The sequence below is a fragment of the Bradyrhizobium sp. SZCCHNS3052 genome, assembly GCF_032484495.1.
GTDB lineage: Bacteria > Pseudomonadota > Alphaproteobacteria > Rhizobiales > Xanthobacteraceae > Bradyrhizobium.
In genome coordinates this window covers 171,383-228,064 of record NZ_JAUETB010000006.1, presented here as the reverse complement: position 1 = coordinate 228,064, position 56,682 = coordinate 171,383, and the positions used below count along the sequence as shown (strand labels likewise).

General features: G+C 65.6%; 54 protein-coding genes (2 of these 54 only partly in view). 38 read left to right on the top strand and 16 right to left on the bottom strand.

The genetic code is table 11. From position 1 onward, the window contains the following. Positions 1-810 carry the 3' portion of a hypothetical protein gene (locus tag QX073_RS20750; RefSeq protein WP_315752950.1) on the top strand. It extends 285 nt beyond the left edge of the window, so only the last 810 of its 1,095 coding nucleotides appear in the window; the start codon falls outside the window, past its left edge; it ends in the stop codon at positions 808-810. Between the two features lie 66 nt (positions 811-876). Here the strand turns inward: QX073_RS20750 and QX073_RS20745 are convergent, their stop codons facing one another. Continuing rightward, positions 877-1,398 (bottom strand): MarR family winged helix-turn-helix transcriptional regulator, encoded by a 522-nt coding sequence (locus QX073_RS20745; protein WP_316165147.1) that lies wholly within the window; start codon positions 1,396-1,398, stop codon positions 877-879. 400 nt (positions 1,399-1,798) lie between these two features. Between QX073_RS20745 and QX073_RS20740 the strand changes: the two genes are divergently transcribed. Further along, complete coding sequence (locus QX073_RS20740; protein ID WP_315752949.1) at positions 1,799-3,328, top strand: porin; 1,530 nt, start codon at positions 1,799-1,801, stop codon at positions 3,326-3,328. 674 nt (positions 3,329-4,002) lie between these two features. Beyond that, positions 4,003-5,532 carry a porin gene (locus QX073_RS20735; RefSeq protein ID WP_315827232.1) on the top strand — a complete coding sequence of 510 codons (1,530 nt, stop codon included), beginning with the start codon at positions 4,003-4,005 and terminating at the stop codon, positions 5,530-5,532. A gap of 101 nt (positions 5,533-5,633) precedes the next feature. On the opposite strand, the gene QX073_RS20730 is transcribed toward QX073_RS20735, so the two are convergent. Beyond that, positions 5,634-8,000, bottom strand: a complete 2,367-nt coding sequence (locus QX073_RS20730) for a lytic transglycosylase domain-containing protein (protein WP_316226280.1) — start codon at positions 7,998-8,000, stop codon at positions 5,634-5,636. 310 nt (positions 8,001-8,310) lie between these two features. On the opposite strand from QX073_RS20730, the gene dapA reads away from it, so the two are divergent. The 4 genes from dapA to QX073_RS20710 are packed head-to-tail and all read left to right on the top strand — an operon-like array spanning position 8,311 to position 10,759. Beyond that, positions 8,311-9,201 carry a 4-hydroxy-tetrahydrodipicolinate synthase gene (gene dapA / locus QX073_RS20725; protein WP_315752947.1) on the top strand — a complete coding sequence of 297 codons (891 nt, stop codon included), beginning with the start codon at positions 8,311-8,313 and terminating at the stop codon, positions 9,199-9,201. Between the two features lie 27 nt (positions 9,202-9,228). After that, on the top strand, positions 9,229-9,645 hold the full coding sequence (gene mscL, locus QX073_RS20720; protein ID WP_315711385.1) for a large conductance mechanosensitive channel protein MscL: 417 nt from the start codon (positions 9,229-9,231) through the stop codon (positions 9,643-9,645). Next, positions 9,645-10,118 (top strand): SsrA-binding protein SmpB, encoded by a 474-nt coding sequence (smpB, locus tag QX073_RS20715; RefSeq protein ID WP_315711387.1) that lies wholly within the window; start codon positions 9,645-9,647, stop codon positions 10,116-10,118. The genes mscL and smpB overlap by 1 nt, the downstream gene beginning before the upstream one ends. Positions 10,119-10,174: 56 nt before the next feature. Further along, a complete protein-coding gene (locus QX073_RS20710) occupies positions 10,175-10,759 on the top strand; it encodes a peroxiredoxin (RefSeq protein WP_316226279.1) in 585 nt (194 codons plus the stop codon). Positions 10,760-10,775: 16 nt separating this feature from the next. On the opposite strand, the gene QX073_RS20705 is transcribed toward QX073_RS20710, so the two are convergent. Both QX073_RS20705 and QX073_RS20700 read right to left on the bottom strand, forming a co-directional pair. Further along, the gene (locus QX073_RS20705; protein WP_315711389.1) at positions 10,776-11,459 is read right to left on the bottom strand and encodes a uracil-DNA glycosylase; all 684 of its coding nucleotides are present in this window, start codon (positions 11,457-11,459) and stop codon (positions 10,776-10,778) included. Next, positions 11,440-12,090: an NYN domain-containing protein gene (locus QX073_RS20700; protein ID WP_316226278.1), complete on the bottom strand. Its 651-nt coding sequence runs from the start codon at positions 12,088-12,090 to the stop codon at positions 11,440-11,442. Before QX073_RS20700 ends, QX073_RS20705 begins: the two co-directional genes overlap by 20 nt. A gap of 347 nt (positions 12,091-12,437) precedes the next feature. Here QX073_RS20700 and rpoZ point away from each other — a divergent pair, with 347 nt between their 5' ends. The 13 genes from rpoZ (at position 12,438) to QX073_RS20635 (ending at position 25,656) form a co-directional block, all read left to right on the top strand. Then, positions 12,438-12,830, top strand: a complete 393-nt coding sequence (gene rpoZ / locus QX073_RS20695) for a DNA-directed RNA polymerase subunit omega (RefSeq protein WP_006612728.1) — start codon at positions 12,438-12,440, stop codon at positions 12,828-12,830. A 169-nt stretch (positions 12,831-12,999) separates the two neighbouring features. Continuing rightward, positions 13,000-15,300 (top strand): bifunctional (p)ppGpp synthetase/guanosine-3',5'-bis(diphosphate) 3'-pyrophosphohydrolase, encoded by a 2,301-nt coding sequence (locus QX073_RS20690; RefSeq protein WP_315711393.1) that lies wholly within the window; start codon positions 13,000-13,002, stop codon positions 15,298-15,300. A gap of 81 nt (positions 15,301-15,381) precedes the next feature. Next, positions 15,382-16,164 carry a pyridoxine 5'-phosphate synthase gene (locus tag QX073_RS20685; RefSeq protein ID WP_315752944.1) on the top strand — a complete coding sequence of 261 codons (783 nt, stop codon included), beginning with the start codon at positions 15,382-15,384 and terminating at the stop codon, positions 16,162-16,164. Then, positions 16,161-16,580 (top strand): holo-ACP synthase, encoded by a 420-nt coding sequence (gene acpS, locus QX073_RS20680; RefSeq protein WP_315711397.1) that lies wholly within the window; start codon positions 16,161-16,163, stop codon positions 16,578-16,580. The genes QX073_RS20685 and acpS overlap by 4 nt, the downstream gene beginning before the upstream one ends. A gap of 287 nt (positions 16,581-16,867) precedes the next feature. Then, on the top strand, positions 16,868-17,629 hold the full coding sequence (lepB, locus tag QX073_RS20675) for a signal peptidase I (protein ID WP_315711399.1): 762 nt from the start codon (positions 16,868-16,870) through the stop codon (positions 17,627-17,629). Next, positions 17,626-18,699, top strand: a complete 1,074-nt coding sequence (rnc, locus tag QX073_RS20670) for a ribonuclease III (RefSeq protein ID WP_316226277.1) — start codon at positions 17,626-17,628, stop codon at positions 18,697-18,699. The genes lepB and rnc overlap by 4 nt, the downstream gene beginning before the upstream one ends. Beyond that, positions 18,689-19,615 carry a GTPase Era gene (era, locus tag QX073_RS20665; RefSeq protein ID WP_315711401.1) on the top strand — a complete coding sequence of 309 codons (927 nt, stop codon included), beginning with the start codon at positions 18,689-18,691 and terminating at the stop codon, positions 19,613-19,615. Before rnc ends, era begins: the two co-directional genes overlap by 11 nt. A 2-nt stretch (positions 19,616-19,617) precedes the next feature. Next, positions 19,618-19,998, top strand: a complete 381-nt coding sequence (locus QX073_RS20660; RefSeq protein WP_315752942.1) for a hypothetical protein — start codon at positions 19,618-19,620, stop codon at positions 19,996-19,998. 243 nt (positions 19,999-20,241) lie between these two features. Further along, positions 20,242-20,982 (top strand): DNA repair protein RecO, encoded by a 741-nt coding sequence (recO, locus tag QX073_RS20655; protein ID WP_315827223.1) that lies wholly within the window; start codon positions 20,242-20,244, stop codon positions 20,980-20,982. A 293-nt stretch (positions 20,983-21,275) separates the two neighbouring features. After that, entirely contained in the window at positions 21,276-23,024 is a 1,749-nt protein-coding gene (locus QX073_RS20650; protein WP_316165154.1) for a phospholipase D-like domain-containing protein, read from the top strand. Between the two features lie 30 nt (positions 23,025-23,054). Further along, positions 23,055-24,101, top strand: a complete 1,047-nt coding sequence (locus QX073_RS20645; RefSeq protein ID WP_316226276.1) for a DUF2278 family protein — start codon at positions 23,055-23,057, stop codon at positions 24,099-24,101. A gap of 148 nt (positions 24,102-24,249) precedes the next feature. After that, positions 24,250-25,236 (top strand): glutathione S-transferase family protein, encoded by a 987-nt coding sequence (locus QX073_RS20640; RefSeq protein WP_316226275.1) that lies wholly within the window; start codon positions 24,250-24,252, stop codon positions 25,234-25,236. A gap of 9 nt (positions 25,237-25,245) precedes the next feature. After that, a complete protein-coding gene (locus QX073_RS20635) occupies positions 25,246-25,656 on the top strand; it encodes an ACT domain-containing protein (RefSeq protein WP_316188495.1) in 411 nt (136 codons plus the stop codon). 21 nt (positions 25,657-25,677) lie between these two features. Here the strand turns inward: QX073_RS20635 and QX073_RS20630 are convergent, their stop codons facing one another. Then, positions 25,678-26,736 carry a LysR family transcriptional regulator gene (locus QX073_RS20630; RefSeq protein ID WP_315711411.1) on the bottom strand — a complete coding sequence of 353 codons (1,059 nt, stop codon included), beginning with the start codon at positions 26,734-26,736 and terminating at the stop codon, positions 25,678-25,680. Between the two features lie 155 nt (positions 26,737-26,891). On the opposite strand from QX073_RS20630, the gene QX073_RS20625 reads away from it, so the two are divergent. From QX073_RS20625 to QX073_RS20615, 3 genes are all read left to right on the top strand, one after another. Continuing rightward, positions 26,892-28,553, top strand: coding sequence for an acetolactate synthase large subunit (locus QX073_RS20625; protein ID WP_315711412.1), 1,662 nt, complete (start codon positions 26,892-26,894; stop codon positions 28,551-28,553). A 1-nt stretch (position 28,554) separates the two neighbouring features. Continuing rightward, positions 28,555-30,156, top strand: a complete 1,602-nt coding sequence (locus QX073_RS20620; RefSeq protein ID WP_316226274.1) for an FAD-binding protein — start codon at positions 28,555-28,557, stop codon at positions 30,154-30,156. 111 nt (positions 30,157-30,267) lie between these two features. After that, positions 30,268-30,891 carry a glutathione S-transferase family protein gene (locus QX073_RS20615; RefSeq protein ID WP_316187304.1) on the top strand — a complete coding sequence of 208 codons (624 nt, stop codon included), beginning with the start codon at positions 30,268-30,270 and terminating at the stop codon, positions 30,889-30,891. A gap of 3 nt (positions 30,892-30,894) precedes the next feature. Here QX073_RS20615 and QX073_RS20610 read toward each other — a convergent pair whose 3' ends face one another. From QX073_RS20610 to QX073_RS20585, 6 genes are all read right to left on the bottom strand, one after another. Beyond that, positions 30,895-31,683: an IclR family transcriptional regulator gene (locus QX073_RS20610; protein WP_316165159.1), complete on the bottom strand. Its 789-nt coding sequence runs from the start codon at positions 31,681-31,683 to the stop codon at positions 30,895-30,897. Between the two features lie 31 nt (positions 31,684-31,714). Continuing rightward, positions 31,715-32,476 carry a glucose 1-dehydrogenase gene (locus QX073_RS20605; RefSeq protein ID WP_316175187.1) on the bottom strand — a complete coding sequence of 254 codons (762 nt, stop codon included), beginning with the start codon at positions 32,474-32,476 and terminating at the stop codon, positions 31,715-31,717. Continuing rightward, a complete protein-coding gene (locus QX073_RS20600; protein ID WP_316187303.1) occupies positions 32,473-34,206 on the bottom strand; it encodes an FAD-dependent oxidoreductase in 1,734 nt (577 codons plus the stop codon). Before QX073_RS20600 ends, QX073_RS20605 begins: the two co-directional genes overlap by 4 nt. Before the next feature lie 10 nt (positions 34,207-34,216). Beyond that, entirely contained in the window at positions 34,217-35,428 is a 1,212-nt protein-coding gene (locus QX073_RS20595) for an ABC transporter substrate-binding protein (protein WP_316187302.1), read from the bottom strand. A 255-nt stretch (positions 35,429-35,683) separates the two neighbouring features. After that, the gene (locus tag QX073_RS34430) at positions 35,684-36,139 is read right to left on the bottom strand and encodes a hypothetical protein (protein WP_410051258.1); all 456 of its coding nucleotides are present in this window, start codon (positions 36,137-36,139) and stop codon (positions 35,684-35,686) included. Positions 36,140-36,751: 612 nt separating this feature from the next. After that, the gene (locus QX073_RS20585) at positions 36,752-37,582 is read right to left on the bottom strand and encodes an alpha/beta hydrolase (RefSeq protein WP_316194877.1); all 831 of its coding nucleotides are present in this window, start codon (positions 37,580-37,582) and stop codon (positions 36,752-36,754) included. Between the two features lie 393 nt (positions 37,583-37,975). Between QX073_RS20585 and parC the strand changes: the two genes are divergently transcribed. The 5 genes from parC (at position 37,976) to QX073_RS20560 (ending at position 43,876) form a co-directional block, all read left to right on the top strand. Next, a complete protein-coding gene (gene parC / locus QX073_RS20580) occupies positions 37,976-40,228 on the top strand; it encodes a DNA topoisomerase IV subunit A (RefSeq protein ID WP_315711422.1) in 2,253 nt (750 codons plus the stop codon). 261 nt (positions 40,229-40,489) lie between these two features. After that, a complete protein-coding gene (locus tag QX073_RS20575; protein WP_316226273.1) occupies positions 40,490-41,455 on the top strand; it encodes a cation diffusion facilitator family transporter in 966 nt (321 codons plus the stop codon). 206 nt (positions 41,456-41,661) lie between these two features. After that, the gene (arsC, locus tag QX073_RS20570) at positions 41,662-42,066 is read left to right on the top strand and encodes an arsenate reductase (glutaredoxin) (protein ID WP_315752927.1); all 405 of its coding nucleotides are present in this window, start codon (positions 41,662-41,664) and stop codon (positions 42,064-42,066) included. A 37-nt stretch (positions 42,067-42,103) separates the two neighbouring features. After that, positions 42,104-43,378, top strand: coding sequence for an adenylate/guanylate cyclase domain-containing protein (locus tag QX073_RS20565; protein WP_316226272.1), 1,275 nt, complete (start codon positions 42,104-42,106; stop codon positions 43,376-43,378). Between the two features lie 63 nt (positions 43,379-43,441). Then, positions 43,442-43,876, top strand: a complete 435-nt coding sequence (locus tag QX073_RS20560; RefSeq protein ID WP_315805837.1) for a universal stress protein — start codon at positions 43,442-43,444, stop codon at positions 43,874-43,876. On the opposite strand, the gene QX073_RS20555 is transcribed toward QX073_RS20560, so the two are convergent. Both QX073_RS20555 and QX073_RS20550 read right to left on the bottom strand, forming a co-directional pair. Beyond that, a complete protein-coding gene (locus QX073_RS20555) occupies positions 43,873-45,099 on the bottom strand; it encodes an MFS transporter (protein WP_315711428.1) in 1,227 nt (408 codons plus the stop codon). The genes QX073_RS20560 and QX073_RS20555 overlap by 4 nt on opposite strands. 102 nt (positions 45,100-45,201) lie before the next feature. Next, the gene (locus QX073_RS20550) at positions 45,202-45,993 is read right to left on the bottom strand and encodes a class I SAM-dependent methyltransferase (RefSeq protein ID WP_316226271.1); all 792 of its coding nucleotides are present in this window, start codon (positions 45,991-45,993) and stop codon (positions 45,202-45,204) included. Positions 45,994-46,195: 202 nt separating this feature from the next. On the opposite strand from QX073_RS20550, the gene QX073_RS20545 reads away from it, so the two are divergent. Beyond that, the gene (locus tag QX073_RS20545; RefSeq protein WP_315827210.1) at positions 46,196-47,575 is read left to right on the top strand and encodes an Nramp family divalent metal transporter; all 1,380 of its coding nucleotides are present in this window, start codon (positions 46,196-46,198) and stop codon (positions 47,573-47,575) included. 89 nt (positions 47,576-47,664) lie between these two features. On the opposite strand, the gene QX073_RS20540 is transcribed toward QX073_RS20545, so the two are convergent. The 3 genes from QX073_RS20540 to hemB form a co-directional block, all read right to left on the bottom strand. Continuing rightward, positions 47,665-48,441: an arginyltransferase gene (locus tag QX073_RS20540; RefSeq protein ID WP_315827209.1), complete on the bottom strand. Its 777-nt coding sequence runs from the start codon at positions 48,439-48,441 to the stop codon at positions 47,665-47,667. A 91-nt stretch (positions 48,442-48,532) separates the two neighbouring features. Beyond that, positions 48,533-49,066 carry an RDD family protein gene (locus QX073_RS20535; protein WP_315827208.1) on the bottom strand — a complete coding sequence of 178 codons (534 nt, stop codon included), beginning with the start codon at positions 49,064-49,066 and terminating at the stop codon, positions 48,533-48,535. A 194-nt stretch (positions 49,067-49,260) separates the two neighbouring features. Further along, the gene (hemB, locus tag QX073_RS20530; RefSeq protein ID WP_315752921.1) at positions 49,261-50,322 is read right to left on the bottom strand and encodes a porphobilinogen synthase; all 1,062 of its coding nucleotides are present in this window, start codon (positions 50,320-50,322) and stop codon (positions 49,261-49,263) included. A gap of 218 nt (positions 50,323-50,540) precedes the next feature. Between hemB and QX073_RS20525 the strand changes: the two genes are divergently transcribed. The 9 genes from QX073_RS20525 to QX073_RS20485 all read left to right on the top strand — a co-directional run. Next, complete coding sequence (locus QX073_RS20525) at positions 50,541-51,008, top strand: DUF6163 family protein (protein ID WP_315711435.1); 468 nt, start codon at positions 50,541-50,543, stop codon at positions 51,006-51,008. Between the two features lie 360 nt (positions 51,009-51,368). Next, positions 51,369-51,881 (top strand): transcriptional regulator LdtR, encoded by a 513-nt coding sequence (gene ldtR / locus QX073_RS20520; protein WP_008962376.1) that lies wholly within the window; start codon positions 51,369-51,371, stop codon positions 51,879-51,881. Positions 51,882-52,075: 194 nt separating this feature from the next. Continuing rightward, positions 52,076-52,291 carry a hypothetical protein gene (locus QX073_RS20515; protein WP_315711436.1) on the top strand — a complete coding sequence of 72 codons (216 nt, stop codon included), beginning with the start codon at positions 52,076-52,078 and terminating at the stop codon, positions 52,289-52,291. A 25-nt stretch (positions 52,292-52,316) separates the two neighbouring features. Further along, positions 52,317-52,538, top strand: coding sequence for a hypothetical protein (locus QX073_RS20510; protein WP_315711437.1), 222 nt, complete (start codon positions 52,317-52,319; stop codon positions 52,536-52,538). A 184-nt stretch (positions 52,539-52,722) separates the two neighbouring features. Beyond that, a complete protein-coding gene (locus QX073_RS20505; protein WP_316226270.1) occupies positions 52,723-53,127 on the top strand; it encodes a hypothetical protein in 405 nt (134 codons plus the stop codon). 186 nt (positions 53,128-53,313) lie between these two features. Continuing rightward, positions 53,314-54,618, top strand: a complete 1,305-nt coding sequence (glyA, locus tag QX073_RS20500) for a serine hydroxymethyltransferase (RefSeq protein WP_316226269.1) — start codon at positions 53,314-53,316, stop codon at positions 54,616-54,618. A gap of 14 nt (positions 54,619-54,632) precedes the next feature. Continuing rightward, entirely contained in the window at positions 54,633-55,118 is a 486-nt protein-coding gene (nrdR, locus tag QX073_RS20495) for a transcriptional regulator NrdR (protein ID WP_006612773.1), read from the top strand. Continuing rightward, entirely contained in the window at positions 55,115-56,266 is a 1,152-nt protein-coding gene (ribD, locus tag QX073_RS20490; RefSeq protein WP_316165171.1) for a bifunctional diaminohydroxyphosphoribosylaminopyrimidine deaminase/5-amino-6-(5-phosphoribosylamino)uracil reductase RibD, read from the top strand. The genes nrdR and ribD overlap by 4 nt, the downstream gene beginning before the upstream one ends. Then, positions 56,266-56,682, top strand: the 5' portion of a protein-coding gene (locus tag QX073_RS20485) for a riboflavin synthase (protein ID WP_316226268.1). Its footprint extends 192 nt past the window's final position; only the first 417 of its 609 coding nucleotides appear in the window; it begins with the start codon at positions 56,266-56,268; its stop codon lies beyond the right edge, outside the window. The genes ribD and QX073_RS20485 overlap by 1 nt, the downstream gene beginning before the upstream one ends.

Genomic DNA, 56,682 nt, shown 5'->3' with positions numbered 1-56,682 from the left:
GCGGCCTGTCCGTTCAGCAGCTCACGCTCCCGCCAGGCCGTCGTGCTGTCCCGCATGCGCGAATGTGCGCGCGAATTCCTGCGCGGTGCCGATCCGCAAGGAGAGGTCGTCACAATTCACTGGCGCGCCGACTACCCGCTCGAAGCCTATTTCCTGCCGGCGCGTTGCGAGGCAGGCAGGGCGCCCACCGTCATCTGCATCGGTGAGCCCGGCCGTCGCAAGGAAACCTCCCTGTTCAAGCTTGCAGGCCATGCGGAGCAGCGCGGCCTGGCGCTGCTGGTGGTCGATCTGCTGGGCAGCGGACCGGACTGCCGCTTCGAGGAGATCGTCGGCCGTCGCGATCTCGAATCAGCCATCGCAAGCGTGATGGACTACGCGACGTCCCGTGACGACGTGGACGAAGGCCGGATCGCGATCCTGGCGGATGACTGGAGCTCGTCCTTCGTCGCGCGCGGCATCGCACTCGATCCGCGCTATGCTGCAGCGGTCTGCGACGCCGGCTTGTGGGATATTCACGAGCGCGTCTTCCTGTCGCGCCGACCCGGTGCGGGCGAGCGGGGCAGGCTGTCGATCGCCAGCGATGGGCTGGCGGCCCGGCAGATCATGTGTCCGCTGCTGGTGACGGTGCCGGAGCGTGGCTGGCTGCGGGCCGACATCGCAACCCGGCTGATCGCGCAGATCAAGCGCGAGCACCCGGACATCACTCTGAAGATCGTCTCCAGCGCGGGCGCCGATTGGCTCGAGGCCGATGCCTTCGTCTTCGACTGGATCGCCAAGCGTCTGGCGGGGTCTCAGCGGCCTCCAGGCTGACGCGACCGCATGTCTGTTCCAGCTCCCCCGTAAGAGGCGGTCGGGCCGTGACCGCCTCGGGGGGGCTCAGAGTCCCATCGTGAGTCGCGCGCTGGCCTTCTCGAAACGGTCCTTGAGGCCAGCCAGCTTGTCCGTGAAGGTCGCCAGCTCGCGAGCGTCGAATTCCTCGAAGATGAAGCTGAAGATCTGCGCCTGCTGAGCTTCCAGCTCGGCGAACTGCTCCGATGTCTTGGTGGTGAGCGACATCCGGACCACGCGCGCATCGTTGGGGGCGGGCTTGCGTTCCATGAAGCCCTTCTTCTCGAGCAGCTTCGACTGCGTCGTGACGAACGAAGGGTCGACGTGCAGCCGCTTGGCCGCCGCATTCACGGCGACTCCCTCGCCTTGATCCAGCTCGGAGATCGCCATCAGGATCATCCATTGCGGGCCACTGATGCCGATTCTCTTGGCCCAGAAGTACCTCAGCTCCTCCAGATGGACGTTGATCGTGGAGATCTCCCGGGCGAAGCGAAGAATGGCGTCGCGATTCTTCGGCAGATGTTCGACAGTCTTCGGTTGCGCGTCCGCTTCCACAGGTGCGGCAGACATGTTCTTCAAGGGCGCCATTGCTCAGGAGTTCCAGTACGAAGCTCGACCCTAAAGAAAAAAAATCCGCAACAAAATCACTTATCTAGGAGGACATCGGCCGTCCCCCGTGCGCTGCACAACAAGCTGCCATTGTGTTGCCCCCAAGACACATTTCGGCTTCATTCAATTACCTGACTGCATAAACTATTTTGCTTACTGAATGAGCGAAGGCATAGTTCCTGATGACGGTGGGGGGTTACTCGATCGTCCCGTGACAGGTGGTTCGCTTAAGTCCCTCGCGTGATGCGGGTGTGTCCGATGGCGCGAAGCGGCTGAAGCGGTTTTTCGGGAGCAGAGGAAGCGGATCGTCCTGGGGGATCTTGGTCCGGTTCTTTCTCAAAAGAGCAACTTGGAGGTTTAAATGAAGACGGTTAAGAGCCTTGTCCTCGGCTCGGCGGCAGTTCTGCTCGCCATGTCCGCGGCTCAGGCGGCCGACCTTCCGATCAAGGCCAAAGCGGTCGAGTATGTGAAGGTTTGCTCCCTGTATGGTGCGGGCTTCTACTACATCCCCGGCACCGACACCTGCATCAAGCTGGGCGGCTATCTCCGCGCTGAAACGGCGATCGCCACGAACAGCGACTTCAACGGCACGTTCAGCGGCCAGGGTGGTGCGCATAACCGCCTGAGCAACTACTACACGGCCCGCGCTCGTCAGGACATCAACATCGACACGCGCACGGCGACCGAGTACGGCGTGGTCCGTACCTTCGCTGACCTGACCTTCAGCTGGACCTCCGGCGGCTATGCCGGCACGGGTTCGGCCACCGGTGCGACCGCTTACTCGACGGCTGGTGCGCCGGGCGCACAGGCTGACGGCAATATCGCGCAGGGTTCGGTCGGCGTGTACTATGCCTTCATCCAGTTCGCCGGCTTCACCATGGGTAAGGCCGTGTCGCAGTTCGACACGCCCTGGGTGAACTATCCGGGCAACAACTTCGACGGTCTCGCCGGCGGCGGCGGCACGGTCACTGGCGTCAATCAGTTCAGCTACACCGCTGACTTCGGCTCCGGCATCACGGCCACCGTTTCGGCTCAGGATGCGACCGCCTACTACCAGAACAACCTCTGGAACGTGGCGGGTTCGACGGCGGCTGGCGTGATCGGTGGTGCTTACGGCACCAGCAACTACGGCGGCAACGTCTCTCCGGACTTCGTCGGTATGGTCCGTGTCGACCAGGCCTGGGGTCTGTTCCAGGCGTCGTTCGCGGCGCATGACAACCATGTCGCTTACTACGGCGCGTCCGAGACCTCCGGCCACCCGGCCGACAAGTGGGGCTGGGCGGCTCAGCTGGCCCTGTCGATCAAGAACATCCCGACCGGACCTGGCGACACGATCAACGTGCAGGGCGTCTACACCAACGGTGCGAGCCGCTACAACATCCAGAGCCTGATGCCGAACAGCTACGCGATGTACGGCAGCACGGGTCTGGCTGGTGCCTACCAGAGCCTCGGCATTGCCGGCGTGGGCGACTCGGTGTTCACCACGGGTGGCGAGCAGCAGCTGACCACGACCTACGGTGTGCGCGGTGCGTACACCCACAACTGGAACCCGGCCTGGAACACTGCGATCTACGGGTCTTGGGCTGCCGTCCGCTACAACGGCACGGCCAAGGGCCTGATCTGCACCAGCCCCGGCGTGGTTGCGACCTTCAACGCGGGTTCGACCTGTAATCCGGACTTCGATCTGGCCACCATCGGCCTGATCACGCGCTGGACCCCGGTCAAGAACCTGACCTTCTCGGCCGACTTCGCCTACTCGTGGCTCGACCAGAAGCACTCGGGTTCGGTCACGGCCCCGGCTGCCGCCGCTGTCGCCAAGCCGGCTGCGGTGTATGAGCTGAAGGATCAGCAGTCGGCTGTCCTGCTGCTCCGCGCTCAGCGCAACTTCTGATCCAGACCGTCTCACGACGGTTTGACCAACCCCCGGCAGGCAACTGCCGGGGGTTTTTCTTTGCCTCGCCAGCGCGTGCTCCAGCACCGAGACCCGCATTCCTCACCGTGCCGCTTTGTCGCTGACAAACATGCTGCCGACCCGCCCGAGAACCACACCGCGCGGCCACGCGACGCAATACGATCTGGATGGAATTTCGCGACCGCCTCGTGGCCATGCGGCTCAAACATCCGTGAGAGGCGGTCAGCGGGTTCGCTCGGTTCGACCGCGCGTTTGAGCCAAGCTTGGCCTGCGTGATCTCGGGCGGGCGAGGGCCCGTGCCACGATCGCCGGGATGACGGGGCCAGAGAGTTTGAGCCTCGCGCTCGCCGCGGTTCTCGACGTCCGTCCTGCTGCATTCCCGCCACGACCGCGACACGCATTCGGCGGCGAAAGTCTTCCCCGACACATTACTCTTGGAGATCCGGCGACCGCGCGCCGTGCCGCGGCCGTGCCACATGCGTGATCCGGCCGGTCACGAGAATGGTCCGATAAAGCACCAACTCTGCCTCGCGATCGTTCCCACTGCAACGCTATGCGCGGGCACTGTGGTGCAGCTGGAGACGGGCTGACCGTTGGGGCGGTCGTTCGATGTCGAGCCGGGCCGGTCTGAACTGAGCAATTTGGAGGTTAGTATGAAGACTGTGAGGAGCCTTGTTTTGGGCTCAGGGGCGGCGTTGCTCGCCATGGGTGGGGCTCAGGCCGCCGACCTTCCGATCAAGGCCAAAGCGGTCGAGTATGTCAGGGTCTGCTCGATGTACGGCGCCGGATTTTTCTACATTCCGGGCACCGACACCTGCATCAAGCTCGGCGGCTATCTGCGGGTCGAGGCCGGCTTCGGCACGAATACGATCTTCCAGAATGCCGTGAACGGCGTCGCCGGCGGGCGAAATCGTCTCAGCAACTACTACACGACGCGTTCGCGCGCCGACCTCAACATCGACACCCGCACCGCGACCGAATATGGCGTCGTGCGCACCTTCTTCGACGGTGTCTTCCAGTGGACCGGGGGCAGCTATGCCGGGACCGGCTCCGCCACGGGCGCAACTGCCTATTCGACGGCGGGCGCGCCTGGAGCGCAGGCTGACGGCAACATCGCACAAGGCGGGATCGGCGTCTTCTATGCCTTCATCCAGTTCGCCGGCTTCACCATGGGTAAGGCCGTGTCGCAGTTCGACGCGCCCTGGGCCAACTACCCCGGCAACAATTTCGACGGTCTGACCGGAGGCGGCGGCACCATCACCGGCGTCAACCAGTTCACCTACACCGCGGACTTCGGTTCGGGCATCACGGCCGCGATCTCGGCCCAGGATGCGACGCAGTATTCGCAGTCGCAGATCTGGAATACGGCGGGACAGACGGCCGCCGGCGTGCTCACCGGCAGCTATGGCACGTCGAATTTCGGCGGCAACGTCGCGCCCGACATCGTCGGCATGGTGCGCGTCGATCAGGCCTGGGGCCTGTTCCAGGCGTCCTTCGCGGCACACGACAATCACGCCGCCTTCTTCGGTGCCAGCGAGACGACCGGGCATCCCGCCGACAAATGGGGCTATGCCGGTCAGCTCGCCCTGTCGATCAAGAACATCCCGACCGGCGCCGGCGACACCATCAATCTGCAGGGCGTCTACACCAACGGTGCCAGCCGCTACAACTTCCAGAGCCTCGCGCCGATCAACTATGCGATGTACGGCGGCAGCAACATGGCCGGCGCTTTCCAGAGCCTGGGCTTCGCCGGCGTGTCGGATTCGGTGTTTGGGGCGAATACCCAGCAGCAGCTGACCACCACCTACGGCTTCCGGGGTGCCTTTACCCACAACTGGGATCCGTTCTGGAACACGGCGGTCTACGGCTCCTGGAGCGGCGTCAGATACAACAACACCGCGAAGGGACTGATCTGCAACGGTGCGGGCATGGTCGCTCTCGGAATCACGCCTGCGAATTGCAACCCCGACTTCAACATCTCGACGGTGGGTGTGATCACGCGCTGGACGCCGGTCAAGAATCTGACCTTCTCTGCGGACGTCGCTTGGACCCGGCTGGACCAGAAGTTCACCGGCGTGGCGAACGCACCGGCGGTCGCGGCGGTCGCCAAGCCGGCCACGACCTACCAGTTGAAGGACCAGGACTCGGTCTCGCTGCTGGTGCGTGCCCAGCGCAACTGGTAAGTGCGGGCGAATGGCGAATAGGGAGTAACGAACAGCAGTTGACGACGGAGCGGAGCCCAGGCTTCGCTACTCGCTACTCGCTACTCGCTACTCGCTACTCGCTACTCCACCACAGCGCCGCGGCGCAGATCGGCCTCGATCTGCAGCCGCGAGCCGCCGCCGAAGCGGGCGCGATAGACCTGCAGGTTCTCCATCACCCGCTGCACGTAGTTGCGGGTCTCCGCGAACGGAATCAGCTCGACCCAATCCACCGCGTCCACCTTCGGATCGCGTGGGTCGCCATACCGCTCGACCCATTTCCGTACGCTGCCGCGGCCGGCATTGTAGGCCGCGAACGTCATGATGTAGGAGCCGCGATAGTCCTCGAGCAGGCCGCCAAGCTCGGCCGCGCCGAGCTGCGCGTTGTAGACCGGGTCGGTCTTCATCCGGTTCAGATCGAAGCTGACGCCGGCGCGCTTGCAGACGTAGCGACCCGCATCCGGCGTGACCTGCATGAGCCCGTAGGCCTGAGCCGGCGAGACCACGGCCTGGTTGAAGGCGCTCTCCTGGCGCGCGATCGAGAAGATCACGCTCTGTTCGACCTCCGGCCCGAGCGCCCGGAACGCGGGGATGCCCGTGACCGGATAGGCGTAATGATCGAACGGCAGTCCGCGATTGAGCGCGGCCTTGCCGACCAGCAGCATCGCTCGCGCATCGCTGTTTCGCGCGGCGATTTCCGCGATTCCGACCAGCACGTCGGGGTCGCCGTTGTCGCCCATGTCGGCGAAGATCGGGATCGCGACCTCGCCCTCGTCGAGCTCGTAGAGCAGTTGCACCGCGCGCACCACCTCGAGCCGTTCGACGCCGCGTCCGCGGCCGCTCGGCGCGGCATTGAGGCCGAGCTGCGGCAGGCCGAGCTTCGCGCGCGCCAACTGTCCGTAGTAGCTCGTGGACTGCTCGGCGGCCGACGTATAGGCCGCGCGCGCCTCCTGCATGCGCCCCATCGCTTCTGCCGCGCGGCCCTGCCAATATCCGGCCCGCGCCAGGGTGGTCGGATTGACGCTGCCGACGCCGATCCGTGCAAAGTGCTGGGCCGCGGTGGCCGGATCGTTGAGGAAACGCAGCGCGATCCAGCCCGCGGTGAATTCCTGCTCGGTCTTGTAGATGTCGCGGTTCGGCAGCGCCGCGTCGCGCGCGATCAGGTAGGCGCTGCGATATTCGCCGGTGTCGATCATCTTGCGCGCCAGCAGTCGGCGCTCGATCCACCATTCGTCCAGATTGTGCAGGCGGCCGGGATCCTTGGGCGCGTTCAGCATCAGCTGCGCCGCCTCGGCGAATTTTTCATCGCGCCGCAGCAGTTGGATGCGGCTGAAGATGTAGCCTGCATCGCCGTGGAGTTCGCGCGGCACGGCATCGAGCAGGCTCTGGCTGTTGGAGGCTTTGCGGTAGGCCGCGATTCGCGCTTTTGCCAGCGCCACGTGGCCCGAGCCAAGCCGCCGGGCAGCGCGCATGGCGGCCTCGTGCTCGCTGCCATACAGCAGCGTGTCCATCCGCGCCTTGTGATCGCCGCCGGACAGCAGGGCACCGTACTGGTCCAGGATGTTGTTCTCGGTCTCCTCGGACATCGCGTCGTTGCGCCAGGCATCGCGCACCAGGCGCTCGGCATTGGCGCGGTCGCCGCGATTGAGCATCACCCGGGCCAGCGCGAACTTGCCCTTGGCCGACAGCGGCGATTCGTTCTCGAACCACGACCACACCACGGCATCGTCGCGCTTGTCGTCCCACAAGGCGGCCTCGAGCCGGCGCCGCAGGAAACTCTGTGACGGCCAGGACGGGTTGGCGGCGATGAACGCGCGGTAGCGCTCCACGCTGGCATTGTTGTTGTCGCTGCGCAGGATCACCCACTCCGCGAGCTTGCGCGCCACGGGATCCGAGATCGCCTGCACGACCTCGGTGGCATCGCTGGGCTTGCGCTTGCGGACGAGCTCGATCACGTTTTCGAGCGCGTCCTTGTCGGACTGCGAGGTCGAGGACGTCACGGCGATCGCAGCCGGCACCACGAGCTTGCGGGAGGCGGGCAGGGCGGCATGCTGGCGGGCCGGCAGGCTTGCAGCCGCCGCGCTGGGGGTGATGTCCCTCGGGGCCGCGCGCGGCGTCTCGCCGGCGCCTTTGGGGCTGCTCTTGACCTCGGCCTTCGCCTCGGCCCGCGCGTCGACCTCGCTCTTGGTCCCGGCGGCCTCGTGGGTGTTCGTCTTCGGAACCGCGCTGCGCGCGATCGGACGCGCCTTCGGCACCGGAACCTTGGTCGCGGGAGCCTTGGCTCCTGTAACCTTGGATCCCGAAACCTTGGACCCAGCGGCCTGGTCCTTGGCGAGAGCGCTATGTCCGGCGAGAGCCCATCCGAGTGTCAGGCCGGCGGCCAAGGACACCGAGAGTGACACCGACAGGGCGGTCGATCGCAATGCAGTGGCGCGGGCAGAAAAGGGCACGGCGTTCCTTTTGCGGCGGATGACTTCGATCCCCTGACCAACATGGGTCTATCGAAAAGGTGAACAAATCCTAAATATACCGGGAAGGACTGCAACCTGCGCCAACACCGCGGCGAAATCACGACCGAAGGGCGGCGTGCGGGCCGTGGGGCTTCAGCGAAGGGTGATCGCGGGCCTCGGCAAAGCGATTCGCGCGATTCGTGTGCCTGTTGAGAAGGCAGCCCAGCCGCGGGCGGGCCTTCCGCCCCGTCGGTAGACCCGGTATGAAGTGGCTCGCACAGGGGCCAAACGGCGTTTGGGAGGGAGTTTCATGGCAGCCAAGACGAATTTCCGGGGTTCTTTCACCGCCTTGGTCACTCCTTTCAAGAACGGGTCCGTGGACGAGGCCGCTTTTCGCAGCCTTGTGAACTGGCAGATCGACGAGGGCACCAACGGCCTCGTGCCGGTCGGCACGACGGGCGAGAGCCCGACGCTCAGTCATGACGAGCACAAGCGGGTGGTCGAGTGGTGCATCGCCGAGGCCCGGGGACGCGTGCCCGTCGTCGCCGGCGCCGGCTCCAATTCGACCAAGGAGGCGGTCGAGCTCGCCCAGCACGCCGAGAAGGCGGGGGCGGACGCAGTGCTGGTGGTGACGCCCTATTACAACAAGCCGACGCAGGAAGGCCTGTATCAGCACTTCAAGGCGATCAACGACGCGATCGGCATTCCGATCATCATCTACAATATTCCGCCGCGCTCGGTGATCGACATGTCCGTCGACACCATGAAGCGCCTGTTCGAGCTGAAGAACATCGCCGGCGTGAAGGATGCCACCGCGAGCATGGTGCGGGTGTCGCAGCAGCGCGCCGCGATGGGCGAGGAGTTCAACCAGCTCTCGGGCGAGGATGCGACGATCATCGGCTACATGGCGCATGGCGGCCATGGCTGCATCTCGGTGACGTCGAACGTCGCGCCGCGGCTGTGCTCGGAATTCCACCAGGCCTGGCAGAAGGGCGATGTCGCGACGGCGCTGAAGATCCACGACAAGCTGATGCCGCTGCACACCAATCTGTTCATCGAGTCCAACCCGGCCCCGGTGAAATACGCGCTGTCGCTGCTCGGCAAGATCGAGGAGAAGCTGCGGCTGCCGATGGTGCCGGTGTCGGAGCCGACCCGGGTCGCGGTGCGCGAGGCGATGGTTCATGCCGGACTGATCAACTGAGCCGACGTATCTGAGGGGGACGCGAGCATGTTGAAGGAATTCCGTGAATTCGCGATGAAGGGCAACGTCGTCGACCTCGCCGTCGGCGTCATCATCGGCGCGGCCTTCGGCGCCATCGTCACCTCGCTCGTCGCCGATGTCATCATGCCGATCATCGGCGCCATCACCGGCGGCCTCGATTTCTCGAACTACTTCATCCCGCTGTCCAAGACGGTCAATGCGAGCAACCTTGCGGACGCGAAGAAGCAGGGTGCCGTGCTGGCCTATGGACAGTTCCTGACCTTGACCCTGAACTTCTTCATCATCGCTTTCGTGCTGTTCATGATCATCCGTGTGATAAACAGGTTGAAGCGGAACGAAGCGGCAGCCCCCGCGGCGCCGGCGAAGCCCTCGGCCGAGGTCGAGCTGTTGACCGAGATCCGTGATCTCCTGAAAAAGTCCTGATGGCTGAAAAGAACGAACCCAAGATCACGGTCGCCGCCGAGAATCGCAAGGCGCGGTTCAACTACGCGATCGAGGACACCATCGAGGCCGGCATCGCGCTGACCGGCACCGAGGTGAAGTCGGTCCGCGGCGGCAAGTCGACGATCGCGGAATCCTATGCGGATTCGCGCAACGGCGAGATCTGGCTGATCAACGCCAACATTCCGGAATATCTGCAGGCCAATCGCTTCAATCACGAGCCGAAGCGGCCGCGCAAGCTGCTGCTGCATCGCAAGCAGATCAACAAGCTGATGGGCGCGGTCGAGCGCGAAGGCATGACGCTGATCCCGCTGAAGCTCTATTTCAACGAGCGGGGCCGCGCCAAGCTGCTGCTCGCCGTCGCCAAGGGCAAGAAGCTGCACGACAAGCGCGAGAGCGAGAAGAAGCGCGATTGGGGCCGCGAGAAGGGCCGGCTGCTGCGGGCGCGCGGCTAACGAGACCTTTGCCGCGCGCTCCTCGGCGGCACGCCTGAGCCTTGGGAAAGCATCCGATGAATCAGAAGAACCTCTTGGACGTCGACTGGAGCCGGATTCCGGCTCCGACCGACGACGGCGCAGCCGATCATCTGGTCGGGACGATCATTCCCGCGATCGGACTGCGTGCGACCGACGACACGCTGGTCACGTTGTCCGATCTGCCAGGACGGACCGTCGTGTTCGCCTATCCGCGGACCGGCGAACCCGGCAAGGTGTCGCTCGTCGATGACTGGGACATGATCCCGGGTGCGCGCGGCTGCACGCCGCAGACCTGCAGCTTCCGCGACCTGTTCGGCGAGTTGAAATCGGCCGGCGCCGCGCATGTGTTCGGCCTGTCGACGCAGAGCAATGCCTATCAGACCGAGATGGCCTCACGCCTGCACCTGCCGTTTCCGGTGCTGTCGGACGAAAAGCTCGAGCTGACCAATGCCCTGCGGTTGCCGACGATGGAGATCGCCGGGCTGACCATGATCAAGCGGCTTGCCATGATCGTGGACGACGCCCGCATCACCCACGTGTTCTATCCGGTGTTTCCACCGGACAGGAACGCGGGCGACGTGCTGGCGTGGCTGAAGGACAACCGCGCATCTGCCGCGTGAGGGTGGGGCGGCCGAACTAATCCAGATCCGCCTTCACGCGCGCGAACACGGCGTGGAACATCTCGGTCGTGAGCACGCCGGTGTTCGTATTGTAGCGTGAGCAGTGATAGCTGTCGTACAGCCGGATCCCGCCGGCCTGGTGCACGGCGCCATGGGCGAACGGCGCCGCGACCGCGCGCAAGCCCAGCAGCTTCAGCAGCGTGTCGTGGGAGATGCGGCCGAGCGCGACGATGCTGCGCAGCCGAGGCATCGCGGCGATGGTGGCGCCGAGGAAGCTCCGGCATTGGTTGATCTCGGCCGGCAGCGGCTTGTTCTGCGGCGGCACGCAGCGCACCGCGTTGCTGATTCGGCAGTCCACCAGCGTCAGCCCGTCGTCGGGGCGGGCTTCGAAGCGGCCTTTTGCAAATCCGTAGTGCAGCAGCGTCCCGTAGAGCAGCTCCCCGGCATAGTCGCCGGTGAACGGGCGCCCGGTGCGATTCGCACCCTGCAGCCCTGGCGCGAGGCCGACGATCAGGAGGCGCGCGTCGGGATCGCCGAACGACGGCACCGGGGCGTTGAACCATGACGGCTCACGCGCGCGCTGCGCCTCGCGGAACTCAACGAGGCGAGGGCACAGCGGACAGTCTCGATCGGGATTGGTCGAAGACGGGGCAGGCGGCGCAGGCTGAGTGCCCGTCCGCCTAGTCCTCGAAATCGTCATCGTTGGGCGTGGTGGTGGTGGTCGTGGCACGGGCGGGCGCCGTGGTCGAGCGCTGCAGGAATTGCGGAGAATGGTGGCGCGGCTCGCGCGGGGCGGGGCGCTCCGATGGGTCGCGGCCGAGCTTGGACTGCAACTCCATGAGGTCGGTGAAGACGTCGGCCTGGCGGCGCAACTCGTCGGCGATCATCGGCGGCTGGCTGGAGATGGTCGAGATCACGGTGACGCGAACGCCGCGGCGCTGCATCGCTTCGACCAGCGAACGGAAGTCGCCGTCGCCCGAGAACAGCACCATCTGGTCGATATGCTCGGCGAGTTCCATGGCATCGACGGCGAGCTCGATGTCCATGTTGCCCTTGACCTTGCGCCGGCCGCTGGCGTCGATGAATTCCTTCGTCGCCTTGGTGACGACCGTATAGCCGTTGTAGTCGAGCCAGTCGATCAAGGGCCGAATCGACGAGTACTCCTGATCCTCGATGATCGCGGTGTAATAGAACGCGCGGAGCAGCGTGCCGCGGCTCTGAAATTCCTTGAGCAGGCGCTTGTAGTCAATGTCGAAGCCGAGCGTCTTGGCCGTGGCGTATAGGTTGGCGCCGTCAATGAAGAGCGCAATCTTGTTGGTCGAAGATGACATTCAGTGTCTCGCGTTCAGTTAGATTCTATTTTTGGCGCGACTCCAGTCGGTCGCGCATTCCATTTCAAGATACTGCCAAGGCGTCGGCGGTCCATCTGGTGTGAGGTTACCGCAAACAGGAGTGGTCGGGGCAACAAAGGCGCACTTGTGACGACGTAATGAAGCGTTTTCTTGTCCAAGGCCCGAATTCCACGGGTCTGGACGGAGCGCCAGTCAAGGTTGCCGAATTCGGTACTCCTTGCCCCTTACCGAACCCTGACGCCAGTTTTGCCTTGCGAAAGCCGGCCAGCCTCTATAACTAGCCCAGCATAATCAGCATATTAAGCACACAAAGGACCGGAGCGACAATGGCGCGCGTCACTGTGGAAGATTGTATCGATAAAGTCGACAACCGGTTCGACCTGGTTCTCCTGGCCGCGCATCGCGCGCGCATGATCTCATCAGGATCGCAACTTACAATTGATAGAGATAATGACAAGAATCCCGTCGTCGCACTCCGGGAAATTGCGGATTCGACCATTTCTCCCGAGGATCTGAAGGAAGAGCTGGTGCATTCGCTGCAGAAGTTCGTCGAGGTCGACGAGCCGGAGCCGGACACGGTGCCGCTGATCGGCTCGGCCGGTGCCAGCGTCGATGCCGACGACACCGAGGTCGCCGTCGAGCGCATGACCGAGGAAGAGCTGCTGAAGGGCCTCGAGGGCCTCGCTCCGCCGGAAGAGCAGCCGGAAGAGGACGAGTGACGGTCTCGTCACCGTCAGCGCGAGCTCCAGCTAACTTGTGAGAATGTGAAGGCCCGGACCACGTCCGGGCCTTTGCATTTGAACGTGATTCCGTGATTACCATAGGGCTGCGCCGAGCGCCTGCCATCCGGCAGATTTGGTCACGAAGATAAAGGTTTAGTCATTTTCCATGGTGGTTTCGGGCCACACTCCTCAGCAGATGCAGGCGGCGGCCGAATCGGCCGCGTTGGCGCCTCCGCCGCCGGCTGAGCGGCCGCGGCCGCCGAAGCCGCGCTCCCGCATGATGCGGCAGTACGATCTCGTGGAACGGGTCCGCTCCTACAATCCGGATACGAACGAGGACCTGCTCAACCGCGCCTACGTGTACGCCATGAAGGCGCATGGGTCGCAGACCCGCGCGTCGGGCGACCCGTATTTTACGCATCCGCTCGAGGTCGCGGCCATTTTGACCGACCTGAAGCTGGACGACGCCACCATCGTCGCGGCGCTGCTGCACGACACGATCGAGGACACCGAGGCGACCCGTGCCGAGATCGACCGCTTCTTCGGCCCCGAGATCGGTGCGCTCGTCGAAGGCTTGACCAAGCTGAAGCGGCTCGAGCTGGTCTCGCGCGAGGCCAAGCAGGCCGAGAATCTGCGCAAGCTCCTGCTGGCGATCGCCGACGACGTGCGTGTGCTGCTGGTCAAGCTCGCGGATCGCTTGCATAACATGCGCACGCTGGAGTTCGTGCCGGAGGCATCGCGGCGGCGGATTGCCGAGGAGACGCTCGACATCTACGCGCCGCTGGCGGGCCGGATGGGCATGCAGGAGATGCGCGAGGAACTCGAGGATCTCTCGTTCCGGACGCTCGACCCGCAGGCCTACAGCGTGGTGATGCAGCGGCTCGATGCGCTGGCGGAGCGCAACCGCAACCTGATCGGCGAAATCGAGAGCCAGCTGGCCCGCAAGTTTCGCGAGCACGGCCTCACCGCGCGGGTGTTCGGCCGCCGCAAGCGGCCATTCTCGATCTGGACCAAGATGGAACGCAAATCCATCGGCTTCGAGCAGCTGTCCGACATCTTCGGCTTTCGCGTCATCATGCCGGATCTGGAATCCTGCTATCGTGCGCTCGGTATCGTGCATACGACCTGGCCTGTCGTGCCCGGCCGCTTCAAGGACTACATCTCGACGCCGAAGCAGAACGACTATCGCTCGATCCACACGACCGTGATCGGCCCGGGCAAGCAGCGCGTCGAGCTGCAGATCCGCACCGAGGAGATGGATCAGATCGCCGAACTCGGCATCGCCGCCCACGCCTTCTACAAGGACGACCTCGCCTCGCCGACGGAACGGCTGAAGCGCGAATCGAACGCCTTCGCCTGGCTCCGCCACACCATCGGCATCCTTTCGGAGAGCGCCAACCCCGAAGAGTTCCTCGAGCACACCAAGCTCGAGCTGTTTCACGATCAGGTGTTCTGCTTCACGCCGAAGGGCAAGCTGATCGCGCTGCCACGCCACGCAAACGTGATCGACTTCGCCTATGCGGTGCATACCGACGTCGGCAACAGCGCCGTCGGCTGCAAGATCAACGGCAAGTTCGCAGCGCTGTCGTCGGAGCTGCAGAACGGCGACGAGGTCGAAGTGCTGACCTCGGATGCGCAGTCGGCGCCGCCCTCGGCCTGGGAAACGCTCGCCATCACCGGCAAGGCACGCGCCGCCATCCGGCGCGCCACCCGAACCGCCGTGCGCGATCAATATGCCGGGCTGGGCCGGCGCATCGTCGAACGTCTGTTCGAACGGACCAAGCTCGAATATGCCGACGACAAGCTCAAGGGCGCGCTGCCGCGTCTGGCGCGCGCCTCGATCGAGGACGTGATGGCGGCGGTCGGCCGCGGCGAGATCAAGGCCTCCGACGTCGCGCGCGCGATGTATCCGGACTACAAGGAAGAGCGCGTCGTGCGCTATGGCGCCAAGAAGACGGCCGCCGCGCCGGCGGCCAAGGCTGCCGCGCCCGCGGCCGAGCCCCACCGCGGCCCGTTCGCCATCCCGATCAGCGGGCTCAATTCCGGCCTGCCGGTGAAGTTCGCGCCGAACGGTGGCGCCGTGCCGGGCGACCGCATCGTCGGCATCGTGACGCCGGGCGAGGGGATCACGATCTATCCGATCCAGTCGCCGGCGCTGAAGGATTTCGAGGAGGAGCCGGAGCGCTGGCTCGACGTGCGCTGGGATGTCGACGAGACCTCGCCGCAGCGCTTTCCGGCGCGCATTCGCGTCGAGAACGTCAACGAGCCCGGCAGCCTCGCCCAGGTCGCCACCGTGATCGCCGAGCATGACGGCAACATCGACAACATCAGCATGAGCCGCCGCTCGCCTGATTTCACCGAGCTCACGATCGATCTCGAGGTCTACGACCTCAAGCATCTCTCGGCGATCATCAACCAGTTGCGCGCCAAGACCATCGTGGCGCGGGTCGACCGGGTGAATGGCTAATCTGCGGGGATGGCTGCGGCGTTCTGCTTCGGGATGCGCTAAACAAGCCGTAGTCTATTCGAAAGTCCTGCGAGCCGGCCCATGTCCGATCCGTCAAAGTCACATCCTCCGAAGCTGCGCCTCGGCGTCAACGTCGACCACATCGCCACCTTGCGAAATGCCCGCGGCGGCCGCAGCCCCGATCCGGTGCGCGCCGCGCTGCTCGCGATCGAGGCCGGGGCCGACGGCATCACGGCGCATCTGCGCGAGGACCGCCGGCACATCCGCGACGACGACATGGCGCGGCTGAAGGCCGAGATCTCCAAGCCGCTGAACTTCGAGATGGCGGCCACCGAGGAGATGGTGCGGATCGCACTCGCGACGCGCCCGCATGCCTGCTGCTTGGTGCCGGAGCGGCGCGAGGAGCTGACCACCGAGGGCGGCCTCGACGTGGTCGGCCAGCACAAGGCGCTGGCGCCGGCGATCGCCCGGCTGAGCGACGCCGGCATCCGGGTGTCGCTGTTCATCGCCGCCGACCCGGCGCAGATCGAGATGGCGGCGCGGCTGCGCGCGCCCGTGATCGAGATCCACACCGGCGGCTGGTGCGATGCCATCACCGACGGCCACCACGACAAGGCGGAGGTGGAGTGGGAGCGGATCGTGACCGGCGCCCGGCAGGCCTATGCGGCCGGGCTCGAGGTCCATGCCGGCCACGGGCTCGACTATGCCACCGCCGAGCGGATCGCGGCGCTGCCGGAGATCGTCGAGCTCAACATCGGCTACTTCATGATGGGGGAGGCGCTGTTCGTGGGCCTCGCCGAGACCGTCCGGACCATGCGCGCGGCCATGGATCGCGGCCGGGCGCGGCTGGGGACATCGGCATGATCATCGGCATCGGCTCCGACCTGATCGACATCCGTCGCGTGGCCGAGGTGATGGACCGGCACGGCGAGCGCTTCCTGAACCGGATCTTCACCGCGGCCGAGCGCGCCAAGGCCGAGCGGCGGGCCAAGAACGAGAAGATGGTGGTCGCCACCTACGCCAAGCGGTTCGCCGCCAAGGAGGCCTGCGCCAAGGCGCTCGGCACCGGCATCCGTCACGGGGTGTGGTGGCGCGACATGGGCGTCGTCAATCTGCCCGGCGGCAGGCCGACCATGCAGCTCACGGGTGGCGCGGCCGAACGGCTGAAGGCGCTGACCCCCGAGGGCCACGAGCCGCGCATCGACCTGTCGATCACCGACGACTGGCCGCTGGCGCAAGCCTTCGTCATAATTTCGGCGGTGCGCCGCGAGACATCCTGAAGGGCGGCCGCCCCCGCAGGAAAAACAAAAATGCGATCGATTCCAGCGAGTTATGTAGTTTTGATACGGCGATTGATTGCGCGGCCCCGCGCAGTCGTCTAAAACCCGCCGGGATCGAACCGGCTACATCACGGGCGGATTCTGGGTCAAACCGGAGTTGGCCTTAACCACCAGAATCAGGACAGACTCCCTTAAGCCGCGGAACGGTATGGTGTTCGCGGACGGAGGGGTGTTCGGCAACGGCTGGCGAATCGTCGGACCATTCGCCAAGGGACATTGAAAGAGCGATGAGCGTGACCTCCGGAACCAAGACTGAGAGCGGCCTCGGTGAAACCGTTCGTGTCGTCGTTCATGCGCTGCTGATCGCGCTGGTGATCCGCACCTTCCTGTTCCAGCCGTTCAACATCCCCTCGGGATCGATGAAGGCGACCCTGCTGGTCGGCGACTATCTGTTCGTATCGAAATATTCGTACGGCTATAGCCACTACTCGATTCCGCTGTCACCCCCGATTTTCTCGGGCCGCATCTTCGGCTCGGAGCCGAACCGCGGCGACATCGTCGTGTTTCGTCTGCCCAAGGACGACACCACCGACTACATCAAGCGGGTGATCGGCCTGCCTGGCGACCGCATCCAGGTGCGCGAAGGGCTGCTCTACATCAACGACAAGCCGGTGCAGCGCGAGCGGCTCTCCGATTTCATCGGCGAGGATCCCTGCGGGCAGCCGGACTCGACCGCGCGCGTCAAGCGCTGGAAGGAGACCCTGCCGAACGGCGTCAGCTATGAGACGCTGGACTGCGTCGACAATGGCTATGTCGACAACACCGCGGTGTATACCGTGCCGGCCGGCAACTTCTTCATGATGGGCGACAACCGCGACAACTCGACCGACAGCCGCTTCCTCAGCCAGGTCGGCTACGTGCCGTTCGAGAACATCGTCGGCCGTGCGCAGCTGATCTTCTTTTCCATTGCCGAAGGCGAGCATGCCTGGGCGTTCTGGCGCTGGCCGGTATCGGTGCGCTGGAATCGAATCTTCAAATTCGTGCGATGATCGACGACTCACCCGAAATCCAGACCACGCAGGCTGCCGCATCGAGCCCGCAACCCGGCACGGGTGCGCTGGAGGCAACGCCCAAGGCCGCGTCGCGGCCGAAGTCTGAGATCAAGCCTGAGCAGAAGAGCGAGCCCAAGACCGAGCCGAAGGCCGATTCCAAGACCGACGCGAAGCCGGTCTCCAAGCCAGACATGAAGACCGTCGAGTCCGAATCGGTGCCCGCTCGCCCGACCGAGGATGGGGCGGACCCGACCGCGCTCGTTGCCGAGGCCGATTCCGACGGCAAGCCGCGCAGCAAGGCGAAGGGCGGTCGCCGTACCAAGAGCGCGGGGACCAGCGCCGCCAAGGGCGCCAAGGCCGCGGACAAGGCCGCCAATGCCGCGATCGAGGCGCGCATCGGCCATCACTTTGCCGATCCGTCGCTGCTCAGCACCGCTTTTACCCACGTCTCGGCGCTGAAATCGTCCAAGAAGCGCGGCGACAGCTATCAGCGGCTCGAATTCCTCGGCGATCACGTGCTCGGCCTGATTGTGTCCGACATGCTGTACCGCTCGTTTCCGAGCGCGGACGAGGGCGAGCTGTCGAAGCGGCTCGCCGATCTCGTGCGCAAGGAGAGCTGTGCCGACGTCGCCAAGTCGCTCGGCCTGCTCGACGACATCAAGCTCGGCGCGGTCGGCGCCGGCGCCGGGGCGCGGTTGCGCAAGTCGGTGCTGGGCGACGTCTGCGAGGCGGTGATCGGCGCGATCTTCCTCGACGGCGGCTACACGGCCGCCGCTGGATTCGTCGAGCGCAACTGGACCGAGCGCATGCACAAGCCGCGGCGCCCGCTCCGCGATCCGAAAACGGTGCTGCAGGAATGGGCGCAGGGCAAGGGCCTGCCCACCCCGGTGTACCGGGAGGTGGAGCGCACCGGCCCGCATCACGATCCGCAGTTCCGTGTCGCCGTCGACCTGCCGGGGCTGGAGCCGGCCGAAGGCGTCGGCGGCTCGAAGCGGGCGGCAGAAAAGGTGGCGGCATCGGTCATGATCGAGCGCGAAGGCGTCAGCGGCGGCAGCAATGACGGCTGAACAACAATCGGTGCCGGCTGCCGGGACCCGCTGCGGTTTCGTCGCGCTGATCGGCGCGCCCAATGTCGGCAAATCGACGCTCGTCAACGCGCTGGTCGGCTCCAAGGTCACGATCGTCTCGCGCAAGGTACAGACGACGCGGGCACTGATCCGCGGCATCGTCATCGAAGGCGCGTCTCAGATCATCCTGGTCGACACCCCCGGCATTTTCGCGCCGAAGCGCAGGCTGGACCGCGCCATGGTCACGACGGCCTGGAGCGGGGCGCATGATGCCGATCTCGTCTGCGTGCTGCTCGATGCCAAGAAGGGCATCGACGATGAGGCGCAGGCCATCATCGACAAGGCGGCTGCGGTCGCGCACGAGAAGATCCTGGTGGTCAACAAGGTCGACCTGGTGCCGCGCGAGAAGCTGCTGGCGCTGGTCGCGGCTGCCAACGAGAAGCTGTCGTTCGCGCGCACCTTCATGATCTCGGCGATCTCCGGCGACGGGGTCGACGATCTCAGGCGGGCCTTGGCGGAGATGGTGCCGCCCGGTCCGTTCCACTATCCCGAGGACCAGATGTCGGACGCGCCGATGCGGCACCTCGCGGCCGAGATCACCCGTGAGAAGATCTATTCGCATCTGCATCAGGAGCTGCCCTACCAGTCCACGGTCGAGACCGACAGCTGGACCGAGCGCAAGGACGGCTCGATCCGCATCGAGCAGACGATCTTCGTGGAGCGGGACAGCCAGCGCAAGATCGTGCTCGGCAAGGGCGGTGCGACGATCAAGTCGATCGGCGCGCAGGCGCGCAAGGAAATCGCAGAGATCACCGGCGTGCCGGTGCACCTGTTCCTGTTCGTGAAGGTGCGTGAGAACTGGGGCGATGATCCCGACCGCTACCGGGAGATGGGGCTCGAGTTCCCCAGGGAATGACAATGAGCGTGCCGCGCAACGTGTTGTGGTTCGAAGTGCTGCTCTACATCTCGCTGATGCTGGACGCGCTGTCGGTTGCGGTCTCCGACCGGACGCCGACCTTCGACGTAACCGAGGACATGATCACCGCGCAGACCGTGCTCAACGGGGTGGTCATCCTGCTGCTGTTCTATTTCGTCTATCTGGCGGCGCAGCGCCGCAGGAACTGGCCGCGCTGGGTGCTGCTGGGGGCGCTGGTGCTGTCCGACATCTCCCTGGTGCAGGTGATCGGGCAGAAGGGCATGACGCTCGATGCCGGCATCGAGGTCATTTCCTGCGCGCTGACGACGATGGGCTTGTACTATTCGTTCACGGGCGATGCGCGCGGCTGGTTCAACGCGTGATGGATGGAATGCAGATTGCGGGGTGGGCAAGCGCAGCGCGCCCCCCTGCGTTTGGCGCTTAACGATCATTCCGTCATTGCGAGCGCAGCGAAGCAATCCAGGGCTGCGCGTGAAACTCTGGATTGCTTCGCTGCGCTCGCAACGACGGTGTTTGTGGCGGCAGCACGCGCGAGCAACGTTGGAGCTTGATCGTCGACTGGCGCTCACGGCTTGGCGTCTGCGAGTGGTGGAGATCCCACACCGATGGAATGGACCGATGACGGCATCGTGCTGGGCGTGCGGCGGCACGGCGAATCCTCGGCGGTCGTCGAGCTGCTGACCCGCGAGCATGGCCGGCATCTCGGTCTCGTGCGCGGGGCGAGCGGCAAGCGCATGCGGCCGGTGCTGCAGCCGGGCAACACGGTGCGCGCGATCTGGCGCGCGCGGCTCGACGAGCATCTCGGCATGTACGCCATCGACGCGCTGACCTTGCGGGCGGCGGGGCTGATCTCCGCGCAACACGGCGCCTACGGCGTGACGCATCTTGCCTCGCTGGCCCGGCTGTTGCCGGAGCGCGATCCGCACGAAGACATGTACCTGCGGCTCGAACATGCGCTCGATGATTTCGAGGATGCGGGCGGCGCCGCCGCCCACATCGTGCGCTTCGAACTGGCGATCCTCGCCGAACTCGGCTTCGGGCTCGATCTCGACTCTTGCGCTGCGACCGGCGAGACCTCGGACCTGATCTACGTATCGCCGAAGTCGGGCGGCGCGGTGTCGCGCACGGCCGGGGCGCCATGGGCCGACCGGCTGCTGCCGCTGCCGCCCTTCCTGCGCGAGAGCGAGCAGGGCCATGGCTGGTCGCAGCAGGATCTGCTCGACGGTTTCCGGCTGACCGGCATGTTCCTTCTCCGTCACGTGTTGGAGCCGCGCGGGCAGGGCCATTCCGACGCCCGCGAGGGCTTCATCAACGCCGTGACGCGGGCAAGGCCCGCCTCGCGATAGGGCTCGTTTTCGACGTTCGTCGTCATGCGCCCGCGCGCTCGTTCGCCAACGTCGAGACTGACGACACACGCGCCGGCATCACGGCAAAGCTGATCCGGATACCGTCTCCGACTGTGACGTCATTCACATCCGCCTTCACATGACCGACGTAGGATCATGCAACAATCCTGGTTGATGAACATTTTCACATCATTTTGAAGTTGCGTCGTCCGCGGCTCATGGCGAAGATTGCAGCCCTTCGGCGAGATGCGTTTCGTGCGCGCCTTTTTTCATCACCGTGGGGCATTTCGATCATGAGCGATTTCGAGAACAGCAAATCCAGCAACGGGTTCACGTCCAAGCTGTGGCGTGGAGAGCGCATGACGATGATCGGCTTCGACGTCGCCGAGCCCGAACCCGATCTTGTCGGATTCTCGATCGAGGTGAAGTCGCCGGGCGCGCGGGATTTTTCCCAGTTGCGCAACAGGATCGCGTTTTCCTATCCGGCCGGGGCCGGCGCGGAGGTCGACGGCAACCGGAATTTCCCGTCGACCGAGGCACCGTTCCAGAAATTCCGCTGGATCCACTTTCCCTACCGGCCCAAGGATGGCGTCTATACGTATCGCGTCGCCAAGCAGCACATGCGCAACGACGGCACGCTCGTGGCAGGGACCAGCCTCACGCTCGACATTGCGCAGAGCGCGGTCACCTATGATGGCCTCATCGACATCGGCTTCACCCGCAACTTCGCCTCGTCTCAGGCCTATCGCGATCAGTTCGGCAACAATGCCGAGATCATCCCCGTCGAGAGCCGCGACGGGCCGAGCTTCGAAAAGCTCGACCTCGCCAACGAGGCCGGCGACAGCGTCTATGAGTGGCTGGGGTTCGAGGCCTACGACCTCCTGTTCGGCTTTTTGAAAGACGCCCTGGCGGATCCCGGGCTCACGCTCGACGTGATGGCCTATGACCTCAATGAGCCCGACGTGATCGGCCTGCTGGAGCAGTTCGGCCCGCGGCTGCGCGCGATCATCGACGACTCCAACGCCAAGGATAACAGCCACAAGCTGCCCGGCAGCGCGGAATCGCGCAGCGCCAAGCGCTTCAAGCAGGCGGGTGCTGCCGTGCTGCGCACGCATTTCAGCAATCTCCAGCACAACAAGGTCCTGATCACGCGCCGCAACGGCAAGCCCGAGAAGGTGCTGTGCGGCTCGACCAATTTCACGTTCCGCGGCCTCTATATTCAGGCCAACAACATGCTGGTCTTTCATTCGCCTGATGTCGCCGGGCTGTTCGGCGAGATGTTCGACATCGCCTTCGAGGACCCCTCGCTCTTCCGGAAGAATGATTTCTCCAAGAAATGGCACGCCGTCCATTCCGAGGGAAAGCCGACCGTGCAGCTCTGCTTCTCGCCGCACCAGGCCACCGATCTCTCGCTCAATCCGATCCGGGCCGCGATCGATCAGGCCTCCTCGTCGGTGTTCTACTCGGTCGCGTTTCTGAGCCAGCTCGGCGACGGTCCGACCAAGGAGGCGTTCGACCGCGTGATGGAGCGGCCGATCTTCAGCTACGGCACGGTCGACAAGCGCGGCGCCCTGGAGCTGCGCAAGCCCGACGGCTCGATCGGTCTCGTCGATTTCGCCTATCTCGCGAGCAAGGCGCCGGAGCCGTTCCGCAGCGAATGGTCCGGCGGCAAGGGCCGCAACATCCATCACAAATTCCTGGTGACCGATTTCAGCCTGCCGACAGCGAAAGTGTTCACCGGATCGAGCAACTTCTCGCCGAGCGGCGAGAAGGGCAACGGCGACCATCTCATCATGATCGAGGACCGAAAGATCGCGACCTCCTATGCGATCGAAGCCACCCGCGTGTTCGATCACCTGCAGTTTCGCAATCGGATGCGCGACGCGTTCCACGGCAAGTCCGAGCGGCAGCGCGCTGCATCCGCGCCTGCCGCGATCACGCTGCGCAAGCCGACCGCATTGTCCGGCAAGCCGGCCTGGTTCGAGCGCTTCTATGTCGAGGGGTCGCAGGCTGAACGCGATCGATTGCTGTTCTCGTCCTAGATATCGCTACGGACAGAGTTGGAGACGACCATGCCATTGAATGACTATTCGCTTCTCAAGGGGCGGCCCATCCACAATCGTCTGGCGACGGGAAGCAGTCCGCACTATCAGGTGCAGGTCTCGGCCGGCGGTGAGCTCTATCGTATCGCCATCAATGTCCGCTCCCAGGATGGCAGCGAGGTCGAATTCCTGGTTCGCTCGCGCTTCGAACATCCAATCGTCGACGACCTGAAGGCGTTTTCGGAAGGGCTGCATCCGTTGGAGAGCAAGCCCGGCGGCGTGGCGCTCGATTTCATCCGGGGCAATCTGATGCAGCCATGGGAGCTGAAGCCGCTGCCGCTGTCGGCCGCGGGCCCCGACAACGATCTCAACGAGAAGATCGACGCCTACGTTCAGCGCGCCATGTCCGACGAGACGGCTCTCATCTATGCCTTCGGCGTCGCATGGGGACCGGAGGAGAAGGCGGACCGCTATTTCGGCTTCAAGCCCGGCCGCGGTATCCACGACATCCATTTCAACCAGGGCAATCCGCCCGGCCAATATGCCAAGGACAACGGTCCCTGGCAGGATGGCGGACTGCTCTTCGAGTTTCCCGACCAGCAGCAATGGGTCGCCATCTTCCTGAAATTCCAGACCCAGGCCTGGCATTCGGACGATGCCAGCGGAGGGGTCATCCTTCCGCCCGATCCCGATTACCCGAACGCGCCGCATACGCCTCCCGACCGCGACCACATTCCGCCGCTCGACGTGCCCGACGGGCTGGTGCGGATCATCGCGGCCTATGTCAACGATGTGCGCACGCCCGAGCACGAGACGGTCACGCTGCTGAACACCGCCGATGTCGACGTCGATCTCACCGGCTGGCAGATCAAGGACAAGCAGAAGAACGCCATGCAACTGAGCGGCATGATCGGGCGCGGCGCCACCCTGGTGGTGCCCATCGTCGCGCCGGTCGCGCTGTCGAACCGGGGCGGCATCATCACGCTGTTGAATGCCGCGGGCGTGAAGGTGCACGGCGTCTCCTATACGCGGGAACAGGCGGCGCAGCCGGGGCGCACCATCCCGTTCCAGTCGTGACCGCGTGTTCGGCGGAGCCGTCTTCTCGGAGCGTGCTCTCTGCTGGCGCAGCGGCGGGGTGACGTGTACTCCTGTCACGTAAGGGCCCAGGCGAAGGGGCTGCAGGTTGCAGTCCTGTGCACAGGCCACGGTGTGAGAGGAGAGCGTCATGGGAGTCCTGGTCGACGGCCAATGGCACGACGTCTGGTACGACACGGCGGCGTCCGGCGGCCGTTTCATCCGCAAGGATTCGGCGTTCCGTAGCTTCGTCACGGCTGACGGCCGTCCGGGCCCATCCGGCACCGGCGGCTTCGAGGCCGAAGCGGGCCGCTATCATCTCTATGTCAGCCTGGCCTGCCCGTGGGCTCACCGCACCCTGATCATGCGCGCGCTGAAGGGGCTCGATGACATGATTTCGGTATCGGTCGTGCACTGGCTGATGCGCGAGCAGGGCTGGACGTTTGCCGAGGGTCCGGGCGTCGTGGCCGACAGCGTCAATCACGCCGGCCTTCTGCATCAGGTCTACACCGCCGCGGAGCCGCATTATTCCGGCCGCGTCACCGTGCCCGTGCTCTGGGACAAGCAAAACCGCACCATCGTCAACAACGAGTCGTCAGAGATCATCCGCATGCTGAACTCGGCGTTCGACGGCGTCGGCGCCAGGCAAGGCGACTATTATCCGCAAGCCCAGCGCGATGAGATCGACGCCATCAATGCGCGCGTCTACGACACGCTGAACAACGGCGTCTACAAATGCGGCTTCGCGACCACGCAATCCGCCTATGAGGAGGCGATCGGCCCGCTGTTCGCCACGCTCGACTGGCTGGAGGAGCGGCTGTCGGCGCGCCGCTTCCTGCTCGGCGACACCATGACCGAGGCCGACATCCGGCTGTTCACGACGCTGATCCGCTTCGATGCCGTCTATGTCGGCCACTTCAAGTGCAACATCCGCCGCATCGCCGACTATCCGCATCTTTCAGCCTACACGCGCGATCTCTACCAATGGCCGGGGATTGCCGCGACGGTGAATTTTGAGCACATCAAGCGGCACTACTACGAGAGCCATCGCACCATCAATCCGACCGGCATCGTCCCGGTCGGGCCGCGGCAGGATTTCACCTCGCCGCATGGGCGCGAGCGCCTGGCGGCGAACTGACGGGGATCCATGGCGGGCGGACGCAACCTCGATACGCTGCTGCGCACGATGGCACCCGAGCTGCAGGACGGCGTATTCGTGTTCTGCACCGTCGATACGCATCACGACATCCCGGCCGAGCTGACGCCGTTGATGCTGTTTCGCGAGCGCGAAGGGATCACGCTGATCGTCCGGCGCGAGGACGCCGAGCAGGCCGGGCTGCCGTATCAGTTCGTCGCGCGCCTGATCACGCTGTCGGTGCGATCAGCGCTCGATGCGGTCGGCTTCCTCGCCGCAGTCACGACCTGCCTCGCAGGGGCCGGCATCAGTGTCAACGCGGTCTCGGCCTTTCATCATGATCACCTGTTCGTACCCGAAGCGCAGGCAGAGCAGGCAATGCGGGTTCTGGAGGAGATGTCGCGCCGCGCGGCCGTCGGATGATGGCGCAGGGCCACGCCCCGGTCAGGCTTTGCTCCTGGTATGACTTCGCGACCGGTTGCGCCGGGGTGCACCCGGCTTCTTGCGTGATCTCGGCCGAGATCGATGCGCGTTGCGTGCGGCGCGCGGAGCCGGCGGCCGGCGCGGTCCGGTCAGCATTTGCGCGGCTTGCGCGCGCACCATGTCCATCAGCATCATCGCCGCCGGCGACAGGGTGCGGCCCTTCAGGCGCAGGATGCCGAACTGCGCCAGCAGCAGGTCGGATGCGCGCGGCTCTTTCAGCTCGGCCACATTGAGCCGGACCAGCTGACCGGAGGCCAGCTCGTGGGTGACGACCGCATCCCCCGCGACGAGCACGACGTCCGAGCGGACCGCCATTTGCACCAGCAGGCCGGCGTTCTCGGATTCGAGGGCGACATTGAAACCGCGTCCCCGTGGCGCGGCGATCAGGTCGTCCAGCCGCCGGCTGAAGTCCGGCGGCAGCGCGACGGAGGCGAAGTGCTGGCCGGCCAGATCGCGCGCCGACAGCTCCCGTCGCCCCGCCAACGGATGGGTCGGCCGGCAGTAGAAGTAGCCGGGAAGGCTTCCGAGCGGCTCGAGGTCCAGGCTGTCGTCGGTCCTGATGTCGGTGATGTGCGCCAGGAAGAAATCGAGCTTGCCTTGTTGCAGCACGTCCATCAGGGCGCGCCAATTGTCCTGCACCAGCTTGATGCGCACGGATGGATGCTCGGCATACAGCTGCGCCATCGCATCCGGCAGCAGCACTAGGCCCGTGAACGCGCCGACGCCCACCGTCACCTGGCCGGCATCGCCCGAGCGCAACAGCCGCATCTCGCGGCCGAGATCGTCGGCGCCCGACAACAGCGAGCGGGCCCGCGCCACCAGCCGTTCGCCGACCGCCGTGATCTCCACCGAGCGCGAGCTGCGGTCGAACAGCCGCATCCCCGCTTCGTCCTCCAGGGTCTGCAGGCTGCGGCTCAGCGCCGACTGGGTGACATGGGCGCGCTTGGCGGCCCGGGCGAAATGCCGCTCTTCCGCGAGGTAGACCAGCTGCTGCAACTGACGCAACGTTGGTGTGTGCATCGATGATCCCAGCTCATTGATCAAAGCATAACAATTCATTGGATTTCTGAGACCGTCAATTCCAAAATGGCACAAATACAAACAGGGGAAATGCCATGGCGGGGCCGGCCAAGTCGCCCCGAGCTGCGGCAGTTTCCCCGCAACAGGCTTTTCTCATGCCCAACGGCGCACAAGCTCTGATACGGACCCTGGTCAATTCCGGCATTCGGGTCTGCTTCACCAATCCTGGCACCTCCGAGATGCATTTCGTCGCGGCGCTGGACTCCGCGCCGGAGATGCGCGCCGTGCTGTGCCTGTTCGAAGGGGTGGCGACCGGTGCGGCGGACGGCTACGCCCGGATGACCGGCACGCCCGCGGCAACGCTGCTGCATCTCGGTTGCGGCCTCGGCAACGGCCTCGCCAATCTGCACAATGCGCGCAAGGGCAAGGTGCCCGTCGTCAACATCGTCGGCGACCACGCCACCTATCATGTCCCTTATGACGCGCAGCTCCAGTCCGATATCGAGACCGTCGCGCGCAACGTCTCGCCGGAATTCGTCTGGACCTCGCAGGTGACGTCGGAGCTGTGCCGCGATGCGGTGGCGGCCGTGAAGGCGGCGTGCTCCTGGCCCGGACAGGTCGCGACGCTGATCCTGCCGGCCGACGTGTCCTGGGGTGAGGGCGGCGTCGCCGAGCCGGCGCCGGTGATCGAGCCGCCGGCGCCTGCGGACGATGCGACCGTGCAGGCCGTCGCCGAGGCGATCAGGGCGGGCGGCCGCAGCGCTTTTCTACTCGGAGGCACGGCGCTGCACGAGGAGTCGCTGCTGGCGGCCGCGCGCATCGCCGCGACCTGCGGTGTGAAAGTCTATGCCGAAACGTTTCCGACACGCATGCAGCGTGGAGCGGGCCTGCCGGCCGTCGAGCGGATCGCCTATCTCGCCGAGATGGCGCAGATCCAGCTCAAGGAGATCGACACCCTGATCCTGGTCGACGCCAAGGCGCCGGTGTCGTTCTTCGCCTATCCCGGCAAGAAGAGCTATCTGCCGCATGACGGCTGCAAGGTGCTGACCTTGTCGACGCCGGCGCAGCACGCCGCGTGCAGCCTGACCAGGCTTGCCGCCGCCCTGGAGGCCGGGCGCGCCACGCCGGCATTGTCGCCGGCCTCGCGGCCCGGGCGTCCGCGCGGCAAGAAGCTGACCGCGGAAAAGGTCTGCAAGGCCGTTGGTCACCTCCTGCCCGAGAACGCCATCATCATCGACGAGGCGATCAGCTCCGGCCTGATGCTGTCGAAATTCACCGCGGGCGCGCCGCGCCACGATCTGATCACTTTGACCGGCGGCGCCATCGGGCAGGGGCTGCCGAATGCCATCGGGGCGGCGATCGCCTGTCCCGACCGGCCGGTGATCGCGCTGATCGGCGACGGCAGCTCGATGTATACGATCCAGTCGCTGTGGACGATCGCGCGCGAGCGGCTCAACGTCACCGCCATCATCTTCAACAACGCCTCCTACTCGGTGCTCAACGTCGAGCTGGAACGGGTCGGCGCCGAGGAGATCGGACCGAAGGCGCGGGCGCAGCTCGACCTGCACGGGCCGGTCCTCAAGCTCGCGCAGATCGCCGACGGCATGGGCGTGCGATCGACCCGCGTCACCACGCCGGACGAACTCACCAGCGCCTTGCAGGGGGCGCTGGCGCGGCCGGGGCCCCATCTGATCGAGGCGATGGTGCCGCCGGCGCTGACCGGCCTCAAGCTGAAGCTCCTGCCGCACCTCCTGGGATCGCTCGACCGCGTTCCGCTGCCGGTGGCGCGGATGCTCAAGCGCAAGATCGCGCCGTGACATGAGCGCGACGCTGCAATCCGATGTTGTCATCGCCGGCGGCGGTCTTGCCGGCATCGTCACCGCGCTGGAGGCACTGCGCGCCGGCAAGTCGGTGACGATCGTGGACCGGGACACGCCCGAGCGGCTCGGCGGGCTGGCGCTGTGGGCATTCGGCGGCATGGCGCTGATCGGCACGCCGTTGCAGGCGCGCATGAAGATCCCGGATACGCCGGAGATCGCGTTGCGCGACTGGATCAGGTTCGGCGAGCTCGATGCCGCCGAGCACTGGCCGCTGCAATGGGCGCGCTACTACGTCGCGCATTCCCGCAGCGAGGTCTACGACTGGCTGCTGGCGCACGGCGTGACGTTCATGCCGGCAGTGAACTGGGTCGAGCGCGGCCGGTACGGCGACGGCAATGCGCTGCCGCGCTATCACATCGTCTGGGGCACCTCGCAGCGGCTCACGCGCGTAATGATCGAAGCGATGCGCGCGGCCGACGGTGGCGGCAGGCTGACGGTGCTGCACCGTCATCGCGTTGTCAGCCTCGATTGCGCTGCCGGCGCCGTATCGGGCGTGGTCGCCGTCAACGAGGAGACGGGCGCCGAAATCCGCATCGCCGCGCCGCTGACGGTGCTGGCGATGGGCGGCCTCAATGGCAGCCATGCGGAGGCCCGCGCCAACTGGATCAAGGGCCGGCCGCTGCCGGCGGCGATGCTCAATGGCGCGCATCCGTTCTCCGACGGCAAGTTGCATCACCACGCGGCCGAGGCGTTCGGCGCCGAGATCACGCATGCCGGCGAGATGTGGAACTACGCCGCCGGCATCCCGCATCCGTTTCCGCATTTCGAGGGCCATGGCCTGTCGCTGGTGCCGTGCAAATCGGCATTGTGGCTCAATCACAGGGGCGAGCGCATCGGGCCCGAGCCGCTGGTGACCGGCTTCGACACCCATGATCTGTGCCAGCGCGTCGCGGCGCAGGAGAAGCCGTATACGTGGCATCTGTTGAACTGGCGCATCGCTGCCAAGGAGTTCGCCATCTCCGGCGCCGAGCACAATCCGCGCATCCGCGACCGGCAGATGCCGATGTTCCTCAAGGAGACGCTGCTCGGCAATCATCGCCTGGTCAGGCAGATGCAGCGCGAGAGCCGGCATTTCCTGGTCGACGAGACGCTGACCGGTCTCGCCGCCAAGATGAATGCGCTGACCGGCACCGGCGACGTGAAGCCGGAGGTGCTGCAGGCCACCGCCGACGCCTTCGACGCGAACTTTGGGAATGGCGACAAGCTCCACAATGACGATCAGTTGCGCCGCATCCTGCACGCGCGGCAATGGGGCCCCGACAAGCTCCGCACCTGCAAGCCTGCGCCGCTGCAGGCCCCGGGCGCCGGGCCTTACATCGCCATTCATATGCAACTGATTACCCGCAAGAGCCTCGGCGGCCTCAAGACCGATCTGCAGAGCCGGGTGCTCGACACCACGGGTGCGCCGATCGGCGGGCTCTATGCCGTCGGCGAAGCCGCCGGCTTCGGCGGCGGCGGCGCGTCGGGCAAGCGTTCGCTGGAGGGCACGTTCCTGCCGGGTTGCATTCTCACCGCACGGGCGGCGGTGCGCGCGATGTGACGGCTACGGGAACCGTACGAGTCGGCGGAACCGCCGCTGAATTTTTGCTCCGTCACTGTCGATCCGGTGCTGCGACGTTCGTCTTCAAGGCACAGGAGATGGAGACCCGTCATGAAGATCTACTGGATCAAGGCCCAGGCGCCGCGCCGCGTGCTCGCGCTGGTCAAGCATCTCGGCGTGCCCGCCGAGTTCATCGACATCAGCCGCGGCCTGAAGACGCCGGAGTTCGCCGCGCTCAACCCGAATATGAAGGCGCCGGTGCTGGTCGACGGCGACACCGTGCTGTGGGAGTCGACCGCCATCATGGCGCACCTCTGCATCCGCGAGAGCTGCGACATGTGGCCGGCGCGCAATCCGCAGGAGCAGATCGAGGTGCTGCGCTGGCTGGCCTGGAACGACTGCCACTGGGCGCCGGCGGTCGGACCGTTCTATTTCGAGCACATCGTCCGCAAGACGTTCGGCCTCGGTGCGCCCGACCGTGCCGCGCTGGCCGGCAAGGTCGCCAACCTGAAGACCTTCGCCGCCGTGCTCGATGCGCATCTGCGGGCGCGCGGCCACGTCGCCTGCGACCGGCTCACCATCGCCGATTTCGCGGCCGCGTCGATGGCGACCGACTGGCGCGAGGCCGAGATGCCGATGGAGGCGTTTCCGAACATCGTGCGCTGGCTCGATGGCCTGATGCGGCTGCCGGCGTGGGCCGAGCCGTGGCCGGAGAAACGCTCGGTCGCGGCCTGAGCGTCACGGCTGCGCGATGCCGTGGCCGAGCTGCTTGGAGATCTCGGCCGCACACGCGCGCAGGCGGTTGGCGAGCGGGGACTGCCAACCGGCGTCGAAGGTGCCGGCCGGGCCCATCGCGGTGATGACCAGTGCGACGTGGCCGGCGTGATCGAACACCGGTGCGGCGAAGGCATTGACGCCGGGCAGCGGATCGCCGATGGCGCGCGCCAGGCCCTGTGCGCGCACCTCGGCCAGCATCTCCGCCACTTTCGGGCTCTTCGGTGCGCGCTTCGGATTGTAGCCGACACCGAGATGATCGAGGCCGGTGTCGAGCGCGGCCTTCACGGTCTTCGGCGGCAGGAACGCCGCGAACGCGCGGCCCGTCGCCGTCTCCAGCAGCGCCATGATCGAGCCGACGCGCATCACGATGTGCACCGGATGGCTCGGCTCCTCAAGCCGCACCACGGTTGGGCCATTGGTGCCCCACACCGCGAGCGATACCGCGTGATCGATCGCGCCGGCGAGCGCTGCGATCTTCGGGGTGGCGATCCGGACCGCCGACAGCCGCCGCAGGCTGATCAGGCCGAGCTCGAGCGCCAGCGGGCCGATCTCGTAGCGGCCGGTGGTTTCGTCCTGCTCGATCAAACCGATGCGCGAGAAGCTGACGAGATAGGGATGCGCCTTGGCCGGCGGCAGCCCGGCCTCGCGCGCGAGGTCGCGCAGCATCATCGGCTCGCCGCTGCGCGCCAGTGCCTGCAGCAAGGTGCCGCCGACCTCGATCGACTGGATGCCGCGGCTCTCTCGTCCCATGTCTTGTTGTGCCCCTGGTCCGGCGCCGTGCCTACACCGCCAGGAAGCCGCCGTCGACCGGCAGCGTGACGCCGTTGACGTAGGACGCCATGTCGGAGACCAGGAACGCCACCGGGCCAGCGAGCTCCTCGGGCTGGCCGACGCGGCCGAGGGGCGTGCGGCTCATGAAGCCGGCGAGCCGCTCGGGATCGTTGCGGGTCGACTCCGTCATCGCGGTGGCGATCACGCCGGGGGCGATGGCATTGACGCGGATGCCGTCCGCGGCGAGCTCGCGCGCCAGCGCCTGGGTCAGCGACTTCACGCCGCCCTTGGACGGCGAATAGCCGAGCGTGTTGCTGATGCCGACGAAGGAGGCGACGGATGCAATGTTGACGATCGTGCCGCGCGTCGCGCGCAAGGCGGCAAGGAAGGCGTAGGTGACGTTGAACACGCCGTTGAGATTGACGTCGAGTACGCGCTGCCAGTTCTGTGGCGCACGCGGCGAGTCGATGTTCTCGCGAATGATGATGCCGGCATTGTTGACGAGGATCGAGATGGCGCCGACCTCGGCGCGCAATTGCGCCGCCAATGCGGTGCATCCGGCGGCGTCGGTGACATCCAGCCGATGCGCCCACGCCTGGCGGCCGTGCTCGCGGATCTCGGCGGCGCAACGCTCGGCACCCTCCAAGTCGATGTCGGTGATGACGACATCGGCGCCGCGGCCGGCGAGGCCGAGCGCAATCGCGCGGCCATTGCCGTGCGCCGCCCCTGTGACCAGCGCAAGCTTGCCGGCCAACATCTGACTGTCGCTCATGCGGCGCTCCTTTGGCCAGCGCGTTCGGCGAGATGGCGGCCGGCAATGTAGCCGAAGGTCAGCGCCGGTCCCAGCGTGATGCCGGCGCCCGGATAGTTGCCGCCCATGATGCTCGCCATGTCGTTGCCGGCGGCATAGAGCCCCTCGATCGGGTGGCCCTGGGCGTCGAGCGCGCGGGCATGCGCATCGGTGCGGATGCCGGCATAGGTGCCGAGATCGCCGATCACCATCTTGATGGCGTAGAACGGCCCGTCCTTGATCGGCGCCACACACGGGTTCGGCCCGTGCAGCGCATCGCCCTGATAGCGATTGTAGGCGCGCGAGCCCTTGCCGAACGTGGGATCCTGGCCCAGCGCGGCATCGGCGTTGAACGCGGCGACGGTTGCTTCGAGCCCCCGCGGATCGATGCCCGTCGTGCTCGCGAGCTCGGCGAGCGTCGCGCCGCGCTTGAGATAGCCGGTGCTCAGATGGTGCCCGAGCGGCATCGGGAACGGCGGCACGCAGCCGAGGCCGTAGCGGCGCAACGAGCGGTGATCGGTGATCAGCCAGGCCGCGATCTCGCGGCCGGGCTTCGCCGCCTTGACCATCGCCTGCACGAAGTCGTGGTAGGAATTGCCTTCATTGGCGAAGCGCACGCCGTCCGCGGTCACTGCGATCACGCCGGGTTTGGCACGGTCGATGAAGTGCGGCATCACGCCCTTGCTGCCGTCCTTGCGCGTGGTGACGGAGACCGGCACCCAGGCCGCCGCGTGCGGCAGGCCGTCCTCGACCCGGCCGCCGACGGCCTCCGCCAGCCGCAGGCCGTCACCGGTGTTGCCGACGGGGCCGGGCGACACATGCTCCTGTCCGGTCGGCGCATGCGGAAACATCGCCTTGCGCCTCTCGACGTCATGCGGGAAGCCGCCGCAGGCCAGCACCACGCCGAGCCGCGCATTGACCCTGATACGCTTGCCCTGCCGCGTCACCACGGCGCCGCGCACGGCCTCGCCGTCGCGGATCAGCTCGGCCACCGGCGACGACAGCCACAGGGGAATGCCGAGATCGAACGCGGATTTCGCCAGCCGCCCCGCCAGCGCATTGCCGTTGGTCAGCGTCATGCCGCGGCCATGGCGCAGCACGTCCAGCGCATGCTTCGACAGCCGCTTCGCGACGTAGAACGCCGACGCCAGCGACTTGGTCGCGCGCATGAAGTGGATGATCTCCTTGCCGGAGCCGAGCATCATGCCGAACACGGTGAGCTCGGGCAGCGGCTGGCCGAGATCCTCGATGTGACGCCCAAGCTCGCGACCGTCGAACGGCCGGGTCACCATCGAGCGGCCGCCTTGGGTGCCGCCCGGCGCCTCCGCGTGGTAGTCCGGAAAGGTCAGCGGCATGTCGAACTTCAGCGCGGTCTTGCTGGTGAAGAAGTCGACGGCCTCCGGCCCCTTGGTCAGGAACGCGTCGACGCGCGCCGCATCGAAACTGTTGCCGGCCTCATGGCGCAGATAGGTGCGTGCCAGCTCTGGCGGCTCATCGATGCCCCAGGCCTTGGCGAGCGATGTGCCCGGAATCCACAGCCAGCCGCCGGATCGCGCCGTGGTGCCGCCGAAGCGCGGCTCCTTCTCGGTCACGATGACCTTCAGCCCGGCATGGGCGGCGGTGACCGCCGCCGACAGCCCGGCGCAGCCGGAGCCGACCACCAGCACGTCGCAATCATGGGTGTCGCCGGCCGGGTGATCTGCTCCGCTCATGTGCGCGCTCCTACTTCTTCAGCAGCGGGCACTTGGATTCGGAGACCGGCCGGAACGCATCCTCGCCCTTCACGGTCTTGACGATCTCCAGATAGTCCCACGGCTCCTTCGATTCCGACGGCTTCTTGACGCGGGCCAGATACATGTCGCGGATGACGCGGCCGTCCTCGCGCAGCTTGCCGCCGTGAACGAACGTATCCTCGATCGGCAGCTCGCGCATCTTCGCCATCACCGCCTTCGGATCGTCGGTACCGGCCGCCTTGATGGCCTTGAGATAGTGCAGCACGGAGCCATAGACGCCGGTCTGGATCATCGTCGGCATCACCTTGGCGCGGGCGAAGAACTTCTTCGACCAGGCGCGGGTGTTGTCGTCCATGTTCCAGTACGACGCCGTGGTCATGTAGGTGCCTTGCGCGGCCTCGAGCCCGATCGCATGCACGTCGGTGTCGAACATCAACAGGCCGACCAGCTTCTGGCCGCCCTTGACCAGGCCGAACTCGCCGGACTGCTTGATGGCGTTGTCGGTGTCCTGCCCGGCATTGGCGAAGGCGACAACGTCGGCCTTCGAGCTCTGCGCCTGCAAGGCGAAGGAGGAGAAGTCGGCAGTGTTGGTCGGATGCTTGACGCCGCCGAGGATGGTGCCGCCGAGCTCCTTGATGAAGCGCGTGGCGTCCTTCTCCAATTGCTGGCCGAAGGCATAGTCCGCGGTGATGAAGTACCAGGATTTGCCGCCCTGGCCGATCACGGCCGAGGTCGTCACCTTGGACAGCGCATAGGTATCGTAGGTGAAGTGCACGGTGTTCGGGCTGCACAGCTCGTCGGTCAGCGAGCTCGCGCCGGGCCCTGACAGCAGCGCGATCTTGTTGCGCTCGCGCACCATGTTGTGCACGGCGATCGCGATACCGGAGTTGGGGATGTCGACGACCGCGTCGACCTTGCCGTTGTCGAACCAGTCGCGTACGACCGTCGTTCCGACGTCGGTCTTCATCTGGTGATCGGCGCTGATGATCTCGATCGGCTTGCCGAGCACGGTGGGGCCGAACTCTTCGACCGCCATTTTCGCCGCCTCGACTGAGCCCGGGCCGCTGTTGTCGCGGCCCCAGCTCGAGAGATCGGTGAGCACGCCGATCCGCACCACGTCGTCAGAAACCTGGGCTGAAGCGCCTGTCGCGATGAATGATGTCGTTGCCAGGAACGCGCAGGCGAGCAGCTGCCGTCGCATGAAGATCCTCCCCGTTTTGCTCCGCTCTGTCGGCGGCGACGGGAGTTAGACATTGACGAATAGATTTGTCAATTGCGAACGGGTGGGACGTGGCGCAGGGGCTGGGGGGATGGACGCGGGAGGCCGGCGGCGCGTCAGGCGCGATCCGACATCCTCATGGTGAGGAGCGCCGCGTGCGGCGCATCTCGAACCAGGAGGTCCGGAAGTGAGCGCGTTGGGAATGCTCTACGACTGTAGGAAAGCCTGTGATCCGCTCTACATGCGCGGCATGATCTGCAGTTCGAGCAGCGCGAGCCGCTGCATCGCGGTGACGTCGCGCTCGCCGGCCTTGGCGGCGCGCAGCACGGCTTCCGCAAGCAGGTTCACGTTCGTCGAACTCACCGGCTCAGGCAGCGCGGCGACCGACGCGTTGAGGGCTTCGGTCATCAGCGCGATGACATCAGGCGAAAAGGATGCATCGGAAAAATTCTTCATGCAAAGATGCCCGCCAGCAGGTCGTGCTTCGGTTGATATCGCATACGCATTACGTTGATGCGGAGAGAACGCGCCTCGGGCGCCATCGGTTCCCGCGGTCGCGCCGAGCCTCAGCCGGTCCGGTTTCTGATATGCAGAATGGCGCGATCTCCCATGCGCCAATTGCCCGTCGAGCCAATCTGCCGCAGGGGGCTCGCCTTGTGTCGTCGGGCAAATCAGGACGATGTTTCCCGGCATCCCGCCTCCACAGGAGGGGCGCATCGCGATCGTCACGAGACGTAGGAAGCGGGGAGCGGTGGCCTGCCGGATCGCAGCGCGCATGTGCGCGCGGACGAACGAGTCCAGCAGGACGACGAAATCGCAGCGTCCTGGCGCCCCGATGCTGGCGCCAAGTCCGTGGGTGATGATCCCAGGGGCGACGGTGGCTCACAAGCCGGACACCGGGGAGACTGCGTATAACTCGTAAGCCCATCGCACAGGGAGGGCCGGGTCGTCCGGCTGAACCTGTGGTACCTGCCGCCTGCATTTTTTGAGCAGGCGGGCCACGGGCCTCAGTCGAGGTCCGGCCTTCCCTGTGCCCTCTGTCCGAAGAGGGTAATCGATCTTGATAGCTCGGGCGCGGAGCGCGTCGCGAGAAGGCAGGACGACGTCTCCAACGCGGAAATTGAGATAGTGGATCAATGGTAGCCCCGAACTCGTCGTGCCCGGGCTTGTCCCGGGCATCCACGTCGTTCGGCGTGTGCAGTGCTGCGTGGATGGCCGGGACAAGCCCGGCCATGACGAGCAAGATTTGAGATCTATCGCTTCATCGGCATCGGAATGCGCATTCGGCGAAGTGCAATGATCGAGCTACCCCCTGACGAACGCGAGCAGGTCCGCATTGATCACGTCGGCATGCGTCGTCGCCATGCCGTGCGGGAAGCCCGGATAGGTCTTCAACGTCCCATGCTTCAGCAGCTTGATGCCGAGGCGCGCGGAGTCGTCGATGGGCACGATCTGGTCGTCCTCGCCATGCATCAGCAGCACCGGCACGTCGATCGCCTTGAGGTCCTCGGTGAAGTCGGTTTCGGAGAACGCCTTGATGCAATCGTAATGCGCCTTGGCGCCGCCCATCATGCCCTGGCGCCACCAGTTGCGGATCACGCCTTCGGAAACCTTGGCGCCATTGCGATTGAAGCCGTAGAACGGGCCGGTCGGAATATCGAGGAAGAATTGCGCGCGGTTGGCGGCGAGCGCCGCGCGGAAGCCGTCGAACACCTCGATCGGCAGCCCGCCGGGATTGCTCTCCGTCTTCAGCATGATCGGCGGCACCGCGCCGAGCAGGGCAGCCTTGGCGACGCGGCCCTTGCCGTGCTTCGCCACGTAGCGCGCGACCTCGCCGCCACCGGTCGAGTGGCCCACATGGATCGCGTCTCGCAGGTCGAGCTTGGCGGCGAGCGCGGCGACATCGGCCGCATAGGTGTCCATCTCATTGCCGGTCTCCGTCTGGCTGGAGCGACCGTGACCGCGCCGGTCATGCGCGATGACGCGAAAGCCCTTGTCGAGGAAGAACAGCATCTGCGCGTCCCAGTCGTCGGACGACAGCGGCCAGCCGTGGTGGAAGACGATCGGCTGGCCCGAGCCCCAATCCTTGTAGAAGATCTGCGTGCCGTCCGATGTCGTCACGAATCCTGAGCTCATGGAGTGTCTGCCTTTCTCACTGGATGGAATCTGCCGCGTTCAAGGCGCGGCGTGATGGCGCGCCTCGTCGCGTCGGCCCGCAACCAAGGATGCCCGCTGCCACCTTAGCGACGGTGACGATCTCAGCAACACAGACTCGTGTGCGACAGCGTTGCACCTCAACGGGACGCGCGTTGGCTGCTCAATCCGTGAGCGGAGCCGCATGCACCGGCGGCGCGTGATCTGCATGATTTGCGGGCTACTTTGCGGTTCCGCGGCCGGACACCCGGCTTTTTCCTCCTGGAACCGGGCAGGGCCGTCATTGCGCCCCGGCGCGTCATCGCATAAAGCCTGTTCCCAAATCGTTCACGCCAGCTCAAGCTCCTGGGCTAACCCACTGAAAGCTAAACGCTAATGGGAAAATCACTGATTCCGCCGGAGCCGGCGGAGATTCACGAGGTCGCGCTGCGCGAGGCGCTGGAGGAGCGCTATCTCGCCTACGCGCTCTCGACCATCATGCACCGCGCGCTGCCGGACGCGCGCGACGGCCTCAAGCCGGTCCACCGGCGCATCCTTTACGGCATGCGGCTGTTGCGGCTCGATCCCGGTACCGCGTTCAAGAAGTCCGCCAAGATCGTCGGCGACGTGATGGGCTCGTTCCATCCGCATGGCGACCAGGCGATCTACGACGCGATGGTCCGCCTCGCGCAGGACTTTTCCTCTCGCTATCCGCTGGTCGACGGCCAGGGCAATTTCGGCAACATCGACGGCGATAATCCGGCGGCCTATCGCTACACCGAAGCGCGCATGACCGACGTCGCGCGTCTGCTGTTGGACGGCATCGACGAGGACGGCGTCGAGTTCCGGCCGAACTATGACGGCCAGTCGAAGGAGCCGGTGGTGCTGCCCGGCGGCTTCCCGAACCTGCTTGCCAACGGCGCGCAGGGCATCGCCGTGGGCATGGCCACCTCGATCCCGCCGCACAACGCCGCCGAGCTGTGCGACGCCGCGTTGCATCTGATCGAGAAGCCCGACGCCAAGTCGCGCGCGCTGTTGCGCTGGGTGAAGGGCCCGGACTTCCCGACCGGCGGCACCGTGATCGACTCCAAGGAATCGATCATCGAGGCCTACACCACCGGCCGCGGCTCGTTCCGTGTCCGCGCCAAGTGGAAGCAGGAGGAGGGCAACCGCGGCACCTGGATCGTCGTCATTACCGAGATTCCCTATCTCGTGCAGAAGTCGCGCCTGGTCGAGAAGATCGCAGAGCTGCTCAACGAGAAGAAGCTGCCGCTGGTCGGCGACGTCCGCGACGAATCCGCAGAGGACGTGCGGCTCGTGATCGAGCCGAAGTCGAAGAACGTCGATCCGGCGCTGATGATGGAATCGCTGTTCCGGCTCACCGATCTCGAGAGCAAGATTCCGCTGAACCTCAACGTGCTGATCAAGGGCAAGATCCCGAAGGTGGTGGGTCTCGCCGAGTGCCTGCGCGAATGGCTCGACCATCTGCGCGACGTGCTGCTGCGACGCTCGAACTACCGCAAGAATCAGATCGAGAACCGGCTGGAGATTCTCGGCGGCTATTTGATCGCCTACCTCAACATCGACGAGGTGATCCGGATCATCCGCACCGAGGACGAGCCCAAGCCGGTCCTGATGAAGACGTTCAAGCTCACCGAGGTCCAGGCCGAGGCCATCCTCAACATGCGCCTGCGCTCTCTGCGCAAGCTCGAGGAAATGGAGATCCGCACCGAGGACAAGAACCTGCGCGGCGAGCTGAAGGGCATCAATGCGCTGCTGGGATCCGAGCAGCTGCAATGGGCCAAGGTCGGCGAGCAGGTCAAGACGGTCCGCGACATGTTCGGGCCGAAGACGCCGCTCGGCAAGCGCCGCACCAATTTCGCCGACGCGCCCGAGCACGATCTCGCCGCCATCGAGGAGGCCTTCATCGAGCGCGAGCCGGTTACGGTCGTCGTCTCCGACAAGGGCTGGGTGCGCACCTTGAAGGGCCACGTCGCCGACCTGTCGAACCTGCAGTTCAAGACCGACGACCAACTCGGCCAGGCGTTCTTCGCCGAGAACACCTCGAAGGTGCTGCTGTTCGCCAGCAATGGCAAGTTCTACTCGCTCGACGTCGGCAAGCTGCCCGGTGGCCGCGGCCATGGCGAGCCGATCCGCATGTTCATCGACCTCGACCAGGACGCCTCGATCGTGTCGATGTTCGTCGCCAAGGGCGAGCGCAAGTTCCTCGTGGCGGCCTCCGACGGCCAGGGCTTCGTGGTCAAGGAAGAGGACTGCGTCAGCAACACCCGCAAGGGCAAGCAGGTGCTCAACGTGACCGCGCCAGCGGAAGCGCGCGCGATCACCACCGTCGCGGGCGATCAGGTCGCGGTCATCGGCACCAACCACAAGATGGTGGTGTTCGGGCTCGACCAGGTGCCGGAGATGGCGCGTGGCCGCGGCGTCCGGCTGCAGAAATACACCAGCGCGCAGCTGTCCGACGTCACCACCTTCGAGCAGAAGCAGGGGCTGGCCTGGAAGGATTCCGCCGGCCGCGATCAGGGCCTGAGCTGGAAGGAATTGGCCGACTACCGGGGCAACCGCGCCGACGCCGGCCGCATCGCGCAGGGGCTGCCGAAGTCGAACAAGTTCAACCGGCCGATCGAGTGAGGCGCGGGAGAGTGAAGATCGAGCGCCCCTTCGGTCTGCCACTCATCGGGACGACACCAAGACTGTCGTCCCGGGCAAGCCATCGGCAACGCGTAGCGTTGTCCGATGGCGCCGACCCGGGACCCATAACCACAGGACGTGGGAATGGGCAGGCTGGAACGACGCGCGTGCCAACCGATTGCCGCCGGTGGCTATGGGTCCCGGCTTTCGCCGGGACGACATCGAGAGCGCTCATCAGCAGCGAGTAGTAGGTCAGATCGCATGGCGCACTCACACCAGCATCACGACGACCACCGCGACCATGATCATTCGCACGGCCACTCACATGCCCACGGCCACGCCGGCCACAGCCATGCGCCGGCGAGCTTCGGCGCGGCCTTCGCGATCGGCGTGTCGCTCAACACCGGCTTCGTCATCGCCGAGCTCGTTTTCGGCTACGCCGCGCATTCGCTGGCCCTGATCTCGGACGCGGTCCACAATCTGTCCGACGTGATGTCGCTGCTCCTGGCCTGGGGCGCGCTGTGGTTGTCGGGCCGGCGGCCGACCGATCGCCATACCTACGGCTATCGCCGCGCCTCGATCCTGGCGGCGCTGATCAATGCCGGTCTGCTGCTGCTGGTCGTCGGCGGCATCGCCGTCGAGGCGTTCGACCGCCTGCGCAATCCGGGGGAGGTGGTCGGCACCACTGTGCTGTGGGTCGCCGCGCTCGGCATCGCCATCAACGGCGCCACCGCGCTGCTGTTCATGCGCGGCCGCGACACCGACCTCAACATCCGCGGCGCCTACCTGCACATGGCCGCCGACGCCGCGGTGTCGTTCGGCGTGGTCGTCGCGGCACTGGTCACGATCTGGACGGGGTGGCTGTGGGTCGACCCGGCGGTCAGCCTGGTCATCGCGCTCGTGGTGCTGTTGAGCGGCTGGGAGCTCGCCCGCGACAGCGTCAATCTGGCGCTCGACGCCGTGCCGCGCGACATCGCGCTTCCCGAGGTGCGCGATTATCTCGCCTCCCTCGACGGCGTCAGCGAGGTGCACGACCTCCATGTCTGGGCGATGAGCACCAACGAGACCGCGCTGACGGCGCATCTGGTCCGGGCAGGCGGAACGGATGATGCGTTCCTGCATCGCGTCTGCGCCGAGCTGTCACATCGCTTCAACATCCAGCATCCGACCCTGCAGATCGAGGCCGATGGCTGCGCCTGCAAGCTCGCTCCTGCCGACGTGGTGTAAGCCGCGATGGGTCAGCTCCGTCCTGCCAGTCTGCACATCGCGCCGGCGATTTCCCTCGACCGGCGGAGTTCCCATTCCGGCCGGCGGCGGCGCCGTGATAACAGTGACCATCTCCCGCATCGCGGCCGCACCATCAGGCACACGATGTCTGGGGTGAGACGCACGGCACGGAAATGTGCCTTTGGAATGCAACGACTGGACAGCCCATGCCCGTGACGATCTTTCACAATCCGGCCTGCGGCACGTCGCGCAACACGCTCGCGATGATCCGCGCCTCGGGTGAGGAGCCTGAGGTGATCGAATATCTGAAGACGCCGCCGAGCCGCGAACAGCTGATTGCGCTGATCAACGCGATGGGCGTCAGGGTGCGCGACGTGCTGCGTGAGAAGGGCACGCCCTATGCCGAGCTTGGTCTGGGCGATCTCAAATGGACCGACGACCAGCTGATCGAGGCGATGCTCGCGCATCCCATCCTGATCAACCGGCCGATCGTGGTGACCAGCAGGGGTGCGCGGCTCTGCCGCCCGTCCGAACTTGTGCTCGACCTGCTCGATCATCCCGTCTCCTCCTTCACCAAGGAGGACGGCGAGGTGGTGAGCCGGCCTGCCTGAAGCCTTCCGGATCGTGACGCGTTGGTGAGTTGAAACGATGGATACGGCGACCCGTCTCGAAGTGGCGAGCTGGCTCGTAGGTCAGAGCCTGACCGGAATGCCGGAGAACGAGATCCTGCGCGGCTTCTGCGAGCGCTGTCGCGCGGCCGGGCTTGAACTGTCGCGCAGCCTTGCGATCATCGATACGCTGCATCCGATTTTCGAGGGGCGTGGCTTCCGCTGGAACGATTTCGACACGAACGAAGCCGACAGCTTTGAATATGGCTCCAGCAATGAGGGAGAGGCGGCACAGAATTGGCGGCGCTCGGTCTTCCACCACATGCTGGAGAACGGCCATGACGAGTTCAGCATTGACTTCATGAATTGTGCGCATCTCGATTTTCCGATCATCGAGGAGCTTTCCGCACAGGGACATCGGCACTATCTCGCCTTCGTGCACCGGTTCGGGGAAGCCGGCACGCTCGGCCAGATGGACTGCTTCTATTCGAACTGGCTGACGCGGCGTGACGGCGGCTTCACCGACACGCAGGTCGGCGCATTGCGCGACCTGGTCCCGCTGCTCGCGCTGACGATCAAATCCGCGCAGCAGGTCGACATCGTGCGAACCCTTGGCCGCGTCTATCTCGGCCGCGATGCGTCGGAGCAGGTGCTGCGCGGCCGGATTTCCCGCGGTGTCACCGAGCGCATCAATGCGGTGCTGTGGTTCTCCGACCTGCGCAGTTCGACCGCAATCAGTGAGAGCATATCGCCGGACGAGATCATCCCGCTGCTCAACGACTATGCGGAAGCCTCGATCGACGCGATCTACGAGTCCGGCGGCGACGTGCTGAAGCTGATCGGCGACGGCGTGCTGGCGATCTTCACCGGAGGCGACATGGCCTCGGCTCGCCGGGCTGCGCTGCGTGCCGAGCATCGCTTTCGGCTGAACATCCTGAAGCTGAACGCACGGCGCGCCGGCGAGGGACGGCCCGTCACCTCGGCCTATGTCGGCCTGCATGTCGGCGAGGTGTTCTACGGCAATATCGGCAGCGAGGACCGGCTCGACTTCACCGTCGTGGGACCGGCCGTCAACGAGGTCAGCCGCATCGCCTCGATGTGCCGCTCGGTCGATCGCGAACTGTTGGCGTCCGCCGAATTCTGCGAGGGGCTCGACGACGAAGGTCGCCGCTACCTGGTGTCGACCGGCCGCTACGCGCTGCGCGGCATCGGCCGCGCGCAGGATCTCTTCACGCTCGATCCGGAAATTGCCGGCAGCGCCTTGGCCACGCGGGCCTACGAGAACTACCTGGCGGACGAGATGTCGCACCCTTGACCCACGTCAATGCCCAGCCGAAGCGAGTCTGCCCAGCATCCCTCTGCCGGGAGATGAAAGCTCATGTACAAACATATTCTGCTGCCGACCGATGGCTCCGATCTGTCCAAGGCCGCGATCAAGCACGGCATTGCGCTCGCCAAGGCGACCGGCGCAAAGGTCACGGCGCTGGTGGTGTCGACGCCGCTGCATTCGCTGGTCGTCGATCCTCACGCTGCGACCAAGGCGCTCGCGCAATACAAGTCGCTGGTGGCCGATCAGACCGCGAAATATCTCGATCATGTGAAGGACGATGCCGAGCAGGCCGGCGTCGCCTGCGCCACGCTCTGCGTCGAGCACGACAAGCCCTATGAGGCGATCGTCGAGACCGCCCGCAAGCAGCATTGCGATCTGGTGCTGATGGCCTCGCATGGGCTGCGCGGCGTCTCGGCGATCCTGGGCAGCGAGACCTTGAAGGTGCTGACGCATTCGACCGTGCCGATCCTGGTCTATCGCTAGGCGGGCTGCGGCTCCGGTTGCCGCGCGATCGCCACGACCGGCGAGGCGAGGATGACGAGCGCCTGCAGGCCGAAGATGGCGGCGACGAGGTAGAGACACGTGTCGGCGCCGTAGCGGCCGCCGACGACCGCGCCGAGCAGCGAGCCCAGCGGACGGGCGCCGTAGCTCAGGATGTTGATGGCCGACACCCGCCCGAGCAGGCCGGCCGGGGTCACCGACTGCCGCAGCGTCGTGGTCGAGATCACCCAGAGGATCGGCCCGGCGCCGAGCAGGAAGAAGCTGAGCCCGGCAAGGACAGGCGAGGGAACGAACGTGGTCAGTGCCATCACGAGCGCCGCGGCGAAGCCGGTGACGGGGCCGAGCCCGATGACGGTGCCGAACGGCAGAAGCCGCATGATGCGCGTCGCCAGCAGCGCGCCGCACACCATGCCGACGCCGAACATCGACAGCACCGAGCCGACGCCTCCTGCCGACAGGCCGAGCCGGTGGACTGCATAGGGCACGAACACCGCGAGCAGCAGGAAATGGGCCGTGTTGAAGATGAACTGGGTTGCGAACACCGGCCGCAGCAGCGGATGATGCAGCACGAAGGCGGCGCCTTCCCTGATGTCGGCCAGCGGATGGCGGCGCGGCACGGGCGCGCGGGCGGGCTCGGCGATGCCGGCCAGGCAGACGGCTGCGACCAGCGAGAGCGCAGCGGCGCAGCCGAAGGCGGGCGCGCCGCCGATCCAGCCGACCAGCACGCCGCCGAGCGCGGGCCCCGCGGCGAAGGCGACGGTACGGGCAAGCTCGATGCGCGCATTCGCAGGCGCCAACTGGGCGGGGGCGACCAGGCTCGGCACCAGGGCCGGCGCGGCGACGCTGAACACCACCGTGCCGCACACCGCTGCGAATCCAAGCGCCGCCAGCAACGGCAGCGTGAGCGCGCCGGCCGCGAAGGCGATGAGGATCGCGAGCAGCGCCAGCGCGCGAAGCATCTCTGCCAGCGCCATCAGCAGCCGTCGCGACATCCGGTCGGCGAGCAGCCCCGCAGGGATCGCGAACAGCACGAAGGGCGCGGTCAGCGCCGTCTGCAAGAGTCCAGTCTCGCCCTCGCCGACACCGAGCGCGAGCACCGCGACGATCGGCGCTGCGGCGAGCGCGATCTGCTCGGCCGATTGCGCGGTGAGGTTCGACCAGGCGAGGCGGTGGAAGGCGGCGGGCAGGGCGGGCGAGGGAGTCATGAAGAGGAACCTGATGTGATGATGTGGCCATCATCGCCGCTCAGCCTCCCTGCGCCCACCCGCTTCCTGATCTCCGGCATCGGCCGTCGTGCTGCGGACGGCCTACGCCGCGGTCGGTGCCTCGGCCAATCCCCATTCCGGCGGCAGCGTGCGGAACGCCAGATGCGTGCCGGCATTCAGCGGCGCCGTCTTGAAGCTGAACCGGTGCCAGGCCAGCGCCAGCGCATGCTGGGTGTAGATCGAGATGTGGCCGTTGCGCGGCGCGATGTACCACCAGGACATGCCCTGGCTTTCGAAGTCGTCCGGCTGGGTCAACGTCGAGTAGAATACCGCGCCCGGTTCGGCCACGCAGGCTGCCATGGCTCCGATCGTCGCCAGCGGATCGGGCACGTGCTCCAGCGTCTCGAAGCAGGTGACGAGATCGAACTTGCGATCGGGTTGGGTTGCGTGCTCGGCCACCATCGGATCATAGGTGACCGCTTCCGCGAAGCCTTGAGCGCGCAGGCCGGTGCAGAACAAGTCGTTGCCGCCGCCGAAGTCGAGCACCCGCATTCCGGCCTTGTGTGGCGCCCAGAAGCGGGCCACGGCCGCCGCATTGTCGGTCGGCCGCTTGATCCGATAGTCCGGATCCACGGCTTCGTAGCCGTCGTTGTAAATGTGGGTCTTGAACTGCTCAATGCTCCAGTCGTCGAAGGCGTCCGTGAATAGGAAGCCGCAATCCGCGCAGCGCCGGTAGTAGATTGGTACGCCGGCCAGCGGCGGGCGATGGGCATGGGCCGTCTGGCAGGGGCGGTTCATGTCGACCACGCCGTAGAGCGAGGCAGGACCGTCACAGATCTTGCAAGGCACGGGCGCGTTCGTGACCGGTCGGAGCCCGAGTTGGGTAGAGAGCATGGTGGATCCCGTCAGTGGGAAGTGGCGCCCGTCGCCGATGGGGCCGCCTCGAGGAGGCGGGCCGCGAATCGGCAGGGACGAGCTTTCGCAATGATGAAGCGGTATCGGAGGATTTCCAGCATCTCTATGTGGCACCGCCACATGGGCAAGTCGCACTTGCAAGTAAGTTGCATTAAACGTCGGTTTCGTCCAGGATAGCGCCATGGACGCAAAATCGTCAGACCTTTCGCAGCTGCACGCCATGGTTCCGCCGAGCGACCGCCTGAACGGAGGCTGGCGCGGTGAGCGCGGCGATCCGTCTCTCGGCGACATGTTCGCGACGGTACGAACCGCGACAAAAGGGTCGCTCTGGCGCAAGCTGCTGGCCTTTCTCGGACCCGGTTACCTCGTCGCCGTCGGCTATATGGACCCCGGCAATTGGGCAACGTCGCTGGCCGGCGGTGCCAAGTTCGGCTACGTCCTGCTCTCGGTCGCGCTGCTGTCCAACCTGATGGCGATCGTGCTGCAGTCGCTGTGCACACGGCTCGGCGTCGCCACCGGCCGCGACCTCGCCCAGGCCTGTCGCGACTCTACCCCGCGCTGGGTCTCGGTGCCGCTTTGGCTGTCGGCGGAGATCGCGATCACGGCCACCGACCTCGCGGAAGTGATCGGTACTGCGATCGGTCTCAGCCTGCTGTTCGGGCTGCCGCTGTCGATCGGCGTCTGCGTCACCGCACTCGATGTCTTCCTGATCCTGGCGCTGCAGGCGTTCGGCTTCCGCTGGATCGAGGCGTTCGTGGTCGCGCTGCTCGGCATCATCGCGCTGTGCTTCGCGATCCAGATCGCGATGGCGCAGCCGGACTGGGCCGAGGTGGTGAAGGGCTTCGTTCCCAGCGGACAGCTGATCGCCAATCCGGAGATGCTCTATCTGGCGCTCGGCATTCTCGGCGCCACCGTGATGCCGCACAATTTGTATCTCCACTCGGGCCTGGTCCAGACGCGCGGCTACGGCGACAGCCCAGAGGACAAGCGCGAGGCGATCACGCTTTCCACGATCGATTCGACCATCGCGCTGTGCCTGGCGCTGACCATCAACGCCTCGATCCTGATCCTGGCGGCGGCGACGTTCCACCGCACCGGACAACGCGACGTCGCCGAGCTTGACCAGGCGTATTCCTTCCTGGCGCCGCTGCTCGGGTCGACGCTGGCGCCGACGCTGTTTGCGATCGCGCTGTTGTGCTGCGGCCTGAATTCGACGATCACCGCGACACTGTCCGGCCAGATCGTGATGGAGGGCTTTCTTCACTGGCGGATCGCGCCCTGGCTGCGCCGGCTGATCACCCGCATGATCGCAATCGTGCCGGCCGTGGTGGTGACGATCTGGGCCGGCGAGAAGGCGACCGGGCAGCTCCTGATCCTCAGTCAGGTCGTGCTCAGCCTGCAACTGCCGTTCGCCATCGTACCGCTGGTGCTGCTCACCGCGAGCCGGGCCAAGATGGGGCAGTTCGTGGCGCCGCGCTGGCTGACGGCGATTGCGACCTTGATCGCGGTGGTGATCATCGCGCTCAATGCCAAGCTGGTGTGGGATCTGGCCACGGGATGATGAGGAGAGGCGAATAGCGAGTGGGGAGTAGCGAATAGGGACGTTCGAAGCGCTCTATTCGCTACTCCCCATTCGCTATTCGCCTCCTCCTAGTCCTGCGGCTCTGGCGCGGTGTCGCCTTCGGCATCCACGCGCAGCCAGCCGGCAGCCGCGAGCCGTTGTTGCGGCAGATAGCGGCTCTTGTAGTCCATCTTCTTCGAACCCTCGATCCAATAGCCGAGATAGACGTAGGGCAGGCCCTGGCGCCGCGCCCGGGCGATGTGGTCGAGGATCATGAAGGTGCCGAGCGAGCGCGTGGTCTCCGACGGGTCGAAGAACGAGTACACCATCGACAGGCCATCGCTGAGCACGTCGGTCAGGGCGACCGCGACCAACTCGCCGCCCCTGGCGTTCGGACCGTTGCTCAGATTGCGGCGGCGGTACTCGATGATTCTCGTCTCGACATGGCTGTCCTCGACCATCATGGCGTAATCGAGCACCGTCATGTCGGCCATGCCGCCATGGCGATGGCGCTGATCGAGATAGCCGCGGAAGATCGAATATTGCTCGGAGGTCGGCACGGCGCTGCGCTGCTCGCCGACCAGATCGGAGTTGCGCGCGAGCACCTTCCGGAAGTTGCGCGAGGGGCGGAATTCGTTGGCGATCACGCGGACGGACACGCAAGCGCGGCACTGGTCGCAGGCCGGCCGGTAGGCGATCGACTGGCTGCGACGGAAGCCGCCATGGGTGAGAAGGTCGTTGAGATCGGTCGCCTTGTCGCCGACCAGATGCGTGAACACCTTGCGTTCCTGCCGGCCCGGCAGATACGGGCAGGGCGAGGGCGCGGTCAGGTAGAATTGCGGGGTGTCACGCGAATGCTGGGTCAAGGAACGTCGTGAGCCTCCGAGGCGATCATCAACAGAATTGCGCTCCGGAGGCGGCCGGTCAATCGCTTTTGCTGTGCCACCGGACGTCTCATCAGGTACGAGCCGGTTCAGTCAGTTGCGAGCGCACAGACGTGTTGATCACGACGGTGCCGAGCACGAAATCGTGCAGCAGCCGGCGGCGGCTGTTGAACAGTCCGACCAGCAGCACGAGCGGCGACAACACCGAGACCGAGATCCAGAAGCAGACGGCATGCACGGCACCGAGCACAAAGTAGCCCGGCGCGCCGTACCAGGTCCGCACCTCCAGATCCATCACCCGCATGCCGATCGTCGCCGAGTTCGGCCCGCCGATCGTTGCGCCGTAGTAGACGATGGCCCAGATCACTGAAGCCGGCGACACCAGCCAGAACAACGCCCAGCCGAGACCCAGCGTGACCACGCCGAACACGGCAATGAAGATCACCGCCAGGATCACCGGGACCGAGAGCACCAGGAGATCGATCAGGAATGCGATCATCCGCCGCGTCAGCACGCCGCGAAACAATTCCGGCTGCTGATAGGGATCGTAGGCGTGCGGCCGAGCACCGGGACCGTCATTGCTATCGCCTGAACCCATATACGCCATGAATAAGCCCTCCGGATTGGCACCCAGCACATGGGAACCCGACTTGCGCTTGCAAGGGCCGTTCTTGCAGGAGGCGCGGCAAATTTCCGGCCATTTCGCGACTTCTGAGCCCTCTCCGCGACCCGGCGGTTCGCGCACGCGAAAGGATCGGCGTGCTCAAAGACCGGCGGGTCCCGAAAGATCCCAGCGCCTCCTCAACGCTGCTGCCGCAGCCGTTCGGCGGCTTGCGGGGCGAAATAGGTGAGCACACCGTCGGCGCCGGCGCGCTTGAAGGCCAGCAGGCTCTCCATCATCGCCCGATCGCCGTCGATCCAGCCATTGTTGGCGGCCGCCGCGATCATCGCGTATTCGCCCGACACCTGATAGGCGAAGGTCGGCATGCTGAACGTGTCCTTCACGCGCCTGACGACGTCGAGATAGGGCATGCCCGGCTTGACCATCACCATGTCGGCGCCCTCGGCGATGTCGAGCTCGACCTCGCGCAGGGCCTCGTCGCTATTGGCGCTGTCCATCTGGTAGGTGCGCTTGTCGCCGGTGAGCGTCTTGGCCGAGCCGATCGCGTCGCGGAACGGGCCGTAGAAGGCGGATGCATATTTGGCTGCATAGGCCATGATCTGCACGTCGAGGAAACCGGCTTGATCCAAAGCCTGGCGGATCGCGCCGACCCGGCCGTCCATCATGTCCGACGGCGCAATGATGTCGCAGCCGGCCTCGGCCTGGACCAGGGCCTGGCGCACCAGCACGGCGACGGTCTCGTCGTTGAGGATGCGGCCGTCCCGGATCAGGCCGTCATGACCGTGACTGGTGAAAGGGTCCAGCGCGACGTCGCAGAGCACGCCGATCTCAGGGAACTCCTTCTTGATCGCGCGCACCGCCTGGCAGACCAGGTTGTCCGGGTTGCAGGCCTCGGAGCCGTGCTCGTCGCGCAGCGACGGCTCGGTATAGGGGAACAGTGCGATGCAGGGGATGTCGAGCCTAACCGCGCGTTCGGCATCGCGGACGATCTCGTCGACGCTCAGCCGCTCCACGCCCGGCATCGAGGCGACGGTGCTGCGGGTCCGGTCGCCCTGCACCACAAACAGGGGCCAGATCAGATCGTCGGTGGTGAGCACGTTCTCGCGCACCAGCCGGCGCGCCCATTCGGCCTTGCGGTTGCGGCGGGGGCGGATGGTCAGCTCGAGCGCCGGTGTCGGTGCAGTGGCCGGATTGCGCGCGGTGTCGCGCAGGTCGATCGGGCGGCCGAATTTGATCGCCATGGGGTGCTGGCTCCTTGAGCTGGCCGGCGAGCCGGATTTGATTTGTTGTAATTCCAACAATCTGTAGCACTTCGGCCGTCGCCCGTCACTTGACCTGACGCAAGCGGCCCGGTTGATTTCCTACCCGGTTGCTTTCACGGTGCCGGCCGGCCAAGAATCGCCATGCTCCTGGTCTTGAGAGGCCCCAATGACGACCATCCTGTTCTGCTCGAGCTGCCATGGCTGAGATTCCCTCGGCGCGAGATCTGGCACGTGACAACGCCGCCATGTCGATTGCCGCCATGTCCTCGGATCGGCGCGAGAGCGACGACAATGTCTGGACGCGGCGGCTCGTGCTGTTTTTGCGGGTCATGGCCATGCTCTCGATCGCCAAGGGCCTGTACCACTGGGCCCAGGTGACCGGCTTCATCGGCGGCGAGGACGACGCGTTCGAAAACCAGGCGATGGCCTGGCAGGCTGCGACGGTCTATTTCGCGGTCATCGAGCTCGTCGCCGCCGTGGGCCTGTGGCTCGCCACGCCGTGGGGCGCCGTGGTGTGGCTCACCACGGTGGTGTCGATGGCGGTGATCGAGCTGATGTTCCCGGGCATCTATGGCGGCAATCTGCTGGTGGTCGCGGGCGAGGCAATCATGCTCGCCGCCTACCTCGTGCTGGCCTGGATGGCGGCCCGGGAGCGGCCACCATAGGTCGTGCGAAAAATTCGTTGCACGCTGTAAATCTTTTCAGCGCCATGCAAGTAATGTTTCGAACACCTTAAGAGCGCCTGCCACAGCTGTTACAGAGACCTTAGCGGCGCTACCCAAGCGTGTTTTGTAATGCGACAGGTGGGTGAAACAGAGCGCGAACATCGCGCCTCGACCGTCAACGGACTATTGCGAAAGCCTCTGTAATTACTGAATTAAAAGAGGATTCACTCTCCGCGATTCATTCTCTCTTTATGCTCTTATTTAAGGCGATCTTCAAAGCACGCCCCTTAAGTTCGTTCTATCAGACGGGACAAAAGTTTCGTCGAATAAGTCGACAAAAACGACGACAGGGGAAGTGTCATGATGAAAGCCGTTGCGACGGCCGTGGAGACTGCTGCGCCGGGCCAGGGCGGCACCGTCCAGTCGCTCTATCTGGAAGCTCTGACGCTGGTGGAGCGGCTGCATCGCCGCCTGCTCGACGTCATCAAGGACGAGTTCGACCGCCGTGGTCGTTCCGACATCAATTCGGTCCAGGCGCTGCTGCTCTATAACATCGGCGACAAGGAGCTGACCGCGGGCGAGCTGCGCACGCGCGGCTACTATCTCGGCTCCAACGTCTCCTACAACCTGAAGAAGCTGGTCGAGCTCGGCTTCCTCGATCACCAGCGCTCGCGCGTCGATCGCCGCTCGGTCCGCATCCGCCTGACCCCGCAGGGCCAGGAGATCCGCCGCATCGTCGACTCGCTGTATCAGAAGCACGTCAAGACCGTGGAGCAGGTCGGCGGCATTTCCAGCGAGGAGTTCTCGACGCTGAACAAGTCGCTGCATCGTCTCGAGCGGTTCTGGACCGATCAGATCCTCTATCGCCTCTGAGCAGGCCTCATCGTCTCGGTTGAGCCGGCTCCGACCTCGAGAGCCAAGACCGGACAGTCGTTGATCGTCTGGAAGTCGTTCTTGCGCCGGCCCCTTCGGCCGGCGCTTTTTCGTGTTCGTTTGGCAAAATCCCCGGTCCGAATTGGAACCAATCAAGGCTCCTGGGCTTATGTCCTTGGACCGGAGGTCGGACCATGCTGCACGATGCCGGAATGCAAGTCATGAACGTGGCGATGGTCGGCGATGCTTATGCCATCGCCTCCAACTATCTGCGTCTCTCTGGCGAGATGCCGGAGGAGTTCACGCCGAACGAAAGACTTGTCGACATCATCGTTCAACTGATTCACCGCGGAGAATTCAACAAGCTCAAGCTCGCCAACAAGGCGATTTCGATGTTCAAGTCTGCCTGACGGCTGACGTTCAAGAGGGGATGATATGGAAGCCGCCATCGATCGCATCATGCACACCTACGACCTGCTGGCGAACCGCACCGCTGCGGCGAGCGACGAGGCGCGCCGCAAGGTGAGCGCCTACATCCAGACGCTGTTCGAAGCCGGCGAGCGCGACCCGCATCGTCTCACGGTGTGCGGCCTGACCTATCTTCGCCAGCTCGACGGCCGCGTCGATCCGGTGAAGGCGGGCTACACCGGCCTCTGATGTGTTCGGCGCGAATTTGCTCGCGCGACGCTTGCCTCATGATACCCGACAACCTGGATGAGACCTTCCGGTTTCATGCAGGTTGTTTGTTTTTGGGGGATCGATGCGTTTGGTGTCCCGAGTTATTGCCACGGCGGGAATCTTGGCCTTCGCGTGCGGAGAGCTGAGTCTGCCTACGAGGAGCATGGCTGAGACGGTCTGGCCCCAGAAGGGACCGAACAGTCGAGAAGCGCTGGCAAGAATAGGCGCCTGCGTAGAGACGACGATTACGAAAATTGCTGGTCGGTTCGATGAGCCGCTGTCGCCGACCCCGTTCAAACTCGGCGAGAAGCTCGACGAGCATGGTGAGCCCATGATGGATCAGGGCGTCCACTTGCTGTACCAGAACGGCGCCGAGCAGATCGACGCGGAGTGGAATGCCGCCGTCGCCCATTCCAAGTTGGGCGATGCCGTGCGGCTCTGCACCGTCTGGAAGCCGAAGAAATGTCCGCCCGGCGATGATCGGGGGCGAATCTACAAGGCCACAAATCTCCGGACCAAGGGAACGTGGCAGATGTCGGAAAGCTGGCACTCCTGCGGCGGGGCCTGAGCAGGGGGCTTGCTCCAGCGGCCGTCCACCATATCTGGCGCAAATATCCGGTTTGACCCGCAACCGCTTGGTCTGTCCCTTGGCCTGCCGCCGCCCGTATGGTAAGGGCAGGGGTCTTTTCCGACCGCCTTCACTGAACCGACCGCCGGCCGCCTAAGGCCTTGCGGACGTGGAGATATTCCGCCGATGACCGCTTCCAGCGCCAAGCCCGCCTCGTCAGTCGATTCCTTCTTTTCCGCCACCCTGGCCGAGGCCGATCCCGAGATCGCCGCCGCCATCAAGGGTGAGCTCGGTCGGCAACGGCACGAAATCGAGCTGATCGCCTCGGAGAACATTGTCAGCCGCGCGGTCCTGGAGGCCCAGGGCTCGGTGATGACCAACAAGTACGCGGAAGGGTATCCGGGCGCGCGCTATTATGGCGGCTGCGAATGGGTCGACGTCGCCGAGAACCTCGCGATCGACCGCGCCAAGAAGCTGTTCGGCGCCAATTTCGCCAACGTCCAGCCGAACTCGGGCAGCCAGATGAACCAGGCCGTGTTCCTGGCGCTCTTGCAGCCCGGCGACAGCTTCATGGGCCTCGACCTCGCCGCCGGCGGCCATCTCACCCACGGCTCGCCGGTCAACATGTCCGGCAAGTGGTTCAAGGCCGCGCATTACACCGTTCGCCGCGACGACCAGCTGATCGACATGGATGCGGTGGCGAAGCAGGCTGAGGAAGTGAAGCCGAAGCTGATCATCGCCGGCGGCAGCGCCTATTCGCGCCCGTGGGATTTCAAGCGCTTCCGCGAGATCGCAGACCACGTCGGAGCCTACCTTCTGGTCGACATGGCGCATTTCGCGGGCCTCGTCGCCGGTGGCGTCCATGCCTCGCCGGTGCCGTACGCCCACGTCACCACCACCACCACGCACAAGTCGCTGCGCGGCCCGCGCGGCGGCCTGATCTTGTGGAACGACGAGCAGTTCACCAAGAAGTTCAACTCGGCGATCTTCCCGGGTCTGCAGGGCGGCCCGCTGATGCACGTGATCGCCGCCAAGGCGGTGGCGTTCGCCGAGGCGCTGCGGCCGGAGTTCAAGACTTACGCGAAGAACATCGTCGAGAACGCGAAGGCGCTGGCGGAATCGCTGCGCGCCCACGGCTTCGACATCGTCTCCGGCGGCACCGACAACCATTTGATGCTGGTCGACCTCCGGCCCAAGGGGCTGAAGGGCAACATCTCGGAGAAGGCCCTGGTCCGCGCCGGCATCACCTGCAACAAGAACGGCATCCCGTTCGATCCCGAGAAGCCGTTCGTCACGTCCGGCCTGCGCCTCGGCACGCCGGCGGCGACCACCCGCGGCTTCGGCGTCGCCGAATTCCAGCAGGTCGGCAGCCTGATCGCCGAGGTGTTGAACGCGATCGCGCAGGCGCCGGACGGCAGCGCGCCGCTGGTCGAAGCCGCGGTCAAGCAGAAGGTGAAGGCGCTGACCGACCGGTTTCCGATCTACCAGTAAGGCTTGAAGCCACAATGCGCTGCCCGAGCTGCAACAGCCTCGATACGCAGGTGAAGGACTCCCGCCCCACCGAGGATTCCTCGGTGATCCGGCGGCGGCGGGTCTGCGTCACCTGCAATTTCCGCTTCACGACCTTCGAGCGGGTGCAGCTGCGCGAACTGACCGTCATCAAGCGCAACGGCCGTCGCGTGCCGTTCGACCGCGACAAGCTGATGCGCTCGGTGCAGATCTCGCTGCGCAAGCGCTCGGTCGATCCGGAGCGGGTCGAGAAGATGGTCTCGGCGATCGTGCGCGAGCTCGAGAGTGGCGGCGAATCCGAGGTGTCCTCGGAGGCGATCGGCGAGATCGTGATGGAGCATCTGCGCGATCTCGACGACGTCGCCTATGTCCGCTTCGCCTCGGTCTACCGCAATTTCCGCGAGGCCAAGGATTTCGAGGCCGTGCTCGGCGAGCTCTCGGCCGAGGACGAAGCACCGCGCCTCGCGCCGGTCCGCAAATGATCTTCCGGGTTCTGGTCGATCAGGTCGGCGAGAAGCTGAAGGCGCAGAAGGACGCCGACCGCCGCTTCATGCAGCTGGCGCTGTCGCTCGGCCGTCGTGGGCTGGGGCGGACTTGGCCCAATCCCGCCGTCGGCGCTGTGGTGGTCAAGGACGGCGTGATCGTCGGCCGCGGCTGGACCCAGCCCGGTGGACGCCCTCATGGCGAGCCCGAGGCCTTGAAGCGCGCCGGCGAGGCCGCCAAGGGCGCCACCCTCTACGTGACGCTGGAGCCGTGCTCGCATTTCGGCAAGTCGCCGCCTTGCGTGGACGCGGTCATCGCAGCCGGAATCAACCGCGTCGTCTCGGCGATCGAGGACCCCAATCCCGAGGTCGCAGGGCAGGGGCATGCTAAGCTGCGCGCCGCGGGCATTCAGGTCGAGGTCGGCCTCTGCTCGGCGGACGCCAAGCGTGATCATGCCGGCCATTTCCGCCGCATCAGCGACGGACGGCCGCACGTGATCCTGAAGCTCGCGGTCTCCGCCGATGACAAGATCGCAGCCGCCGGCAACAAGCCGGTGGCCATTACCGGCGAGGCAGCACGGACGCGCGTGCATGTGCTGCGGGCCCAGAGCGACGCCCTCCTGGTCGGGGTGCGCACCGCGATCGCCGACGATCCGCTGCTGACCTGCCGGCTGCCGGGCATGGAATCCCGCTCGCCGGTCCGGATCGTGCTCGATCCGATGCTCCGGCTTCCGGCCGCGAGCCGATTGATGCAGTCCGCGCGCACGACGCCGCTCTGGCTCGTCGCGTCCGAGGTGGCCGAGCCGGCTACCGCGACCCGGCTGGGCGCCGCCGGTGCGCAGGTGATCCGTGTCCCGCCGCAGGCCGACCCGTCGGCGCTGGAGCCGCCGGCCGTGCTCAAGGCGCTGGCGGAACGCGGCGTCACGCGTCTGATGATCGAAGGCGGCAGCCGCGTCGCATCATCTTTCATGGCAAGCGGCCTGGTCGATGAGATCTGGCTCCTGCGCGGCCCCGGCGAGATCGGAGCTGACGGGATCGCTGCGCTGGACGCATTGCCGCTGACCGCAATCACGCAGTCGCCGGCCTATCGCGTTCGTGCTAGCGAGACTCTCGATCCCGATACCCTTACGATTTACGAGCGCGCCTAATGTTCACAGGCATCGTCACCGACATCGGCGAGATCGTCAGCCTGACGCCGCGGACCGAAGGAAAGCTGCATCGGCTGCGCATTGCCTGCCACTATGATCAGGCCGGCATCGCCGATGGCGCGTCGATCGCCAATAACGGCGTCTGCCTCACGGTCGTGCAGTCCGGCGTCACCGATGGAAAGACCTGGTTCGAGGTCGATGCCGCCGCGGAGACCCTGGCGCTGACCACCGCCAAGCACTGGCGCGTCGGCACCACGCTCAATCTGGAGCGGGCGCTGAAGATCGGCGACGAGCTCGGCGGCCACATCGTCTCCGGCCATGTCGATGGCATCGCGACCATCGTCAGCCGAGAGAACCTGCCGGACATGGCGCGGTTCGTTTTCAGGACGACGCGGGATCTGGCGCGCTTCATCGCT

Bases quoted from the DNA above. Each gene is read 5' to 3' on its own strand.
- QX073_RS20745 (WP_316165147.1), bottom strand. From the start codon at position 1,398: ATGTCTGCCGCACCTGTGGAAGCGGACGCGCAACCGAAGACTGTCGAA.
- QX073_RS20740 (WP_315752949.1), top strand. From the start codon at position 1,799: ATGAAGACGGTTAAGAGCCTTGTCCTCGGCTCGGCGGCAGTTCTGCTC.
- QX073_RS20735 (WP_315827232.1), top strand. From the start codon at position 4,003: ATGAAGACTGTGAGGAGCCTTGTTTTGGGCTCAGGGGCGGCGTTGCTC.
- dapA (WP_315752947.1), top strand. From the start codon at position 8,311: ATGGCAGCCAAGACGAATTTCCGGGGTTCTTTCACCGCCTTGGTCACT.
- mscL (WP_315711385.1), top strand. From the start codon at position 9,229: ATGTTGAAGGAATTCCGTGAATTCGCGATGAAGGGCAACGTCGTCGAC.
- smpB (WP_315711387.1), top strand. From the start codon at position 9,645: ATGGCTGAAAAGAACGAACCCAAGATCACGGTCGCCGCCGAGAATCGC.
- QX073_RS20710 (WP_316226279.1), top strand. From the start codon at position 10,175: ATGAATCAGAAGAACCTCTTGGACGTCGACTGGAGCCGGATTCCGGCT.
- QX073_RS20705 (WP_315711389.1), bottom strand. From the start codon at position 11,459: ATGACGATTTCGAGGACTAGGCGGACGGGCACTCAGCCTGCGCCGCCT.
- QX073_RS20700 (WP_316226278.1), bottom strand. From the start codon at position 12,090: ATGTCATCTTCGACCAACAAGATTGCGCTCTTCATTGACGGCGCCAAC.
- rpoZ (WP_006612728.1), top strand. From the start codon at position 12,438: ATGGCGCGCGTCACTGTGGAAGATTGTATCGATAAAGTCGACAACCGG.
- QX073_RS20690 (WP_315711393.1), top strand. From the start codon at position 13,000: ATGGTGGTTTCGGGCCACACTCCTCAGCAGATGCAGGCGGCGGCCGAA.
- QX073_RS20685 (WP_315752944.1), top strand. From the start codon at position 15,382: ATGTCCGATCCGTCAAAGTCACATCCTCCGAAGCTGCGCCTCGGCGTC.
- acpS (WP_315711397.1), top strand. From the start codon at position 16,161: ATGATCATCGGCATCGGCTCCGACCTGATCGACATCCGTCGCGTGGCC.
- lepB (WP_315711399.1), top strand. From the start codon at position 16,868: ATGAGCGTGACCTCCGGAACCAAGACTGAGAGCGGCCTCGGTGAAACC.
- rnc (WP_316226277.1), top strand. From the start codon at position 17,626: ATGATCGACGACTCACCCGAAATCCAGACCACGCAGGCTGCCGCATCG.
- era (WP_315711401.1), top strand. From the start codon at position 18,689: ATGACGGCTGAACAACAATCGGTGCCGGCTGCCGGGACCCGCTGCGGT.
- QX073_RS20660 (WP_315752942.1), top strand. From the start codon at position 19,618: ATGAGCGTGCCGCGCAACGTGTTGTGGTTCGAAGTGCTGCTCTACATC.
- recO (WP_315827223.1), top strand. From the start codon at position 20,242: ATGGAATGGACCGATGACGGCATCGTGCTGGGCGTGCGGCGGCACGGC.
- QX073_RS20650 (WP_316165154.1), top strand. From the start codon at position 21,276: ATGAGCGATTTCGAGAACAGCAAATCCAGCAACGGGTTCACGTCCAAG.
- QX073_RS20645 (WP_316226276.1), top strand. From the start codon at position 23,055: ATGCCATTGAATGACTATTCGCTTCTCAAGGGGCGGCCCATCCACAAT.
- QX073_RS20640 (WP_316226275.1), top strand. From the start codon at position 24,250: ATGGGAGTCCTGGTCGACGGCCAATGGCACGACGTCTGGTACGACACG.
- QX073_RS20635 (WP_316188495.1), top strand. From the start codon at position 25,246: ATGGCGGGCGGACGCAACCTCGATACGCTGCTGCGCACGATGGCACCC.
- QX073_RS20630 (WP_315711411.1), bottom strand. From the start codon at position 26,736: ATGCACACACCAACGTTGCGTCAGTTGCAGCAGCTGGTCTACCTCGCG.
- QX073_RS20625 (WP_315711412.1), top strand. From the start codon at position 26,892: ATGCCCAACGGCGCACAAGCTCTGATACGGACCCTGGTCAATTCCGGC.
- QX073_RS20620 (WP_316226274.1), top strand. From the start codon at position 28,555: ATGAGCGCGACGCTGCAATCCGATGTTGTCATCGCCGGCGGCGGTCTT.
- QX073_RS20615 (WP_316187304.1), top strand. From the start codon at position 30,268: ATGAAGATCTACTGGATCAAGGCCCAGGCGCCGCGCCGCGTGCTCGCG.
- QX073_RS20610 (WP_316165159.1), bottom strand. From the start codon at position 31,683: ATGGGACGAGAGAGCCGCGGCATCCAGTCGATCGAGGTCGGCGGCACC.
- QX073_RS20605 (WP_316175187.1), bottom strand. From the start codon at position 32,476: ATGAGCGACAGTCAGATGTTGGCCGGCAAGCTTGCGCTGGTCACAGGG.
- QX073_RS20600 (WP_316187303.1), bottom strand. From the start codon at position 34,206: ATGAGCGGAGCAGATCACCCGGCCGGCGACACCCATGATTGCGACGTG.
- QX073_RS20595 (WP_316187302.1), bottom strand. From the start codon at position 35,428: ATGCGACGGCAGCTGCTCGCCTGCGCGTTCCTGGCAACGACATCATTC.
- QX073_RS34430 (WP_410051258.1), bottom strand. From the start codon at position 36,139: ATGCCGGGAAACATCGTCCTGATTTGCCCGACGACACAAGGCGAGCCC.
- QX073_RS20585 (WP_316194877.1), bottom strand. From the start codon at position 37,582: ATGAGCTCAGGATTCGTGACGACATCGGACGGCACGCAGATCTTCTAC.
- parC (WP_315711422.1), top strand. From the start codon at position 37,976: ATGGGAAAATCACTGATTCCGCCGGAGCCGGCGGAGATTCACGAGGTC.
- QX073_RS20575 (WP_316226273.1), top strand. From the start codon at position 40,490: ATGGCGCACTCACACCAGCATCACGACGACCACCGCGACCATGATCAT.
- arsC (WP_315752927.1), top strand. From the start codon at position 41,662: ATGCCCGTGACGATCTTTCACAATCCGGCCTGCGGCACGTCGCGCAAC.
- QX073_RS20565 (WP_316226272.1), top strand. From the start codon at position 42,104: ATGGATACGGCGACCCGTCTCGAAGTGGCGAGCTGGCTCGTAGGTCAG.
- QX073_RS20560 (WP_315805837.1), top strand. From the start codon at position 43,442: ATGTACAAACATATTCTGCTGCCGACCGATGGCTCCGATCTGTCCAAG.
- QX073_RS20555 (WP_315711428.1), bottom strand. From the start codon at position 45,099: ATGACTCCCTCGCCCGCCCTGCCCGCCGCCTTCCACCGCCTCGCCTGG.
- QX073_RS20550 (WP_316226271.1), bottom strand. From the start codon at position 45,993: ATGCTCTCTACCCAACTCGGGCTCCGACCGGTCACGAACGCGCCCGTG.
- QX073_RS20545 (WP_315827210.1), top strand. From the start codon at position 46,196: ATGGACGCAAAATCGTCAGACCTTTCGCAGCTGCACGCCATGGTTCCG.
- QX073_RS20535 (WP_315827208.1), bottom strand. From the start codon at position 49,066: ATGGCGTATATGGGTTCAGGCGATAGCAATGACGGTCCCGGTGCTCGG.
- hemB (WP_315752921.1), bottom strand. From the start codon at position 50,322: ATGGCGATCAAATTCGGCCGCCCGATCGACCTGCGCGACACCGCGCGC.
- QX073_RS20525 (WP_315711435.1), top strand. From the start codon at position 50,541: ATGGCTGAGATTCCCTCGGCGCGAGATCTGGCACGTGACAACGCCGCC.
- ldtR (WP_008962376.1), top strand. From the start codon at position 51,369: ATGATGAAAGCCGTTGCGACGGCCGTGGAGACTGCTGCGCCGGGCCAG.
- QX073_RS20515 (WP_315711436.1), top strand. From the start codon at position 52,076: ATGCTGCACGATGCCGGAATGCAAGTCATGAACGTGGCGATGGTCGGC.
- QX073_RS20510 (WP_315711437.1), top strand. From the start codon at position 52,317: ATGGAAGCCGCCATCGATCGCATCATGCACACCTACGACCTGCTGGCG.
- QX073_RS20505 (WP_316226270.1), top strand. From the start codon at position 52,723: ATGGCTGAGACGGTCTGGCCCCAGAAGGGACCGAACAGTCGAGAAGCG.
- glyA (WP_316226269.1), top strand. From the start codon at position 53,314: ATGACCGCTTCCAGCGCCAAGCCCGCCTCGTCAGTCGATTCCTTCTTT.
- nrdR (WP_006612773.1), top strand. From the start codon at position 54,633: ATGCGCTGCCCGAGCTGCAACAGCCTCGATACGCAGGTGAAGGACTCC.
- ribD (WP_316165171.1), top strand. From the start codon at position 55,115: ATGATCTTCCGGGTTCTGGTCGATCAGGTCGGCGAGAAGCTGAAGGCG.